The sequence below is a fragment of the Anaerococcus sp. AGMB09787 genome (genome assembly GCF_022808955.1).
Lineage (GTDB): Bacteria > Bacillota > Clostridia > Tissierellales > Peptoniphilaceae > Anaerococcus.
The window spans coordinates 57,356-115,026 of record NZ_JAKZEY010000012.1 but is presented as its reverse complement, the minus strand read 5'-3'; the positions used below and the strand labels follow the sequence as shown (position 1 = coordinate 115,026).

Here is a 57,671-nt window from a genome sequence, read left to right as displayed (position 1 = left end):
AATAAAGGCATTATCTTCTACTATTGACCTATGTTTAAATTTACCATCATAGTTAACAAATATAACCCCACAGCCAATATTTATATTGGAACCTAAATCACAATCTCCAATATAAGCAAGGTGACCAGCTTTAGTGCCTTCTCCAACATTAGCATTTTTGACTTCAACAAAATTACCTATATGGACATTTTTACCTAAGTGAGCCTTTGGTCTAAGGTGAGAATATGGACCTATGTCTGATCCTTCTTCCATATATGATGATTCAATTATAGAATTATCTATCTTTACCTTATCTTCTATTGTAGAATCTTCAATCCTAGTTGAGCCTAGTATTGTACAATTGGAACCAATCTTTGTAGTTCCCTTTATTACAACATTACCAGAGATGATAGTATCTCTGCCGATTATAACTCCTGGTTCTATACTTACTGTATTAGGAGTTTCTATTATGACGCCATCTAACATATAGGCATCGTTTATTCTTTTTCTCATAATCTCTATCGCTTCAGCTAGTTCTTTCTTATTATTGATCCCATAAAAAAGACTAGGATCATCATTGACAAAGGCATGGGCAGTTTTCCCTAAGTCTCTAAGGATCTTGATACAATCAGTAATATATAGTTCATTTTGATCATTATTAGAATCTAGCTTATCAAGAGAAGACTTAAGATCATCTCCCTTAAAGACATAAATTCCAATGTTAATCTCATTTACTCCTAATTGATCATCCCTTAAATCCCTATGTTCGATTATAGCCTCAAAATTATTATCCCCATCTCTAATAATTCTTCCATAATTAGTAGGATCTTCTACAATACTTGATAGTACTGATACACTAGCTCCACTTTCCTTGTGGGCTTTGACAAAATCCTCAAGAGCTTCTTTTTTAATTAATGGAATATCACCATTTAAAACTAGGACGTCGTCATTATCGTCTATATAGTCTTTGGCAAGGGATATAGCATAGCCTGTACCGTATGGATATTCTTCGCCTATCTTTTGCTCTATTATCCTTGTTCCATCAAAGATTTCTTCAAGGCTGTTTTTGTTTTTGCCAGCTATGATTATAGTCTCGCTATTATCTAGCCTACTTTCATCATAGACATACCTTATAATTTCTTTAGATAAAATCTTATGAAGGACCTTGGATGTATCAGATTTCATCCTGGTTCCCTCACCCGCTGCCATTATTATAACTTTTATCATAAATTACTCGTGGGCTATTTCTAGGGCAAGCTTCATCATGTTGGTATATGACTTTTGCCTATCTTCTGCACTGTCTGCAGTATTTTCTACCAATGAATCAGAAATTGTAAAGATTCCAAGTCCCTTTTTGCCATGCCTTCTTGCAGCCATATATAGACCGTATGTTTCCATCTCTACACATAGGACTCCATATTTTTGTAGGTTTTCGAAGACTTGATCTGGCATATCATTGTAGAATTGATCTGATGATTGAACTTGTCCACAGTGGGTCCTGTAGCCTAGATCTAAAGATTTTTGATAAGCCTCAATTAATAAATCAAAGTCTGGTGTTGGTGAAAAGTGTACATTACCAAACAAATTATCATTAATAGAAGATTCACTACAAGCAGATGTTGCTATTACTATATCATGGAGCTTAACATCCTTTTGCATAGACCCTGCTGTTCCAATTCTAATAATGGTATCTACATCATAAAAATCAAACAACTCATTAAAATAAATCATTGATGATGGGATTCCCATTCCAGAGCCCATTACTGAAACTCTTTTTCCATTATAGTATCCTGTAAAGCCAAGCATACCCCTAGTTTCATTAAACTGACTTACATCTGTTAGAAAGTTATCAGCTATAAACTTAGCTCTTAATGGGTCTCCTGGCATCAAAACTGTTTTTGCTATTTGATCAGCGCTAGTTGCTGATATATGTGGTGTAGGTATTGTCAAAATCATACTCCTTTAAATTTATTCTCACTTATATGATAACATTTTTTACGAGAATTTTAAATTAATATATTTTTAAGAGTTTTTTTCTAAGTCCATTAACTTATTAACTCTATTTTGATGTCTGCCTCCTTCAAAATCTGTGCTAACAAATTCATCAACAAGCATCCTTGCTATCTCACTTCCAATTACCCTTGCCCCGATACATAGGACATTAGCATTATTGTGGGCTCTAGACATTCTAGCTGAGAAGGGTTCAGATACAGCTGCTGCCCTTATTCCCTTAATTTTATTGGCTGCTATACTCATGCCTATGCCTGTTCCACAGATTAGGATAGCAAAGTCTGCTTCACATGATATTACTTTTTCACAGGCCTTTTGGGCAAAGTCACTGTAGTCTACAGATTTATCTTCATAAGCTCCTACATGGTCTACTTCATTACCTAGTTTCTCTAACTCATCCTTTACTACTTCTACTAAATCAAGACCACCATGGTCATTTCCTATAACATATTTCATAATTACTCCTTTAAGACTAGTATACTTAATACTGGGCTCTTATCAATAAAAGGGGTAACTTGACTCATTACAATAATTTAATATAATATATTCGAATATCTCAAAAAGATTTTTTACTTATATATTACTTAAGGAGAATGTATGTTTGAATTTAATTTAAATAAACATGTTTATAATTATATACACTTTATAGGTATTGGTGGAATATCTATGAGTGGTTTAGCACAACTACTAATAACTAAGGGCTATAAGGTTTCTGGTTCAGATAGAGAAGATAGTGATATCATCAATCATTTAAGAAACCTAGGAGTTGAAATTTATATTGGTCAAAGAAAAGAAAATATCAAAAATCCTGACCTTGTAATTTATACCGATGCAATTCCAAGTGACAATGAAGAACTTATAGCAGCAAAGAGCCTTGGTGTACCAGTTGTAAGTCGTGGAGTTTTCTTAGGTGCCCTTATGAAAAATTACTCTACTTCCATAGCTATATCTGGATCTCATGGTAAGTCCACTGCTACATCAATGATTTCTAAGATCTTTCTAAACTCCAACAAGGACGCTACTATTTTATTAGGCGGAGAACTTAAGGAGCTTGATGGTAATGTCAAGGTCGGTAGCGAAGACTACCTAGTAACAGAAGCCTGTGAATATAAGGGTAATATCAGGTACTATTATCCTCAAACAGTTATAATTTTAAATATAGACGAAGACCACTTAGACTATTACAAAGACTTAAATGATATAATAGATACCTTTAAAGAATACCTATCAAACCAAGATGAAAATTCAATAACTATAACTAACCTAAATGAAGAAAATAATAAACTAATTCTTGACTCAGTTAAGGGAAGACTCATTACCTATGGTCAAGAAAACGTAGAGGCTGACTATAATGCAGTTAATATAGAGTTTGACCAACTAGGTAGACCATCTTTCGATCTTATCTTTAGGGATGGATCAAGTCATCATTTTGACCTAGGTGTAATAGGAAGATATAATATCAATAACGCCATGGCTGCCATAGTTGCAACTTACGAAAATGGAGTCGATGTAGAAACTATTAGAGAAAATCTCAAAACCTACACAGGTCTTGATAGGAGGATGCAGGTCTTGGGTAATGTAGATGGTGCAACAATCATGACCGATTATGGCCACCATCCATCCGAGATCAAAGTTACCCTAGATGCCCTAAAGGAGCATACCAAGGAAAAATTAATCTGTGTATGGCAACCCCATACCTTCTCAAGGACTAAACTCTTGTTTGATGATTTCTTAAACTGTTTTGATAGTGCTGATGAGGTAATAATTACAGATATCTATCCTGCCAGAGAAAAGTTTGACCCAAGCATCCATTCAAAGGATGTTGTGGATGCCCTTGTAAAAAAAGGTATCAATGCAAAATATATAGGTGAATTTGAAGACGCCAAAGAATACATTTATAAAATCATCCAAAAAGATGACTTGGTAATAACTACAGGATGTGGTAACCCTGACAAGCTAGCCCACATGATTGTAGACGACCAAGAAGAAAGATAATAGGTAAAGTAAAAAGACCCCTCAGAGGGTCCTTTTATTTATGTATCTTAATCATCAACTAAGTCTAGAGATATTTCTATGGCATTATTGATCTTATCCATTATGTCCTTATCAAATGAGCCAATCTTATCCCTAAGTCGTCTTTTATCAATTGTCCTGAGCTGTTCCAACAGCGCAACCGAATTTTTGGGTAGACCATATTCATTTCCTTTAAGTTTGACATGGGTAGGAAGTTTAGCTTTGTTTAACTGACTTGTTATAGGTGCAATAATAATTGTAGGAGAATACTTGTTTCCTATATTATTTTGGACTATAATAACAGGTCTCACACCTCCTTGCTCACTACCAACTACAGGAGATAAATCGGCATAAAATAAATCTCCCCTCTTAATCTTCATAAATTTCTCCTAAATAATCATCAACTTCAACAACTTTATTATTTTTTATATAGAGTCTAGGAATTCTCATATCCAAGGCAGTCATGAGTTCATAAGGAATGGTAGCAATTTTGTTGGCCTCTCTGTAAATATCATCGTAAAATATAACCTCATCACCTATATTTACATCAATATTACTAACATCAACCATAATTTGATCCATGCAAACCCTACCTACTACCCTTGCATGACTCCCCTTAATTAAAACCTCTCCAAGGTTAGAAAAAGCCCTAAAATACCCATCAGCATAGCCAACAGGTATAGTAGCTATTTTCATCTTTTTATCTGCTACAAAGCTCCTACCATAAGAAACAGATGTTCCCTCATCAATTTCCTTTACATGGCTAACTATTGACTTAAATTTGAAACATGGGTCTAGGTCGATATCCTTCCTCTCTCTCATATAGTCAGACGGATAAAGCCCATACATACATATCCCAATCCTAGCCATATCATAATTTGATCTCAATCTTATAAAGCCTGCAGAATTGTCTATATGAACAAGGTCAAAGTCAAAGTCCCCATATAAGTCTGTGATAACATTTGAAAAAATTTTTTCTTGGTCTTTAGTAAAGGTCAAGTCTTCTTCATCTGCAGTAGAAAAGTGGCTAAATATTCCCTTAATATGGAGATTTTTTAAATTTTTAAGTTCTCTTATCTTATCAAGTTCATGTGACCTAAATCCTATACGACTATGGCCAGTGTCAATAGCTAGGTGGCAGTTAATTATCTCATCTAAATTACGATTAATTTCTTTAGCTAGAGATAAATCATAAATCGAAATTTCTATTTCAAGATCCAGGCACTTTTTAACATCTTGTGGGCTGACATAACCAAGAACCAAGATTGGTTTTTTGACTCCAGAATATCTTAAAGACCTTGCTTCTTCAAACCTTGCTACAGCAAAGTAGGAAACATATTTTTCTATATGCTTTGCTATAGGAACAGCTCCTAGGCCATAAGCGTTGGCCTTGACTACAGCACATATATCAACATCTTTATTTATATTATGGATTTTTTCAATGTTCGCAATAATCTTATCTATATCAATTTCAATATAATTAGTTAACATAGCTACCTCAAATATTTAATAGCAGAAGATATATGACTTACGATATCACTTGCTATTAAAGAATCTTCCCCGACTTCTACAGATGCTAGGTCTCCTGCAAGGGAGTGTAGGTAGACCCCTAGTCTTGCTGCATCATAAGGCTCTAACCTAGATGATAAACTGCCTATAACCCCACTTAAGACATCTCCGGAGCCTGCAGTAGCCATACCCGGATTTCCTAATTTATTTATGTAAATTTTGTAACCATCAGTTACAAGGGTCTCTTCAGATTTCAAAACCAAAACCACCTTGTGCCTTCTCGCAAAGTCTTTGGCTATATCTTCCCTATTTTTGTTTATTTCCTTAATAGGAATATTTGATAATCTCTCAAATTCCTTAAGGTGTGGAGTTAATATAATATTTTCCTTTTTTAAAATAACATCTAGATTGCCTGATAAAGCATTTAAACCATCAGCATCTATAAGTATTGTACCACTAAATCTAGATATTAGCTTTTCTATTAGGTAAATTAGGGTCTTATTTTTGCCCATGCCTGGCCCGATGACAAGGCTATCCTTATCATAAAGATATTCCTCTAGAAGCTTTTCATTCTTTTCATCATACTCTATGTTATAAGTAGCAAGGGGCAAAATAATTTGTTCTACTGCCTTAATTTGCATAATTTCATATATAGACCTAGGGACTATATTGTAGACAAGGCCTGAGCCAGTCCTTAGGGCAGCAGATGATGCAAGATAGATAGAGCCTGTCATTCCATCAGACCCACCTAGAATCGCAAGCCTACCATAGGTCCCCTTATGACTAGCTTTTTCTCTCTTAGGCAAAAGTTCCTTAAAGTCATTTAAGGTCTTGTTATCTAAAGCAATCTCATTATTAGCTTCTTTTTTTAGACATATAGCTACTGCATAGTCGTTATCATGGCTAATAGATAGGCAGCACTTTGTATCCTTGCCATTAATTTGAATATAGGGCATTCTATTTGTGTGGAGAATTTCGATTTTTTTATGGACCATATAGGATAGGTTTAAACCATAGGCCTTAATAACAGCTTCTTTGGCTGCAAATATCCCCCCTAGAGTCTGATAGGTATTTTTCTTTGAGAGGGCATAAGTTGCTTCTTTTTCTGTAAAAATTCTATGTATGAAGCCCTCTCCTTTTTCTTTAAATTTCTTTATATCAACTATATCAATACCTATCATAAAACCTGCCTTTACTTATAAAACACTTATTTTAAATATCCCCCTACTAACTTTATCCAAGCAAAAGAGCTAAGGGAGTTATTTTTCCTCCACTAGCCCTCTCCAATTAGATAAATTTTCCCTTATCATTTTTTAAGTAAGAAGATTTTTAATAATTAATCCACCTAGTCCCTAAGTTTTTCTTGTAATAGCTTATTAATTTCTTGAGGGTTTCCCTTGCCCTTGGTTTTCTTCATGGATTGACCCACTAGGTAGCCTAGGGCCCTATCTTTTCCTGCCTTAAAGTCTGCTATTGATTCAGGATTTTCTTTCAATACTTCATCTACAACTTCTTCTAGGAAGGATGAGTCTGATATTTGTAGGAGGTTTCTATCCTTTGCCAAGACTTCTGGATCTTCATCGCTTTCAAATATTTCCTTTAGAAGTTTTTTGGCTACCTTATTATTTACCTTGTTTTCGTTAGAAAGCTTGATTAATTTGGCAAAATTTTCTACTGATAGGTTCATATCTCCTACAGATACTTCCCCTTCATTTAGCCACCTAGAAAGCTCTGTCAATATCCAATTAGCTACAGACTTGCTATCCTTTACAAGCTCGTTTGTTTCTTCGAATAGGCTAGCAAGCTCTCTATCATTTGCTAGTAAATTAGCATCATATTCGCTTAGCTTATATTCGTCTATATATCTTTTTTTCTTGTCTTTTGGAAGTTCAGGTAAATTATCTCTTATATTATCAATATATTCGTCGCTTAGATTAATTTCTGGTATATCGGCTTCCACAGAGAATCTATAGTCATTGCCAGTTTCCTTATTTCTCATGTGAATGGTTTGACCTTGGTCATCATCCCACCTTCTAGTTTGTTTTACGCCGATTTCACCCTTTTCTAGCTCAATTCTTTGTCTTTCTTCTTCAAATTTAAGAGCATTTTCTATGGCCTTAATTGAGTTAATATTTTTAATTTCTGCTATAGCACTTCTCTTTCCAGTATCAAGATCTTCCATGTTGATATTAACGTCTACACGCATAGAACCTTGGGCCATTATACAATCTGATATATCTAAAAACCTTAGTGTTGACGCAAGGGTTTCTACATATTCCCTAGCCTCTTCAGGAGATGACATATCTGGTTCACTAACTATTTCTATTAGTGGTACACCTGACCTGTTATAGTCCATAAGGGTCGCATCATTTTCATCATGGTTTGATTTGGCTGTATCTTCTTCCATGTGGATTTCAGCTATTCTTATTTTTTTGCCACTATTTAAGCTTAGGGAACCATTCGTCGCATATGGTTTATCATATTGGGTTATTTGGTAGCCCTTAACTAGGTCTGGATAAAAATATTTCTTTCTATCCATCTTTTGGTCTTTTCTTATATCACAGTTGAAGGCAAGGCCTGCTTTTACGGCAAGTTCAACTGCCTTCTTGTTCATTTGTGGTAGGGCTCCAGGATGACCTAGGCATACTGGGCATACATTTGTATTTGGCACTGCTCCAAATTCATTCTTACAGGAGCAAAACATTTTAGTTTCTGTGGCAAGTTCCACATGGATTTCTAAACCTATAATTGTTTTAGTTTTCATTTATACTCCTTAAAAATCTTTCACCTGCATTAAGTAACTTCTTATCATCAAATCTATTAGCTATAAATTGAACAGATCCAGATATTCCCTCCCTCACAGGTAGAGATATACCACACATACCAGCAAGGTTAACTATTACATTAAAGCCATCTGATATGAAATCGGATAGAGGATCATCATAGTCATCATCAAGTCTTGGTGGCAAGGATATATTTGTTGGGGTAACTAGTAAATCTAGGTCACTTAATAAGTCTTCTAGCTCTTTTTTAATTAAAGCTCTTATTTTAAGTCCTTGCTTATAGATTCTTTGATCGTCATTAGCTGATAAATAAACAGTACCCAGAGCGATTCTTCTTTGAACCTCTTCTCCAAATCCTTCTGACCTTGACCTAGTAAACATCTCCTCTACGCTTTCGTAGGAGTCTGCTTGGTGACCAAACCTTAGTCCATCAAACCTACTCATATTAGAAGAAACTTCGCTGCTCATAACTACATTATAAATATTGTTGGCATATTTTAAATATTTAAAATCAACATCAACAAGGTCAGCGCCCAAGTATTTTAGGACACTAAGTGCTTTCTTGTAGTCTTCCTTAACAGTTTCATCTATAGTATCGTATATGGCTGAGTCAATATCGATTATTCCAATCTTTTTACCTGCAAAGTCATAGTCTTCACTAGAAAAATCATAAAGCTCTAGAATAGAGGTCATATCTTTCTCATCTGGTGAAGATACTACACTGGAAAGCTCTCTCACATCTTTGATGTCTTTTGCAAACAAAGATACTTGATCTAGGGAATTTGCCATAGATACAACTCCATACCTTGACATCAATCCATAGGTTGGCTTATATCCTACTATATTACAGAAGGCTGCAGGTCCTCTTACAGATCCACCTGTATCAGTGCCGAGTGATACCAAGAAATCCCCACTTGCTACAGCCGCAGCTGATCCTGATGATGATCCACCAGTTACCCTTTCCTTATCAAGTGGGTTTTTGGTAGGACCAAAGTAGGAAGTTTTTCCCCTAGATCCCATAGCAAATTCATCCATATTTGTTTTTGCTACAATTATAGCATCTTCCTTAAGTAAATTTTCGATAACAGTCGCATTATAAACTGGTTTAAAGTCCTCTAGCATCTTTGATCCACAAGTCATCTTCATTTGATCATAAGAAATATTATCTTTGACTGCTATAGGAAGACCAAAGAGCTTGCCTACTTCTTCGTTATTTTTAAGCTTTTCATCAAGTTCTCTTGCCCTCTTTATAGCTCCTTCTTCGTCAATACTTATATAGGCATTTAAATCATCGTTTTTTATTTTATCGAGGGTAGTTCTGATGACTTCTTCAACAGAATATTTGCCCTCTTTGTAATCATTTATTAAAGTTTCGATATTCATTATAGCTCCTACAACTTCCAATCTATTTTAAAGAATCCTAATTCTGTGTCCTTAGCATTTGATAAAGCAGCAGAACGACTGATTGATTCGCCTTGCTTATCTTCTCTAAATGCAGCATCGTGATTTGAAATTAGCTCAAATTCTTTAACTCCGTCTGTATCTACCTCAAAAATATCTTCAACAAAGTCTAGGACCTTATTGAATTTATCTGCGAGTTTGTCAGCGTCCTTGCCCTCCAAACTTAAATTGGCAAGTTTATATATTTTTTCTACTTCTTTTCTCTCCATTATTCCCCCTAAAGTTCAGCTAAAAATTTAGCTAATTCTTGGTCTTCGTATATTTTTACTCCAAGATCTTCTGCCTTATCACGCTTAGATCCAGGCTTATCTCCACACAAGAGATAGTCGGTGTTATTGGAAACGGATGTAGTTACCTTACCTCCATTTTTCTCCACAAGAGCCTTGATATCATCCCTTGTAAAACCTTCCACACTACCTGTTATGACAAAGGTTAGACCTTCAAGTTTACTTGACTTATTATTACCTTCGACTTCCTTAATTTTAATGCCCTTAGCAAGTAAGTTATCAATAGATGCTGTTATATTTTCATCATTGAAGAATTCTACAATATTTTCTGCTGTAATACCACCAATATCAGCTATATCTAGCAAGTCATCAACGCTTGCCTTCCTTAAGTTATCAAAGTTCTTAAATTTATTGGCCAGGTCCTTGGAAGTTTTTTCTCCTACATTTGGTATGCCAATCGCATATATAAAATTAGATAGGTCGACTTCCTTACTGGCTTCTATGGCATTTAATAGATTTTGTGTCTTCTTAGCTCCAAACCTATCAAGCTCAATCAAGTCTTCATAATTTAAATCGTAGATATCATTTATTTCATTGATATCTAGGGTATCCATGAGTTGAGCAATAGTCTTTTCTGATAGACCCTCTATATCCATAGCATTTCTAGAAACAAAATGCTCCATCCTCGCAAGAAGTTGAGGTTTACAAGATATAGAGTTTGGACATACTACGTGAACATTTTCTTGAATAAGCTCACTTCCACAATATGGACACTTGGATGGCTTTTCAATTTCTAATGTACCAGGTTGATTTTCATCAACTACCCCCAAGATTTCAGGGATTACGTCATTTGACCTTCTAATAAATACCTTGGATCCTATCTTGACTTTTTTTCTTATAATATCATCATAATTGTTTAAAGTTGCCCTGGTTACAGTAACTCCCGAAAAGTCTACAGGCTCAAGAATAGCAGATGGTGTTACCTTGCCAGTCCTACCTACATTCCATTTAACTTCCTTTAAGGTAGTTGTATATTCCTCTGCATCGTACTTAAAGGCAATGGACCAACGTGGAAACTTGTTGGTTGAACCAAGGACTTCCTGGGTTTTCTTATCATTAATCTTTATGACAACTCCATCTGTCAAGATGTCTAGGTCTTTTCTTTCTTTCTCTATAACCTTTAATTCCTCAATTATTTCATCGTAGGAATTAACTAATTTATGGTAGGGATGAACTTTAAAGCCCTGCTCTTCCATGAAGTCTATCATTTCTATCTCTGTCTTAATGTTTAAGCTATTAGTAGGAAGGGCATAAAAATAAGCAGTCAGTCTCCTCCTGTAGGTCTCTTTTGGATCAAGGTTTCTAATAGCCCCAGCTGCTGCATTTCTAGCATTTTTTAGCTGGGTTTCATTTTCTCTATTATATCTCTTAAGTTCTGATAGTGGCATAAGGGCCTCTCCTTGGATCTCTAAGAGGGACTTATCATCAATCCTCGAAGGAATTGACCTTATCGTCTTAACTTGAGCCTTTACCTCTTCTCCAACAATACCATTTCCCCTAGTTGCAGCATTTTTTAAGCTACCATCTTCATAGGTTAGGTTTATGGTAAGCCCATCAAACTTATACTCCATCACAAAGCTTAGTTCAGGAAGTTTGTTATCATGGGTCAAATTATAATTATCGACAATCTTTTGAGACCTATTTATCCAGTCTTCTACCTCTTCATAAGACTGGGCCTTGCCCTGGGACAGAAGTCTTGTTAGGTGGTAGTGCTTTTCAAACTTCTCTAAGATTTCTCCACCAACATACTGGGTCGGTGAATCATCTCTGACATATCCACTCTCTTCTTCGAGGTTTTTAAGTCTATCATAAAGCTCGTCATATTCACCATCAGAAACCAAGGGTTCATCAAGAGTATAATAATGATAGTTAAGGTTATTTATTTTTTGAATAAGTTCATCAATTTGTTCTTTTTTATCCATATCAAACCTTCTTTATAGGTGCATAATTTTGGTTGAGTTTCTTAAGACCCTTCTTGTCAAAGGCTACTACAAGTTCATTTCCCTCATCGCTTTCTTTGACCTGGACTACAGTTCCTCTCCCCCACTTATTATGGTCTAACTTATCTCCAACCTTGAAGGATTCACCACCCGTATCTCTCTTCTCTAATTTCTTATTGAGAACACCCTGGCGAATCTTCTCTCTCATAAAGTCTTCTGTCATTTGCTTTTCATATTCTCTAGATACAAAGGAATTATAGGTCTTATTTTCTATGGTCAAATTAGGTCTGATCTCATCAACAAACCTAGAAGGTTTATAATAAACTACCTTGCCATAGGACCTCCTAGCAGTAGAAGATGTCAAAAATAGGCGTTCTTGGGCTCTGGTTATAGCCACATAGAAGAGCCTACGTTCTTCTTCAATATTTCCTTCATCCATACTTCTCTTACTTGGGAAGAGTCCTTCGTCAAGACCTACTACAAAAACCACAGGGAATTCAAGTCCTTTGGCACTATGCATAGTCATTAGAGATATTGATTCCTTACTTTCATCAGTCTTATCTATTTCAGATAGGAGGGATAAATTCTCTAGGTAATCATAAATACTAGCTTCTTCATTGTCTTCTTGGTACTCGGACGCAGCTGATATAAATTCGTTTATATTATCAATCCTTGCCCTATCTTCAACTGAGTAAGAATTTTCTAGCATGTGTAGGTAGCCACTCTTATCCAAAACTTCATTAATTAAATCTACTATCTTATACTTGAGTAAATTTTCATAAATTTCTCTAAGTGGCTCATAGAATTTGCAAGTTAACTTCCTTAGCCTAGGAGGAATAAGGTCTTCATATTCTGGAGCAGATATTAGTTCAAAAATAGAAATATTGTTTTTACTTGCTATTTCTTCCAAATTATCAATCGACTTATTGCCTATCCCCCTCTTAGGAACGTTAATAATACGCTTCAAAGCCAAGTCATCCTTTGGATTGACCAAAACTTTGAGGTAGGAAATTACATCTTTTATTTCTTTTCTATCATAGAATTTGAGGCCACCTATCACCTTGTAGGGGATAAGATTTTTCATAAAGGCCTCTTCAAAGGGCCTAGATTGGGCATTGGTCCTATATAAAATTGCAAAGTCCTTGTAGGAATAGCCTTCATTTAAAAGCTCATTTACCTTATCTACAACAAACTTTGACTCCTCGCTTTCGACATTGGTAGGCTTGTAGATAACATCTTCGCCATCTCCATTAGCTGTCCAGAGCAACTTATCCTTCCTTTGCTCATTGTTTTTGATAAGTAAGTTTGCAGTATCGAGAATCTTTGATGTTGACCTATAATTTTGCTCCAGTTTGATGACTTCAGCATCCTCAAAGTCCTTTTCAAAATTCAAGATATTTGATATATCAGCTCCCCTAAAGGAATAAATTGACTGGTCCCCATCTCCTACTACGGTTACATTATTGTAGCCTTTGGCAAAATATTTGATTAGTTCGTATTGGCTAATGTTTGTATCTTGGTATTCGTCTACAAAGACATAGCGGAATTTATTTTGATAGTACTCCAATGTGTCCTTATCAACTTCAAACAAGTACAAGACCTTACCTATAAGGTCATCAAAATCCAAGGCATTGTAGTAGAATTTCTTTTGCTCATATTTTTTATAGATCTCATAGTATAGGTCACCCTTGGTATAGTAGGTATTTAGGCTTAAAAATTCTTCCGGATCTAAGGATTTATTTTTAGCCTTTGATATGACATTTAGAGCTTCCTTTGGGCTTATTTCATCCTTTAGATTTAGCTCTTCAATAACTTCTTTTATTAAAGATTTCTGATCACTAGTGTCATATATAGTAAAATTCCTATCGTAGCCTACTTTATCTATGTTCATTCTCAAAATTCTGGCACAAATAGAGTGAAAAGTTCCTATCCATAGGTTGGTAACATCCATCCTAAGTAAGTTAGCCACTCTCTCTTTCATCTCATTTGCAGCCTTGTTGGTAAAGGTTATAGCTAGAATATCTCCGGGATATACATTTTTTTCTTCTATTAGGTAAGCTATAGACGTTGTAAGTACTCGAGTTTTACCAGAACCTGCCCCTGCCAAAACTAAGAGAGGGCCTTCATTATGTAAAACAGCTTTTTTTTGCATGTCATTTAGTCCATCTAAATTCATTTTCCACATCCCTTCTAATTTTATATTATACCCTTTATAAGTTATTAGCTAAAAGTATCTTTACAAAGGAAAAACCCTTTGCCATAATGAGCAAAGGGCCAGCATTTGTTACCTACTTATCTTTTCCTTCTCTTTCTTCTTTGAGGTCTTTTTCGATTAACTTATCTAAGACAATGTCATAACCGTTTGATCCGTAATTTAGTGACCTGTTAACTCTAGAAATAGTTGCTGTTGATGCTCCTGTTTCTTCTTCTATGACTGAATAAGTTTTTCTAATCTTTAGAAGCTTAGCTACGTGAAGTCTTTGAGCTATAGATTGGATCTCTCTTGCTGTACAAATATCTGTAAAAAAGTCATAACACTCATCTGTGTTACTTAGCATTAAAACAGCCTCAAAAAATTCTTCAATTTCGTCATTTCTTAGTTTATTTTCCTTCATTTTCTTTCCTCCAAATTATTTTTTTTGCTAGTTCCTTAGCCAGATTTTCATTCTTGGCGAGCAAGGGTCCATGAAGGTAGGTACCTATGGTATTCTTGTACCTAAATCCTTCACTCTTATCTTCGCCATTGTTGCCATTTCCCTCCAAAACATAGGCAAAGGGTTCTTCTCCCTCTCCCAAATAAGTAACACCACCATGATTTTCAAAGCCGGTATAGATTTGATCATCTATTATTGAAGATTTTACTTTTATATTACCCGTAAATCTTTGGTTATTATCTTGATTTACTGTGTAATGGTCAAAAAGTTCAATCCCTTCAATCTTATTATTATTTGCATCATAATAATACTTACCTAATAACTGGTAGCCTCCACAAATAGAAAGCATTACCCCGTTATTATCTATATATTGCTTGAGTTGGTCTTTTTTATTGAGGAGGTCCTTTTGAACAATTCTTTGCTCATAGTCTTGACCACCTCCCAAGAATACAAAATCATACTTGTCAGGATCAAATTCATCCCCCAAGGATATAATGTCAATATTGGCATCATGGCCCATTTTTCTTAATTCATACCTAAGAGCCATTATATTACCAAGGTCCCCATAGGTATTAAGTAAGTTTCCATAAAGGTGTGCGATATTTATTATCATGATAGTCCTAGCACCTCCCTAAGTCTTAACATAGCAGTATAGGTCGATAGGATATAAATCTTCTTGGCCTTAGAATTTTTGATAATACCCTTTATTTCATTTTCATAATCAAATTCACTTATTTGGCCTTCAAAGATTTCCGCTATATCTAAACGTCTCTTTATATCACTAGTTCTTAGACCAGAAACATATATATCTTTTATTTGTAGTTGACCTAGCTTCTCATAGGATCCGTCATATATCCAACTAATATCTGTTCCATCAGCATACTTATCATTTAGTAAGTGGATCAAACTTATAGGTTCTTCTTCAAGGAGCATAAGGTCTATTATTTGGTTAAGGCCAGTAGGGTTTTTAACTAAATTTATAACTACTTCCTTGTCCTCAATATTTAAAACTTCTTGTCGACCAAAGACATTTTTTTGTTTTTTTAGTCCTTGGTAAATTTCATCATAAGATAGGCCCAACTCTTTTGCAACAGACAAGGCTGCTAGGGCGTTGTAGATATTATATAGGCCCCCTACATTTATTTCGTAGGATTCATTACCAAGTCTAAATTTAGAATAATTAGCCTCAAGCTTATCTATTTTATTAATAGTATAGGTAAGATCTTTTGATGTGAAGTCACAAGATGGACAAGTAAAATCTCCAAGTGATGAATAATTTACAGTCGTATACTTTAGGACACTGTTACACTTAGGGCATAGTATCCCATCAGAGTTAATTTCTGCATCAAGACTATAGTCATCTTCAATTTTGTCCTCTTGCCTTATACCAAAGTAAGTTGTGTCATATTTTTTCATTTCTTCATAGGCAAAAATTGGTAGGTCTCCATTGGCAAGGATTTTGGCATGGCTTATGGTTTCCATTCCCTTCATTAGCTTGTCAAAAATATTATATATTTCACCAAACCTATCCATCTGATCTCTAAAAATATTGGTAAAGACCACATAGTCTGCCTTCAAAAACTTACCTACCCTGACCAAGTTAGCTTCATCAACCTCAAGAACTGCCACAGTATTTTTCTTTGGTGGATTGTCTAATAATGAAGTTATAATTCCTTGGATCATATTTGATCCTGATTCATTGGTAAAAACCTCATCAAAATGCTCTCTCAAGATACTGGTCAAAAAATGGGTAGTCATTGTCTTGCCATTGGTTCCAGTTACAAAGATAAACTTAGTGTTTTGAGATAATTCATCAAGGATATTCTTATCTAGTTTGTAGGCCACAAGCCCTGGCAAGGATGTAGCCTTATGGTTAGTAATCTTTAAAGAAAATCTAATAAGTTTTGCTATTTGTTTTGTTACTTTACTTTTTAAACTCATAAATCTATTATATACCTAAAGTTTAAATCTGCCATATTAATATAAAATTTCAAACTTATCCAAACTTTCATCTATACCAAGCTCATTTATAACTTTAGATTCTACCCTTATAAAGGATTCATTTTCTATTAAATTAATAAACTGAACTACAAGGTCTTTGCTTCCCTGGAGGATGACTTCGACATTACCATCATATAGATTTTTAACAGAACCAAGTAAACCAAGGCTCTTTGCTATCATCAAGGCCTTATATCTAAAGCCTACTCCTTGGACCCTACCCTTAAATATTATTTTATATCTTTTCATAATACTCCTTCATTATAATATAACCTTAATTAAGAGAATATGTAAAGGTGATTATTAAATCTTGACACGAAATTCTAGATATATATAATATAAGTACACCCCCTATGGGTGTATAGGAGGTATAATGAAAGAACGTTTTGATGTAGGAGGCATGTCTTGTGCAGCCTGTCAAGCCAATGTTCAAAGGGCAGTCGAAAAGCTTGGAGTTGATGAGGTAAATGTTAACTTGATTAACGAATCCATGTCTGTTGATTATGATCCTGGTAAGATAAGTGAGGATGAAATAATCAAGGCTGTTAATGATATTGGTTACACTGCCAAGGCCCAATCTAATAGAGGTCCTTCATCTAGCCAAGATAAGAAAGCCGATCTTAAGGAGGCTGAGCAAGAAAGGACCATAAACCGTCTCAAGATTTCCTTTGCCTTTCTCATACCTTTGATGTATATAGCCATGGGACCCATGGTAGGACTCCCTATTCCAGGATTCCTTGATGGAGAAATTGGAGCAGTGAATTATGCATTCGTCCAATTTTTGTTGACAATTCCAATAATCTTTGTTAATCGCAAATTTTTTGTGAATGGATTTAAGGGATTTTTTAAGGGTGCCTTTAATATGGATACCCTGGTAGCTCTTGGAGCTAGTGCTGCTACAGCCTTTGGAATCTTTGCTATTATGAGGATGTCCTATGCTCAAGGTGTAAATGATTATGAAGTTTTGCATCACTATAGACACAATATATATTTTGAAACTTCTGCCATGATTTTAACCTTGATAACCCTGGGCAAATATTTTGAAGCAAGGAGTAAGGGCGAAACCAAGTCTTCACTTAAATCTCTGATGGACTTGGCTCCCAAAAAAGCCAATGTTCTAGTAAACGGCATAGAAAGTGAAGTAGATGTAGCCGATATAAAGAGGGACGACCTAATAATAGTTAGACCGGGAGAGGCAATCCCAGTAGATGGAATAGTAGTAGAAGGATCTTCTTTAGTTGACCAGGCATCTATAACAGGTGAGCCTATACCAGTTGCCAAAAACGAAGGCGATGAAGTTATTTCAGCAACTATAAATACCCAAGGCACTATCAAGTTTAGGGCATCAAGGGTTGGCGAAGATACAACTATAGCCCAAATTATTAACTTAGTAAATGAGGCTAACGAAACTAAGGCGCCAATATCAAGGCTTGCTGACAAGATAGCAAGTATCTTTGTCCCTATGGTTATCCTTATAGCCCTAGCTACCCTAATAGGATGGACCTTGATTAAGGGAGATATAGAATTTGCTATTAACCTTATGATTGCAGTTTTGGTAATATCCTGTCCATGTGCGCTAGGTCTTGCGACCCCTATGGCAATCATGGTCTCAACTGGAAAGAGTGCAGAGCTAGGACTGCTATTTAAAAATGCAGAGTCCCTAGAAAATCTCCACAAGGTAGATACAATCCTAATGGATAAGACAGGTACTATAACCGAGGGAAGGCCAGAAGTAACAGATATAATCACAGGTATGGATCAGGAAGAATTCATACGAATAGCCTCATCAATCGAACAAAATTCCGAGCATCCCCTATCCCTATCCATAAATAACTTCGCTGAGAAGAATAATATTAGAACATCTAATGTCGAAGACTTTATGTCTATTACTGGTAAGGGTATCAGGGCAAGGCTTGATGGAGCTATCTACTTTGCTGGAAATATCTTGTTGATGAAGGAAAATAATATAGATCTTAAAGATTATGATCTTAAGGCCAACGAGCTTTCTTCTCTTGGTAAGACTTCCATGTACTTTGCCAATGACAAGGAAGTTATTGGCTTAATAGCAGTTGCCGATAGGGCAAAGTCAGACTCTAAATTTGCCATAGATGAGCTAAAGGATATGGGCTACGAAATAGTGATGGTAACAGGAGATAATGAAGTAACTTCTGAGGCTATAAAAGACAAACTTGGAATCGACCAAAAATTTGCCGAAGTCCTTCCACAGGATAAGGATAAGGTAGTAAAGAAGCTCCAAGACCAAGGTAAAAAAGTCGCTATGGTAGGCGATGGCATAAATGATGCCCCTGCCCTAGCTAGAGCTGATATTGGACTTGCCATAGGTAATGGTACTGATATAGCAATAGAATCTGCAGATGTAGTTTTGATCAAGAACTCCCTACTCGATTTGGTAGCATCTATCAAGCTATCAAGGGAGACGATAAAGATTATAAAGCAAAACCTCTTCTGGGCTTTCTTCTATAATATAATCTTGATCCCCCTTGCTGCAGGACTAATGTATCCTATAAATGGACTAACCCTAAACCCAATGTTTGCAGCCTTGGCTATGAGTTTATCATCAGTATTTGTATGCCTAAACTCACTAAGACTCAAAAACTTTAAGACAGGCTACGAAGAAATGACCTTTAAGGCAAATAAGGAAAAAATATTGAAAGAGAAAATCAAGGAGGATAAAATGAGTGAATTAAATAAAATGTTAGTAAATGTTGATGGAATGAGTTGCAACCACTGTGCTATGGCAGTAGAAAAAGCCCTAAAATCTGTAGCTGGAATTGACGAAGTTAAGGTAGACCTTGACGGTAAGAAAGCTGATGTTGCTTACTTTGGTAGCGTTAATGAAGATGAAATCAAAAATGCTATAACAGATGCTGGTTATGAATACAATGGCATCGAATACAAATAATGCAGGCAGACAAAGATAAAACCCTAAGAAAATTAAAAACTGTGAGGGGTCAAATAGATGGGCTAATAAAAATGATAGATAACGATAGGTACTGCATTGATGTATCTAACCAGGTCATGGCTTCCATATCTATTCTTAAAAATATAAATAAGGAAGTCCTCCAAGCCCATCTACAACACTGCCTTTACCAGTCATTAAATAACAATGACCCGGATGATGTTAAAGAAAAAATCAAAGAAATAGAAAGGGTCATAGACAAACTAAATAAAATATAAAATTAGATGTTGCAGGTTATGTACTAGTCTGCAGCATCTTTTTTTATTAAACTTTTATTATGTATGTAGGATTTGCTAAAATTAGGCATAATAAAAGACGAGGATATCTCCCCGTCCCTTTACTTTGGCATCCTTGATTTCTTATTAAAAATTTCTAATATAGGACATAAATCCTTGGTTCTTCTCAAGTATACTAAATAATATAACTCCTATAATACTTACCATAACGAACTCGCTCGCCATAAATTCTAAAATCATAAAGATTAGAACTGCATCATTAGCAAGAATAAAATAAGTTCCTAGAGCTGGCACTATAACCATAAGTACAGGCCACAAGGAAGCCATAAATAAAGTCTTGCTTCTCTTCATTAAGGTAAAGGCTATATATGATGATAGGGTACCAAAGGTAATATCAAAAAGTACCATAGGTGAGAATAAATTCGCAATAAAGCAACCTAGAACAAGTCCTGGTATAAATCTCTTATTATAAAATACTAATAAAACCATAATTTCTGAAAAACGAAATTGAATAGGACCAAAAGAGGCCACTGGAACTATGAGTGTTAGAACAGCATACAAGGCTGCTACTATAGCCGATTTGACAATAAAATTTGTGTTTAAATATTCTTTCATTAAATTCTCCTTGATTTTTTTTAAGTAATGGGTGCCAAGAAACATTACTCAAATATTATAATATAAAAAATAACTTTTTCAAGAGATCTTCCCTATTATGCCTGGCTTTAAAAGCTTTACCTCTATGAAAAACAAAAAATTAAGGTATGATTATCCTATGAAAAACAAAAAATATATATTTTTACTAAGCCTTATCCTTCTTACATCATGTAGCGATGATGAAAATATAGATGGATATCCTAGCGAGACTTCATCTATTATAGAAGATATAAAAAGCCTTAGTGAAAATACCTTCAACAAAACTAAAGAAATGCTTGGCAATATAATAAGCTCAAAGCCTGTACTAAAGTCAGATAACAAGGAAGAGATCAGGAAAAATTTGGAAAGTCTGGCTAGTAGCGATGAAAAGGCCAAGTGGGTCTATGATAACTTCTACGAGATAGATGATATTAGCGCCTACCTATCCGGTAATGATCCCGATACAGTAGAATTTATCTACAATACCAACAATGGAGTAACCGACTTCGCCTATAGCGAAGGAGAAAGTGAAGAAATCAATAGGTCTACCCCATACTACCTCCAACGGGACAACAGGTGGGCTTATGATGACCTTGGCTCTTCAAATATTGGCTATGCAGGTTGTGGCCCAAGCTCCATGGCCATGGTCCTAGGCAGGATAATGGATGATACTTCTATCACTCCAAAAACAGTTGCAGTAGATGCACAGCCTTATATGGTGGAAGAAGGTGTAAGCTGGTCATTTTTCCCAGACCAAGCTGCTAATCACAACTTGGCATGCGAGGATATAGCCTTGGATAAGGATGCCATGGTAGCTGCCCTAGACAATGGCCCTCTTATAGTATCAGTTGGCCCAGGCTACTTTACCTTGTATGGACATATTTTTGTAATTGATTCTTATGATAAGGGGAAATTTATAATAAATGATCCAAATAGTATCAAAAACACCCTTAGAAAGTGGTCCTATGACGAGCTAGAAGACCAGATTTTACACATTTGGTCGATCTATTAAAAACTTTCAAAAAAATATTTGACATGAGCTAAGATAGATGGTATTATATAAGGGTAGTCAAGAGCACGCACCATTAGCTCAGTTGGTAGAGCACCTGACTCTTAATCAGGGTGTCCAGAGTTCGAGTCTCTGATGGTGCACCACTTTAAAATAATATTTCATGAAAACCTATAAATTAATCTTTATAGGTTTTTTATTTGCCTTAAATTACAATCAGTTACCCACTAGACCCCTTTACGATTACCCACTAAGGATATTAATAGGATTTATTATGGTGCTGTTGCAAAACTATGAATAATCGTCGTCCCATCGTTAGAAGGTTCTCTTAGACAATTTGTTATATAGCCTGACAGCTCATGGAGCTAGCCTGCTGCCTAATATAGGTCAAATTATCGTGGAGGTTCTTATAAGGATTTTGGGACGATTTATTCATTCTACAACAGCCCCTTTAATATAGGTTTGCTATTCTTTGATTTTAAAATATTACAAAAATTTACCCTCTCTCCCATAAGTAAATATAATTTTATAAAAATTGTTAAAATAATATCAGAAAGTTAATTTTTTAACTTTACTTTTTTACTAGACACAGTATAATGCTCGTAAATAAAAATAAATTCGGAGGTTATCATGAATTTAAAAACTCGTAAGCTAACTCTAATAGCTATCTTGGGTGCTATAATTGTTGTTATGGGCCTTACTCCCCTAGGATTTATTCCCTTGGGTATATTAAGCATAACAACCATGCACATCCCTGTAATTATAGGAGCAGTACTCGAAGGTCCAGTAGTAGGTGGACTTGTAGGACTTATCTTTGGATTATTTTCTGTATTTAATGCAGTTACTAGACCTACACCTGTATCCTTCGTATTTTTAAATCCTATGGTTTCAGTTGTTCCCAGGATTCTTATAGGTGTAATTACAGGCTATGTTTATAAATTCTTGAAGGATAAGAATAACGATAAGTTAAAATTATTTATGAACATCTTTTGGGCCTTAGTTTCTGCCTTTATGGCTTATATGATTTATAAATCATTTAGTGGTGGAGCTTCCCTATCTAACAAGATTTTCTCAATCATCTTCTTTGCCATAGCCCTAGTAATGCTATACCTATCAGTTAACTACAAGAGGAAGGACTTTGCCCTAGCAGTTGCAGCCTTCTGTGGTACCTTTACCAACTCCATCCTAGTCCTTGGCCTTATATACCTTCTATATGCACAAAGATATGTAACAGCCTTGGGAGTAGCAAACGAAACTGCTGCAAAGGTAATATTCTCTTCCCTTATAACTAATGGTATACCAGAAGCTATTGTCGCTATTATTATAGCATCTTCAGTAGGCTACTCAGTACTTAAAAGAAGAAAATAAATATCAAAACCCTTAGCTAGTATAACAAACTATTCTATGTCTATAGTACTTGCTAGGGGTTATTTTTATTATAGATTGATTAAATTTGATACTATATAAAATTTATTTATCTAACGAACTTAAGGCACTGTCAAATTTTTTGTGTAAACTCTAACTTATAAAATTTGTAATTTTAGTTCTAATTCACCAGCTACTAGTATGTTTATCTTTATGAATATTATTAGTATTGTTTTTAACTTAATATTCTTCCACCTCCTTTACTCCGGCATAGATATAAGGTATTTCTTATTGAGCCTAATTATTCAACTTGTAATAAGTATTATAATTGTAAGCTATATCAGAATAAGTTATCAATAGAAAATATGGATGAATTAATAAGGGGGTAGGAAATGAAAATTGAATTAAAAACATTAATAAGTTTGTTAAGGTGAAAAATAAGAAGCTTCAAATCTTAGATGATATAAATCTAACTATAGAAGATAATACCAACTTATTTATAACAGGACCTTCAGGAGCAGGCAAGTCCACCCTCCTCAAGATCCTTGGCCTAATAGATCCTGATTTTGATGGATCTTATCTTATAAATGGCAAAGACATCAAAAGTTATTCTAAAAAGGACTTAAGAGAGATTAAGAAAAATAAATTTGCCTTTGTCTTTCAAGAATATGTCCTCCTAGAAGAAGAAAGTCTATTGAATAATCTAAAATTTTTATCTGATGACGTGGATAAAATATTAGAAATAAGCAAGGTATTAGAATTAGAAGACTACTTGGATATAGAAGTATACAAACTATCGGGTGGGCAAAGGCAAAGAGCTGCCATTGCTAGAGCTTTAAGTAGCCCTTGTGAGATATTATTTGCAGATGAATCCTTTAACTCCTTGGACAAAGAATTAACTAATAAGATATTAACTTATATCAAAAATTCTTCTATTAAAAACTTTATCCTAGTTAGCCATATGGAAGAATTAAAAGATTCGCTAAAATTTAAAACCATAAAACTTGATAAGGGCAAAATTCTATATTCTGATAAATAAAATAATTTATTATATTTCTCTATCTTGAAATATATCATTTGCTGTATTTAACAACTTCAAAGTTAAATCATAATGCTCTGTCATCAAATCATAAATGGCGTCTTCACTAAGGATGGTTTGGTCAACAGAAGGATCAAGGTCTTCCCTATTAGACTCATCCATCTCCTTTATAAAGTCTTCACTATAGTAATACTTAATAAGCCTCCTATAGTCATCTTTTTTGTCAATAAATTCATCCAAGACCTTATCAAGCCTAGATATAAGGTCGAGCTGGTCCCTATAAATTTTTGATAAATTGTTTAGTCTATCTATATCCATTCCTACTAATCCTCCTCTCTATTTTTTATCTTTATTTTAAGATCAATACTTCACAAAGAATTTATTTCTCATCTCTAGTTAATAGAGCTATAGTCTCCACGTGTCTTGATCTTGGGAATTGGTCGAAGATTTCGAAGTCTTTTATTTCAAAGCCTGCTTTTATGAAGTCTTTTAGGTTTTCCATTTGGGTTTTTGGGTTGCAGGAGATGTAGACAAATTTGTTTGCTTGGATTTTTAGGATTTTTTCTAGGGCCTTTGGGTTTATACCTGCCCTTGGTGGATCAAGGACTACTAGGTCGAATTGATCTCCTACTTTTTCTATCTCTTCTAGGACATCCCCACACAAGAAGTTGATGTTGTCAATCCCATTTAATTTTGCATTTTCCCACGCCTTGTCTACTGCTTCATTTACTATTTCTATGCCAGTCGCTGATTTGGCCTTACTTGCCATAACTTGGGTTATGGTTCCTGTTCCTGAATATAGGTCAAGGACATCCATTGATTCATCTACTCCAGCAAGGTCAAAGGCCTTTTGATAGAGTTTTTGGGCTGTGTAGACATTTGGTTGGAAAAAGGAGAAGGGTGATATATTAAATTTGAGGTCTAGCATAAGCTCTGTTATATATTCTTTGCCATATAAGAGCTTGATATCTTCAACTACCACAGCATCAGCTACTGAATCATTTATAACATGGAAGACTGATACAATTTGACCCTTTGTTTTTATATCCAAGAGGAAGTTTACAAAGAGTTTTTTCCTTATCTCATCAAAGCTTTCATCACTATTTGTTACTAGGACTACCATGATTTCACCAGTATAGTGGGCCTTTCTTATTATTAAGTGCCTTAGGAGACCCTCGTGGGTGTTTTTGTGATAAAATGAAGTCTTTCTCTCTCTAAAGTATTTTTGTACTTCAGACCTAATTGTATTAAAGTCTTCATCTATTATGTTACAATCAATAGGATTTACTATTTCATAGAACCTATTTTGCCTATGAAGACCTAGGATTAGCTCTCCTCCCTTAACCCTATCTCCAAAGGTGTATTCCATCTTGTTCCTGTAGCCACTATTTTTAGGGGCTTGGTTGATTCTTATATCCCCTTCAATATCTATGTCATTTTCCCTTATTAGGTCCTTTACCATCATAGATTTGACCATTAGCTCTGTCTCATAGGCTAGTTTTTGGTAGGCACATCCTCCACATATATCGGTATTGGGGCAGTGGCTAGTATTATTTTCTAGGTAGGAATGCTCAAGCAATTCTAGGTACTTGGCCTTGACCCTTATTTTATTTTTCTTTTGAGCTTTTACTCTAACTCTTTGCCCTAATACTCCTCCCTTAAACTCATAAAGCCTACCATTTTCGTCATAGCCCTGGGAAATATTCGGGTATTTCATATTTTCTATTTTTATTTCTTTAATCTCTTTTTTTCTCATTATTACTCCAAAACTTATTTATGTAGAATAGATCTTCGTCTTTTTTGTCTAAATATTTTATATTTTTCCAATAGCTAGGATACAAGTGTCTATACTTATCCCACCTATACCTATCATCAACTAAATAAACTATACCCCTATCTTCTTCACTTCTTATAACCCTCCCAGCTGCTTGGAAAACTTTGTTTAATCCTGGATAGGTGTAGGAATAGTCAAAGCCAGAAAGGCCTCTAGAGCCAAAGTGCTTCATTATCAAGTCTCTATCAAAGCTTACTCCTGGCATACCTACAGAGATTATCATAGACCCTATTAGCCTATCTCCAATTAGGTCAACTCCTTCAGAAAATATACCCCCTAGGACTAGGAAGCCGACTTTTGAAGAAGTCATGGAAAATTTCCTTAAGAACTTGTACCTATCTCTTTGACTCATAGAAGAATCTTGGATTAGAATTTTATCATCATAATAATCTTTGTATATCTCAGCTACTTCATTTAGGTATGCAAAGGAAGGGAAAAATATAAAATAATTGCCAGGCTTTGAAGTTACAAATTTGTTGATAGTATCGCAAATTTCTCCTATATTTGCCTGCCTGTCTCTATACCTAGTGCTGATTGACTTCTGTAAGATTAGTAAGTTTTCCCTATCAAAGGGGGAATCAAGTCTTAGTTTTAGGCTATCCTCTGCCCCTAGCATATCCATAAAAAATTTCATAGGAGCGAGTGTTGCTGAGAAAAATACTGTACTTCTACTATACTTGTACTTTTCCTTCAAAATCTTAGATGGATCGACACACTTTATTTCAAAGGTCTTGACCTGACTGCCCCTATCGTAGCTAATTACATTATAAAATCCTTCCATAAAACTATCTGATATCCTGAGATACTTGTTTATATCAAAGTATAGGTTTAAAATCTCCTCATACTTATCATGGTCTTTTTCTTCAACCAAGAACTTCTCCATAGACTTCTGGAGGCCAAGGAGCTTCTCATCTATTTCGTCTATGTGATTTTCTGTACAATATCTATCCTTTGACCCATATTTTATGTATGTTTGGTCAAAAAAGTCTATGACCTTATTAATATTTCTTCTAATTAGCCTATCCTTCTTTTCATCAAAGTATTCCTTGATATTGACAAAGCTCCCATCAGTAAAGGAAAAAGAATACATATCCCTAGACCTATCCAAGAGGTTGTGGGCTTCATCTATTAGAAAGACATAGTTTCCTACTATCTCATCAAAAAACCTCTTCAAATAAACACTCGGATCAAAGACATAGTTATAATCACAAATTATAAAATCAGAATAGGTGGCTATATCTAGCTCAAATTCAAAGGGACAGACCCTATATTTCTCTGAATAAGACCTTATGGTGTCAAAATCCATAATTACTTCTTTGGCTAAGATGTCCTTTAAGGCATCATTTACCCTATCGAAGTGTCCCTTGGCAAAGGGGCAATCATTAGGATTACATTTTACCTCATCATTAAGACATATCCTATCTTTTGACACAATTTGGAGGGCCTTTATATATAGACCTTTATCAACCATAAGGCTTAGAGCCTTGAGGGCTTCATTTCCGGTAGTTGTCTTAGATGTTAGATAAAATATTTTATCTGATAAGTCTTCTCCAAGTGACTTTATAGCAGGATAGGTAGATGATACGGTCTTTCCAATCCCAGTTGGAGCATCAATAAAGACCTTCTTTTCATCTAAGATAGACCTATAGATAGCAAGAGCCATCTTCCTCTGCCCCTTCCTATAGGTATCATAGGGAAAGTCTAGTCCCTTACAAGCCTTATTTCTTTTATCAAGATTGCTAGAGAGAATTTTTGAAAAGTTCAAGTATTCACTAAGTAGGCCCAGGTAAAATTCTTCAAGGTCAGTAAAGCAAAAGTCTTCTTTAAAAATTTTCGTACTATAATCTTCTGTGGATACATAGGTTAGGGTGATTGAAATATTTTCTAATTTTTTATCAGAAGAAAAGAAATAGGCATAGCACTTGGCTTGGGCCCAGTGGAGCTTATTTTCCCCATCAATATCTTCCAGGGGTCTTGTAGTTGACTTTATCTCATCGACGGTATAGGCCTTGCCTTCCTTAATGATGCCATCGGCTCTTCCCTCTACCTCAAAGTCCACTCCACCAAAACTTTTCGAATTTTTTAGGGAGTATTCCTTGATATAATTTTTCCCATAGGAGGCTTGGATTTTTTGATGAGCCCTGATTCCCTTTAGCATTCTTTGATTATCTCTAAAGCTAGTATCTATGTCACCAGACCTCATAACATATTCTATTAAATTCCTCACAGAAGTTTTAATTACCATATAAATCACCTAATTAAATTATAACATAAGAGTCTGGTACAGACCATTTTTAGGGGATGTACTTTGCTTATATAAATATTTTGAAGGATTTTTGATTTATATTTTAACTAAAGAATCATTTCTAGTTGATTTTCTAGCTTCTTGGGTATATGTCTAGTAAAAGAAAGGAGCTTCTATGGAAAATATAGTTGATTTGGCTTTAAGTCACAGAACCATTAGAGAATTTAAGGATGTTAAGGTAGAAGATGATATCATAAATAAGTTGATGGAGGTTGCCATCCATACTGCAAGTAGTAACGGCTTGCAATTATCTTCAATTATTAGAATAACTGACCAAAAGATAAAAGAGGAGCTTTCAAAAATAGGTAATCAGCCTTATGTGGCTAGGGCACCTGAGATATGGATCTTTATCGTAGACCTTTATAGAAATTATAATGTAGCCAAGGAAATGGGCCTAGAAAATGATTTGATGCTAAACTTTGATTCATTCATACAAGGTTTCTCAGACTCTATGATAGCTGCTCAAAACGTGGTAGTAACAGCAGAAGCTTTGGGACTAGGTACTAATTACTACGGCAATATCCACAATGATGATGCTAGGATAATTGAACTACTTAACTTACCAAAGTACACCTTCCCTGCAGTGGGCCTAGGTTTTGGCTATCCTAACCAAGATCCCCAATTAAAACCAAGACTCCCTAAGGATCTTAAAGTTTTTGAAAATTCTTATGAAAAGTTCGATAGTTATCTAGATTCTTTAAAAGATTATGATGATGAGATGGAAAATTATTATGATCTTAGAAATAATGGTAAAAAAAGTGAAAGCTTTACTTCCCAAATACCTAAAAAACAAGCAAGTTCCATCTTTGATAGACCAAAGATGTTTGAGACAGCCAAAAAGCAAGGCTTCTTATTTGATAATAAGTTAGTCAAAGAATAGAAAAATTAAGCCCTTGTAAGTTAATTCCTACAAGAGCTTTTTTATTAGAAGGACCTACTAGCGCCTCCTCCACCGGAGCTACCTCCTCCACCAGAGAAGCTTCCACCTGAGAATCCTCCTCCAGATGACCAGCCCGACCATGAGGAGAATGAATCATCATCGTAGTCATCGTCATCATCAAGGTTATTAAAAGGGGTCCAATAAGTTCCAGGATAATATCCGCCCCTACGGTAGATCCTCCTGCCACGATTTCGCCTAGAAAATAGACTAAGCATAAAAAAGAAGGTAAAGATTATAAATACTGCTCCTATTATCGTAGCAAAGGTATTATCTTCCATATTGTCTTGGTAGTAGCTATAATCTCCATTGAGTTCTACTCCATATTCTGTGGCAATTTCAGAAATTACAGCATTGAATCCTTCCTTAAGGCCCATTGAATAGTCCCCATTTTCGAAAGAATCCATCATAAAATTATCGATTATCCTACCGACCTTACTATCGTTTAGCCTTCCTTCTAGGCCGTAGCCAGTTACTATAGCTACCTGCCTCTTATCGGTATTCTTATCTTCAAGGAATAAAATCAAGGCTCCGTTGTCTTCATCTTTATCCCCTATATTAAGGTCATTAAAGATTGTAGTTCCATAATCTAGGGCTTCTAATCCATCAGGATTATCTAGACTCATTACTAGGACTTGAGCGCCTGTCTTGGTCTCGATTTCTTTATTTACTTTGATGATATGAGCCTTGGTTTCATCATCTAAAATATTAAGCTCATCATAGTAGTATTCTCTAACTTCTTCCTTTAAGCCTTGAGCTAATGATAAGCCCGGCAAGAAAATTATTAGCAATAGGCTAATAAGGCTTAATTTGATTGCCCTATTTTTTGTCATACTTTCACCTAGTTATTAAAATCTACAACTGGCGCTTCTTTTGCACTTTCGTCAGCCTTAAAGTATTCAGCTTCATCAAAGCCTGTTATGTTTCCTATAAGGTTTGTTGGAAATCTTACAAGTTTTGAATTATAGGCTTGGACAGCTTCGTTATAGTTTTTCCTCTCTACAGAAATCCTGTTTTCTGATCCTGATATCTCATCCATCAAGGCAACAAATTGGGTGTCTGCCTTAAGGTCTGGATACCTCTCTACCACTACATTTATATCTCCTATAGCCCTACTAACAGCTTCATTAGCTGCTGCAAGTTCTTCTGGAGAATCAGCTTCACTAACTCCCGCCCTTGCATTGGTTACAGCCTCTAGAGTTTCACTTTCGTGATTTGTATAGCCCTTTACGGTATTTACAAGGTTTGGAATAAGATCAGCCCTTCTTTGAACAACATTTTCTACTTGTGCATAGGACTTGTTGACTTCTTCCCTACTTGTAGCAAGGTTGTTATAAGTTGGAACTGTTATTGCGATAATCGCCACTACTACTACAATGATAACTATAAGTACAGCAGAAAATCCACTTTTTCTTTTTTCAGTCATAATGCCTCCTTATTTTATATGATTATTTATACCCATCTAACCATATTATTTCATTAGAAGCTAAACTTTTTCTTACATCAATTATTCTTTGGTTAGATGATCCTCTAAATTTAAGTTTTAAATCCTTCTTCTCTTCAATAAATTCTCCATCAACTAGGACATCTATTTGCTCTAAGAGCTTCCTAGCTAGGGGAATATTGGCAAGAACTTCGAAGGTAAAGCCAGTATAGACCCATATAGACTTTTGGCTATATTTTCTTATCTTATTAATTACTTCACTTAGTCCTAGAATATTTTCAAAAGGCTCTCCACCAAGGACAGTAAGGCCCTCTACTTCTTCTAGGGATAGGTAGTCTATAATTTTTGAACTAGCAAGCTCATCCCAGACCTTTCCATAATTAAAATCCATGTAGTCCTTATTAAAGCAATTCTTACAATTACGATCGCAGCCAGTTAGGAAAAAGCTCGTCCTAATCCCTGGCCCATTTGCGACATCGTATTTTCTTATTTGTCCATACTTCATATATGAAGGACCCTGGCCTTTATTTCTTTGGTCCTGCCCTCATTCCAGAAATTCTCTCCTAGATAGCCACAAGTTCTTCTTACTACTGTGAGGGTGTTCCTATCTCTATTGCCACAATTTGGGCAATACCAGTTATTATCATCATCTAAGAGGATCTCTCCATCATAGCCACACTCTCCACAATAATCGCTTTTGGTATTAAACTCTGCATATTGGATATGGTCATAGATATACCTTATCATTGTCAATAGAGCTTCGATATTGTTAGTCATATTAGGTATTTCTGCATAGGATATGCATCCACCAGTAGATAGATTTTGGAAGTCAGCTTCAAAGTTAAACTTATCAAAGACCGATATCTCTTCCCTAACATCCACATGGAAGGAATTTGTATAAAATCCCTTGTCGGTTACATTTTCAATTGTGCCAAATCTTTTCTTATCAATTGATGCAAACCTGTGAGTTAAATTCTCTGCAGGTGTCCCATATACTGCATAGGCTATCCCATATTCCTTGGACCATTGTTCTTTTTTCTTATTAAGGACCTCCATTATTTTCATGGCAAAGTCGTGACCAACCTTACTAGTATGGGACTTGCCAGTAACTAGAATACTTGCTTCATAGATACCTATATAGCCAATAGTTACAGTCGCATAGCCATTTTCAAGGAGTGGCTTTATAGATTCCCCACTATTAAGCCTTGCTATGGCTCCATGTCTAAAGTGGATAGGAGATGAGTCTGCTGTTACCTTGGATAAATGCTTGTATCTAAGAAGGCCAACTCTTTTAACTAATTCCAACCTCTTATCTAGGATTTCGAAGAACTTATCATAGTCTCCCCTAGCAAGGATTCCTATTTGAGGGAGGTTTATGGTGCATACTCCCATATTGAACCTACCATCGAACTTGTAGTCTCCCTTTTTATCCTTGTAAGGAGGCAAGAAGGCCCTACAACCCATAGGAGAAAATACATTTCCCTCGTAGTTTTCCCTCATAATCTTGGCACTTATATAATCTGGATACATTCTCTTGGCAGTGCATTTGGCTGCAAGTTTTGTTAGGTAGTAGTATTTCGAATCCTTATTTATGTTGTTTTCATCTAGGACATAAATTAACTTAGGGAAGGCTGGTGTAACATAGACTCCCTGTTCGTTTTTGATACCCTCTATCCTTTGATTTAGTATTTCTTCTATAATCTTCACAGTTTGATCAAGGTTCTCATCCTTTTCATCTGTGTGCATGAAGAGGGTAACAAAGGGTGACTGACCATTGCTGGTCATTAAGGTATTTATTTGATATTGGATAGTTTGTATACCTGACTCTAGGTCCTTTTTGGTAAGGGCCTCTGCCATATTTTTTGCTAACTCCTCGTCTCCTAGCGTATTTCTAGCTAAGTCTAGATTTTTTTCGTAGGATTTTTTTAGGTAGAGACTTAGGCAAGAAATATTTATAGACTGACCACCGTATTGGTTACTAGCTATCTGTGCTATGATTTGAGTCATAACATTGCAGGCTACTTGGAAAGACTTAGGGCTTTCGATAAGTTTTCCATTAACAACAGTTCCCTTATCTAGCATATCTTTCATATTTACCAGGCAACAGTTAAATATTGGCTGGATAAGGTAGTCTAGGTCATGGATATGTATGGCTCCAGATTCGTGGGCCTCTACTAGGTCTTGGGGGATGAGCTTTCTCTTGGCTATGTCTTTTGCAACTTCCCCTGCTATAAGGTCTCTTTGAGTTGATGCTATTAGGGCATTCTTGTTGGAATTTTCGTCCATGACTTCGATATTGGTTTGGTTTAAAAGCCCCAGGATGTCATCATCTGATGTATTTACCTTCTTCTTATAAGAAAGGATTGACTTATAGGACCCATAAACTTCTGCTGTCGCTAAATTATTTCTTTTCTTTAGCCCATCAATTACCATTTCAGCAATTTCTTTTGTCGATACTCGGTCTTTATCTTTAATTATATCTCCAATATGATCAGTTATTTCTTCTGCCTGATTTATGACAAAAAATCCTGATGGATCATTCATGGAGTTTTTTATTGAATTTATTGTATTGTTTTTATTAAAAGGGATTCTTCTCCCATCCTTCTTTATAACTTCTACCACAATCTACTCCTCCAAATTTTTTCTACCTATACTATACCATATGTAGTTGCACTTTGTAAATAACGCACTAGATATAGTGGTTTAAAAAAACTAAGAGGATTGGTTAAAATAAAGCTCCCCAAGGATTTTCCCCAGGGAGTCTATCTTAATTTATATCAAAAGTTAATTCCTTATTATCATTTAGGATTAGGGTAGCTGTATCTTTTTCAGATAGTTTGCCTTCTAGGATCAATTTACCAAGTCTTGTTTCAACTTCTCTTTGCAAGAATCTCTTAACAGGTCTTGCTCCGTATTCTACGTCATAGGCCTTGGCTAGGATATATTCCTTGGCTGGACTTGATATTTTAAGAGTGATATTCTTATCCTCTAGTCTCTTACCTATATCTTCTATTTGTAGGTCTATAATCCTGTATACTTCTTCACTTGTAAGCGGAGTAAACATTACAATATCATCAATCCTATTTAGGAATTCTGGCTTAAAGGAAGATCTTAGAAGAGCATATACCCTTTCTCTAGCTTCCTCATTTATACTTCCATCGTTATTTAGTCCATCTATTAGGTATTGAGACCCTATATTTGATGTCATAATGATAATAGTATTCTTGAAGTCAACAGTCCTTCCTTGGCTATCTGTTAGTCTACCATCATCCAAAACTTGGAGCAAGATATTAAAGACATCTGGATGGGCCTTCTCAATTTCATCGAAGAGGATTACTGAGTATGGCTTGCGTCTGACTGCCTCTGTTAGTTGGCCACCTTCTTCATAGCCAACATAGCCAGGAGCAGCCCCTATTAGCCTTGATACGCTATACTTTTCCATGTACTCGCTCATATCTATACGGATCATATTCCTCTCATCATCAAACATAGCCTCGGTTAGGGCCTTGGCAAGTTCGGTCTTACCTACTCCAGTAGGTCCTAGGAAGATAAAGGATCCTATTGGTCTATTTTGATTTTTGAGGCCACTTCTTGCCCTTATTATGGCATCTGTTACAGATGCTATGGCTTCCTCTTGGCCTATTACCCTTTCATGAAGTTTGTCTGGTAGGTTGAGAATCTTGGTCCTTTCACTTTCTACGAGTTTACTTACAGGAATCTTGGTCCAGTTGCTTACAACGTCTGCCACATCCTCTTCTGTAACAACTTCCTTTATTGACCTATCTTCCTTGCCATTTGAGGCCTCATTGGCAAGTTCTAGTCTTTGCTCGAGTTGGGGAAGTTTGCCGTATTTTAGCTCAGAAAGTTTTTCAAAGTCATAATTTCTTTCTGCCTCGTCTATTTGGTTTTTGACCCTGTCAATTTCCTCTTTTATATTTTTAACATCATCTATGGCAGATTTTTGCTCTTGCCACTTCATAAATTCTTGGTCATATTTTTCGGAAAGGTCGGCCAATTCTCTTTCCAAGTCTTCCCTTCTCTTCACAGAATACTCGTCCTCTTCTTTTTTGAGGGCTGTTATTTCGATTTGAAGTTGGAGGAGCTTTCTCTTTTGCTCATCTATATAGTTAGGCATGGTGTCTATCTCAGTCCTAACTGTGGCGCAGGCTTCATCCATCAAATCTATGGCCTTATCTGGCAAGAACCTATCGGTTATATACCTATCAGAAAGCTCTGCTGCAGCTATTACTGCATTATCAGAGATTCTAATACCATGATAGATTTCGTATTTGTCCTTGATTCCTCTTAGGATACTTATGGTACTTTCAACAGATGGTTGATCCACCATTACCTTTTGGAACCTCCTCTCCAAGGCCCCATCTTTTTCTATATATTGCCTATATTCATTAAGGGTTGTAGCTCCTATTACCTTGATTTCGCCACGAGCAAGCATCGGTTTCATAATATTTGAGGCATCCATGGCCCCTTCACTTTTACCAGCTCCTACTATATTGTGGATTTCATCAATAAACATTATAATTTGGCCCTCAGACTTTTGAATTTCTTCCAATACTGCTTTTAATCTCTCTTCAAACTGACCTCTATACTTGGCCCCTGCTATTAAGGCTCCCATATCTAGGGAAAATATAGTCTTACCTTGGATAGGCTCTGGCACATCGTTATTTACAATCCTTTGGGCAAGGCCTTCCACTATGGCAGTCTTACCAACACCGGGTTGGCCTATGAGGACTGGGTTATTTTTCTTACGACGGGATAAGATCCTAAGGGCATTTCTAATCTCGCTATCCCTGCCTATAACTGGGTCGATCTTTCCTTCCTTAGCCTCTTGGGTTAGGTTTCTACCAAATTTTTCTAGGGGATTGGTAGTTTCTTCAGGATTATCGTTGGTAACTTTTTGACCTTTCCTGACATTTGAGATAGAATTTTTAAAGGACTTGTAGGTAAGATTATAGTCCTTATTTAGTGAGTTGAGGTCAGTCTTTTCCTTTAGTAAGGATAAGAATATATGCTCTGTTGATACATAGCTATCCCCCATAGCCTTAGCCTCATCTTCAGCCTTAAAGAGGATTCTTTGGTATAGCTGAGATGGGTAAATATTACCATTTCCATCTTGACTAGGCATAGCTTCTACCCTGTTTAAAATCTTATTCCTGTAGCCTTCATAGTCCACATCCATGGACTTTATTATTTGACTAACTATAGAATCTGAAGAGTTCACTAGGGCATAGGCTAGGTGAATCTCATTTACTTCAGGATTTGAATTTTTTATAGCTAGGGCTTGGCTATCATTGATTGCTTCTTGAGATTTTTGTGTAAATTTTTTAATATCCATATTAAGCCTCCATTGCTTGTAAGTCTTTGTAAAGTTTCTCAGCTTCTTCACTTAAGGAGCTTGGATTTTCTATAATAATTTCTAGGATCAAATCTCCCCTGTTGCCCTTCCTATCTTCATATCCCCTATTTTTTAGTCTAATTTTACTACCTGTATTTACCTTCTCTGGGATATTTACCATAAAGGACTTACCGAGATTTGAGATTTTTTTCTTGGCTCCAAAATATGCTTCCCATGGCGTCATCTTGACTTCCTTGATTAGGTCAATTCCATCAAGTCTAAGGCCCTCTTCGTCTTTTATTTTTACCTTGACTACTAGGTCTGCATCTATGCCATATCTACTAGCATCGATCTTTATCTTGTTATTATTTTTGATTCCCTTAGGAATATTAACATCTATATCTATTAAATTGCCACCGGCCTTTATACTGACTTTCCTGGTAGTTCCCTTTAAGGCTTCTTCTAGGGATATAGTTATGGACTTGTTGAGTACTTGCTTGTTTTTCTTGGAAAATCCATTACCAAAAGAAGAAAACTTGCCTGTCCCACCACTCTTCCTGGAAGAATTAGAAAAGCTTCCAAAAAGAGTGTCAAAAAAGTCGGAAAAACCGCTAGAATTTTTATTTGTGTATGTGTAAGTATTGCCTCCAAAATTTCCAAAATCAAAGCCGAAATCTCGAGGATCGAAGTTTTGACCTCCTTGGAAATTTGCATTTTGACCAAACCTATCGTACTTATCTCTCTTATCCTTATCTGATAGAACTTCATAGGCCTCATTTATTTCTGTAAATTTCTTTTCTGCTTCCTTATCATTTGGATGAAGGTCTGGATGATATTTCTTGGCTAATTTCCTATATGCACTTTTAATTTCATCGGGACTTGCGCTTTTTTCAACTCCCAATACTTCATAATAATCTCTAAATTTCATAATTACCTCCATCGTCTTTGACCATCTCTGACCTTACGATTATTATACTAAGTCCTTAAGATTTTTCAAGTCAACTTGTGGATAAGTAAAATTTCTATATCTTAACCTATCTTTCCATCAAAAAAGCCTCTCTAGGAGGCCATTCTTTAGTGGTGGTATTTAACTATAGATATTATATCGTAGTCCTCTAGGACTGCTTTTCCCTCAAGGCTTGTTAGCTCTATTAAAAACTCAAAGGCTGAGACCTCTCCACCTAAGCCTTCAATAAGCTCTGCTGCAGCCTTGGCACTTCCACCTGTTGCTACTAAGTCATCTATTATAATGACCTTATCTCCTTCCTTGATAGAATCTTCGTGCATTTCTAGCTCACTTGATCCATACTCTAGGTCGTAGGAAACTTTTTTGGTATTACCTGGTAGTTTGCCCGGCTTTCTTATAGGAATAAATCCCTTATTTAATCTATCTGCAAGGGCTGCCCCGAAGATAAATCCTCTTGATTCTATCCCTACTATATAGTCAAAGTCATATTTTTCTAAAGGTCTTGCCAATTCATCTATAGCTTCTCTAAAAGCTTCCCTATCTTTAAGTAGGGTTGTTATATCCTTAAATGATATCCCTTCTTCTGGGTAGTCCTCAATAACTCTAATTTTTGATTTTAAATCCATTTTATCCTCCAATAAGATCACTAGTGATATTATACGATAATTTATATAAATTGCCCTTAAGAATGTTAGCTATTAATTTTTAGTAAGCAAAATTATAGAGGTAGTCCCTCCTAATCTCTTCAATAGATTCATCGTATATATCGTAATAACTTATTCCGTCTATATCTACTACTTCTCCATAAAGTTTGACTTTATTTATATCTTCCTTGTTGACTTTCTTTAAGCTCATACCCAGGCTTACAAGCTTGGAAAAGGGAATATTTGTTTCTATATGGGCTCTGGCTGCTAGGTAGGCTAGGGGAAGCTTAGGCAGATTTTTCATCTTGGTAGCTTCCTTTATTAATTGGCCCATAAAGTCTTGCTGAGTATCAATCCTACCAAGGTCTGCATTATTGTATCCCTTCCTAAATCTCACATAGTTTAGGGCCTCATCTCCATTAAAATGGTGGATGCCAGGCTCTATGTCCATAGCATAGGCAACATCCTCACTTACTTCTATATCTACACCCCCTAGGGCATCTATGGCCTTTCTTACTCCCTCAAAGGAAATTACTAGGTACTTGGATAGGTCTATCCCCAAAAACTCTCTTATGGTCTCCATAGTGAGATCAATTCCCCCATAGGAATGGGCTGCATTTATCTTATCCATTGACCCATTTATATAAACAAGGCTATCTCTAGGAATAGAAATAAGATCTATAGAATTATCTCCTTCATCGACTTTAACTAGCATTAATGTATCCGTCCTAGTTCCTTCCTTCTCTCCAGTAGAATCGACCCCTCCTAGCAAAAATAAATATTCATCACCACTTGTGAGGTTCCCCTCTTCTGCCGAATTCCTAAAAAAGTCAATAACTAGTAGAATTCCAGAAAATAAAACTGCAAACATCAAAAATATTAATATTATCTTTAAAAATCTCTTGAAATTTTGACTCATACTTATCTCCTACCCCTATTATATACTAAGAAAACTTTAGGGTAAAGTATAGGTGAGGTAGCTATGTTAAAAGAAAAATTAGACCAATACTTAAAGGAAAATTACTATCCCTTCCATATGCCTGGCAACAAAAGATCAGAATTACTTGATCAAAGACTGGGCTATGGAAGAGATCTAACAGAGATAGAAGGCTTTGATAACTTAAATGATCCCAAGGATTTATTTATAGCAATGCAAAATAAACTTGCAGAAATTTATAGAGTGAAAGAAGCCCTTATTACGACAAATGGATCAACTAGTGGCATCCTTTCATCAATTCGTGCCATGACCAAGGATAATAAAAATATATTAGTGCAAAGATCCGCCCACAAGTCTGTATACAATGCCATAGAATTATATGACCTTGATGCTGACTATCTTGAAGTAAGGCTAGATGAAGTAAATGCAGTTAAGGATATAAATTATCAAAAGCTCGAAAAAATACTTGCTGAGAAAGACTACGGATCCCTAGTCGTAACTTCACCATCATATGAGGGGTATATTCTAGACTTAGATAGGATTTATGACCTATGCCAAAAGTATAAGACAAAGCTCTTAGTAGACCTCGCCCATGGTAGCCACTTGCTCCTAAATAAGCTCTACACAAATAGCTTTGATGTGGCAGTAACATCCTTTCATAAAAACCTATCTTCCCTCACACCTAGCGCAGGTCTCCTCATAAATGATAGGGGGCTGTTTGATGAAATAAAGAGAAATCTAGCAATTTTTCAAACATCTTCTCCCTCCTACCTAATCCTCCAAAGTATAGATGAGATGATAGAAAACTTTGGAAAATTCTATGACTTATATGAGAAATTAGACAATAAGCTAAATAAAATTTATGGTCTCGAACTTAAAAATTTAAAAATAATAGACTATGATAAAAAAGATAGGTCCAAGATCTTAATTTCTACAAAAGACACGACTATATCTGGTAAAATCCTAAGAAGATTACTTCGTGATAGAAAAATAGAAGTCGAGATGGCTTATCCAGAATACGCCCTCCTTATTGCGACAATCTTTGATATAAATGAAGGATTTGATAGACTAAGCCAGGCCTTGGTAGAAATTGATAAGGAGATAAATAAAAAAGAATTCCCTAGGCAAGTCTCAATAAATATCCCCAAGAAAAAAATGAAAATTTATGAGGCTGTATCATCAAATAAGGAAAAGACACCACTTGATGAAGCCCTAGGAAAGATTTCTAGCCAATACGTCTATGCCTATCCACCAGGAATTCCCCTACTTGTGCCTGGAGAAGTTATTGACAGAGAAGTTCTTTCCACTATCTCCTACTTTAGAACAAATGATTTTGATTTAAATATTGATGGAGAATTTATTTATACAATAATTGACAAAGTTAATAAAAACTGATATTATTAAGAAAAGAAAAGGAGAGTACATATGAAAAGAATTGTAACTTTAAACACAAGAAATCTCCACAAGAGCAAGAAAAACGGTGGATGTGGCGAATGTCAAACATCTTGCCAATCAGCTTGCAAAACAAGTTGTGGTGTAGCTAATCAAGAATGTGTTAGCAAAAAAAATAAATAATTGATTTTGACTTATCTAGGGACCATCCTTAGATAAGTTTTTTATTGTGTTATTTTTTGTTAAATTATTTTCACTACTTTCAATTTAAACAAAGGAGATATTATGATTCACCAATACAAATCCCATGGATTTAATATTGTTTTAGATATATATAGTGGCTCAGTTCACGCTGTTGACGATGTAACTTATGATACTATTGGCTTATATGAAGAAAATGATAAAGACCATATAAGAGAAATTATTACAGAAAGATATAAGATTTCTGATGAAGAATTTGAAGCAGTCTACCAAGAAATTAAGGACCTAGAAGACGAGGGTTTCTTATTTTCAGAAGATATCTACAAGGACCTTGCTATAGATATAGTAAATAGACCTACCCAAATCAAGGCCCTCTGCTTAAATGTTGCCCACACCTGCAACCTTTCCTGTGAATACTGCTTTGCCAAGGGTGGCAAGTACCATGGCCCAGATGCCATTATGAAAAAGGATGTGGCAAGGTCTGCCATAGACTTCCTTATAGAAAATTCTGGTAGCCACTACAATCTAGATATTGACTTTTTTGGTGGAGAACCCCTACTAAACTTTGACCTAGTAAAAGATACCGTAGACTATGCCAGGTCCAGGGAAGAAGAATATAACAAGCACTTTAACTTTACCCTTACAACAAATGGTATGCTCTTAGATGATGAGGTGATTGACTACCTCAATGAAAATATGAAAAATGTAGTCCTATCCCTAGATGGTAGAAAGGAAAAACATGATGCCTTCAGAAAAACTATAGCTGGTAAGGGATCTTATGATACAGTAGTGCCAAAGTTCCAAAATTTCGTCAAAAAACGTGGCGATAAGGAATATTATATGAGGGGAACCTTCACAGCCAACAACCTAGACTTTACTGAAGATATCAAAACCTACCTAGACTTAGGTTTCAATAGAACTTCCCTAGAGCCAGTTGTAGGTAATCCTGACGAACATTATGCCCTAAGGGATGAACACCTCGATACAATCTATGACCAATACGAAAAATTGGCAGATATGATGATGGAAAAAATTGACTCAGACGAAGAATTTACCTTCTACCACTATATGCTAGACCTAGAAAATGGTCCTTGTGTCCACAAGAGGATATCAGGCTGTGGATCCGGTACAGAATATATGGCAGTAACACCTACAGGAGACCTTTACCCTTGCCATCAATTTGTGGGTAATGAAGATTTTCTTCTAGGTAACTTAGATGATGGAATAGTTAGAACTGACCTAGTAGGTCAATTTAAGCAATGTAATTGCTACTCTAAAGAAGAATGTAGGTCTTGCTGGGCCAATATGTATTGCTCAGGAGGTTGTGCGGCCAATTCCTACAATGCTACAGGTGATATAAATAATACTTATGAATTTTCTTGTAAGCTCTTTAGAAAGAGAATAGAAATGGCCATAGCCATCAAGATTTATCAATATATGAAAGAAGCTGAAAAAGAAGATAATATAGCATAAAATATTACAAATTAAAAGAGGTCCGCTTAGTTGGGACCTTAATTTTTTTGCTTTTTAATTTTATTTTCCTTGACAATTTTTGTCTTAGAAAAGTCCTCCCTCTCCTTCTCTTCAAGGCTTTGGGAGATGGTTTTTATTATTTCCTTGTACTTTGGAATTTGTACCTTCTCCAAAGAATTAACTTTTTTGCTAGTCTTTGATATTTCGTTGTTTAGAGAAGTGATTGTAGTATCAAGTTCTGCTAATTTGAAAATTTTTGACCTCAAGGTGTTAAAGCTTAGGATAGCCAGGTCAAAGGCTACATTTGTTTCGTAGAAGGAATATGATAAGTTTAGACCTACTTCCTCAAATTCAATCTTACTAATCTCTGTTTGCATAAATTTGCTGCTAGTAAGCTCCAATGAATTATCAATAGGCACAGACCTTGAAATAGAATCAAGATCTGTCTCCCCTAGGGTAATTAGCACCCTTTTAAAGTTTTCCTTTATATCAGCCAGAGTCTTATTTACTTCTTCATTAAGACTGTTACGGTCTTTTACCTTATCATCGTAGGCCTTCATTAGGGCCTTTCGTTTTTTATCGAGGATTTCATAGCCACCACTTAAAAGCTTCAGCTCTTCTTTGGCCTTCAATAAATTTGCTTTGGTTGCTGATAATTTGTTAGTTTCCATCTAATCACCTATAAATTTATCTAAGTTTTCCTTAGAAACCCTATGAAGCTCTGTCTTTGGTAGAATTTTTAGGATATCCCAGCCTAGGTCTAGGGATTCGTCAAGTTCTCTATTTTCATTTTGGTCTTGGGACAAGAATTTACTCTCAAAGACAATACCAAATTCTAGGTATTTTTTATCTGTATCTGACAAATCATCTTCTCCCACTATTTGGGCTATATTTCTTACATCTTGAACCTTGGAATAGGATTCGTAGAGTTGGTTCATCAGATCTTCGTGGTCTGCCCTAGTGTAGCCTTCACCTATACCATCCTTCATAAGTCTGGATAGGGATGGAAGAACATTTATAGGAGGGTAAATCCCCTTGTTAGATAATTGCCTATCAATTACTATTTGTCCCTCTGTAATATAGCCTGTAAGGTCTGCTACTGGATGGGTTATATCATCATTTGGCATGGTTAGGATTGGAATAAGGGTAACTGATCCCTCTACGCCTTCAATCATTCCTGCTCTCTCATACATGGATGCAAGGTCAGAATATAGGTAGCCAGGGTAGCCCTTTCTTGAGGGAACCTCACCCCTAATTGATGAAACTTCACGCAAGGCTTCACTGTAGGAAGTCATATCTGTTATAAGGACAAGGACATGGTAGCCCTTCTCAAAGGCTAGGTATTCTGCAGCTGTCAAGGCACATTTGGGTGCAATAAGTCTTTCCATAATAGGTGAGTCTGCAAAGTTTTCATACATGACTACCTTATCCCTTACCCCTGCCTTGTTGAAGGAATCCTCAAAGAACATAGCTTCATCCTTCTTTATTCCCATGGCAGCAAATACAAAGCAAAAGTCATCGTCTGTTTTGAGCTTGGCTTGTCTAACTATTTGTGTCGCTATCTGGTTGTGGCTAAGGCCTGATCCAGAAAATATTGGCAGTTTTTGACCACGGATTAGGGTTGTAAGTACATCTATTGAAGATATACCTGTTTGAATAAAGTCCCTTGGGTATTCACGAGCCACAGGGTTTAATGGAAGGCCTTCTATAGAATAGGTCTTGTCTGAATAAATTTGACCCCCATTATCTATAGGTTCTCCTATTCCATTGAATGTCCTACCTAGTATCGATTCATTTAGAGGAATTTCTAGGGGTTTTTCTTCAAAAGATACCACTATATCATTTAGTGAAAATTCTTCTGTATTACCAAAAACTTCTATGGTTACAGTATCATCATCGATCTTTACAACTTGACCTACAAAGTCCCTTCCTAGGGCATGAAGACTTACTACAGCCTTGTAGGCAACATCTGTTACCTTCTCTATTTCTATCATAGATGATTCGATTTTTTTAATTTTTGTATATTCTTTTCTCATCTATTTGCCTCATTAAATCTTTCAAAATGGTTATTAACTTTAGAATCTAAGTCTATAAAGTTATTTAACTCATCATTTTTGATATTATATTTCATTTGGGTTAGGTCATTTATCAATTTAGGATTATAAATCCTATCATAACTTAGTCCCCTATCTAAGGCTGACTCTGATTTTTTGTAATAATTATATATGCTCTCTAGCATCTTTACTTGTTTTTCTAGAGGGACATACTTATCTATGTCGTTGTAGGCATTTTGTTGCAGAAAGCCAACCCTTACCAGGGTAGCTATATCTAGGATGTTTTTTTGCTTATCTGATAGGGCATCTTCTCCTACTAGCATCATGATTGACCTAACTTCATCTTCCTTTAGCAAAATATCCATAAGTTCATTACGAAGACCTACTATATTCTTGCCAATTTTTTCTTGATAAAAGTCGCCAATTTGCTCTATATATTTAGAGTAAGAAGTAAGCCAGTTTATGGCAGGATAGTGCCTAGAATAGGCAAGTTTCCTATCTAGACCCAAGAAGACGTTGACACACCTTCTGGTGTTTTCTGTAACTGGCTCGGAGAAGTCTCCTCCTGATGGACTTACTGCCCCTATTAGTGTAACTGATCCTTCGCTACCGTTTAGATTTGTAACATAGCCTGCCCTTTCATAGAATTGGGACAATCTTGATCCAAGATAAGCTGGATAGCCTTCTTCTGCAGGTATCTCTTCAAGTCTACCAGATATTTCTCTAAGGGCCTCTGCCCATCTTGATGAAGAATCTGCCATCAAGGCTACATCATAGCCCATATCTCTAAAATATTCTGCTATGGTAATTCCGGTATAAATAGAAGCTTCCCTTGCAGCAACTGGCATATTTGATGTATTTGCTATAAGGATAGTCCTCTCCATAAGTCCCTTGCCTGTATTAGGGTCGATTAGGTCAGGGAATTCTTCAAGGACTTGGGTCATTTCGTTACCACGTTCACCACAACCTATATAGATAATGATATCTACGTCACTATATTGGGCTAGTTGGTGTTGGAGCATAGTTTTTCCTGTACCAAAACCTCCAGGAATAGCCACAGTACCACCCTTAGCTATAGGGAAAAATATATCTAGAACCCTTTGACCAGTTTGCAAGAGTTTCTTAATTGGCATATTAGCCCTTACTGGACGGGCCTTCCTTACTGGCCAGTATTGGTAGAGTTTAAGCTCTTTTATATTGCCCTTATCATCTTTTACCTTAACTATGGTATCTTCTAACTTGTATTTACCATCACTAGCTACTTCGACTACGGTACCCTTAATATCTGATAGGAGCCTATGCTCAATTGTTTGGCTCTCATCGATTGTAGCATAAATATCCCCTAGGGAGATTATATTTCCAACTTTCACCTTAATCTTAACATCCCAGAGCTTTTCTGTATCTATATTTTCAAATCCAATTCCTGCTGGGATAAAGGCTCCGTTTTTATCCATTATAGATTTTAGTGGTCTTTGAATACCATCAAACATATTTCCAATCATACCAGGGCCAAGTCTTACAGAAAGTGGCCTACCTGTTGGAATTATTTCCTCATTTACCTTAAGACCTGAAGTATCTTCATAGACTTGGATAGTAGCAAGGTCACCCTCTAGGGAAATTACTTCCCCAATAAGTTTTGCCCCTCCTACACTTACCATCTCCCTTATGCTTAGAGTATCGGTATTATTGGCTATTACTACAGGTCCATTAATTGTTTTAATTTTTGGATTCATTAAAACTCTCACTTTCAAGAAGTTCGTTTAATTTCTTACCAACTTCATATTTTTTCATGTTCAATTTATTTAAATAAGTAAAATTATATCTAAATTCTCTATCTTTATTTGAAATTATATAACCTCCTATATATTCATTAGGAATAGCTTCTTTGTTAATAAAATCAATATCATCCAAGTCTTTTTCCACAACTCCTATAATAAGGTCCTCTGCATTTAAACTTAGACTTTTAATAGAGTTTTTTATCTTAGAGTTAAGATTTTCCTTATAAACATCACTTGCTGTATAGGCTCTTAACTTATCCACGATTCTTTTGTACAAGTCTTCTACCAAAAATTGCCTATGGACGTAGATATTATTTTTGGCATCAGCCTCTTTTTTTGAAAGACTCTCGTTCTTCTTTGACTTAGCAAAAGCCTCCCTATCCCTGATGCTTTCCTTTAGCTTCTCATCTAGTTCAAGCTTTTTATCACTTACAATCTTTGAATTAATTTCTGTAGACTTGTATAATTCTTCCTCGCTTTGTTCTTTTTCTTCACCCCAAACCATTTTTCTAAAGGATGATAATTTCGCTTCAATATCGAGCATTTCCCCTCCAATCAGCCATCTATTACAACAATAAGAGGTTTAGTAGACTGACTTCTATAGTAGTCCACATCTTCTCCTATTGCCTCATAAACTTTTTTCGTGAGGATTAAGAGAGCAATTCCCTCATCCCCTATAGAGTCCTCGAAGGCTTTAAGTATAGAATCTCTATCGCCTACTGGCTCTGTCTCTATGGCTCCTAGCCTAAACATCAAGTTCAAACTAGGATCTGTGCTTATTAACTTTGCCCTCATTTTATGCGTAAAGAATAAGTATAGAGATGATTACACCAAAGATAGCTATACCTTCAGCAAGACCTACGAAAATTATTGTTCTACCAAGTATAGATTGGTCTTCGCTAATAGCTCCTAGGGCTGCTGAACCTACTGTACCTACGGCATAACCTGTACCTATTGTAGCAAGACCAGTTGAAAGGGCTGCTCCTATATATTTAAGTCCATCACTTGATGCTGCTGCAGCTGCCTCTACTTCTGCTGCCCTTGAGCTTGCTGTAGGGAAGAGTAAAACTATTACCATTACCATAATTGGCACGAAAGTAAATAAATTTAACTTCAAGGCTTTTTTGATTTTTGCCTTGGATGGATCATCGTTGTTCTTTAATAAGTATAAACCTGAATAAATTGTCATAATGACAACAGCTAGTGCTAATAATGCTATTTTTACAATCATACAAACTCCTTAATTTTCCTTGATTGGTCTAAATTTACGACCATTTCCTTCATAATATTTGCTAAACATTTCATAAAATTCTAGTCTTAGGCCTTGGATAAATACTATCATTCCTTCAAGTCCTATAATCAAAATATTTCCCAATATCAAAATAATTGTACCGACTAGACCACCACCGGCAAGATTTGCCATAACCTCAAAGGCCATATAAAGTCCCACGTGGTTTATTGCAAAGGCCCCTACCCTAGTAAACGAAACTAGGTTTGAAAATACAGAAAGCAAGGCTTCTACAATAGAAAAGGACGATTCTACATAGTAGTCTCCTTTAGGACTATCATAAAGGGGTTGAGTTTTGGTGAGCCTTCTTGCTATCGGTTGTTTAAAGATAATCATAACAATTGATAAAATCAATAATCCAAATCCTAACCCCATTGGCAGAGGATTTACCCCTACTATATTTAAGATAATAAGGATAAAGGAAATCATCATCATAAGGCCTGCAAGACCTTCCTTACCAAAGATTCCCTCTTCAATATTTTCCTGCTTGACTACCTTGTTATAAATTCCCAATATATAGGATATAATCATAAGAACTAAACCAAAGGCAACTGATGCAACTAGGACAGTCATAATATTGTCAAATGGCTTAATAAGTAGGGTAGGTATAAGGGTTTCTATACCGAAAAACGATCCGTACATAAGACCAAAGATCGAAGCAGATATACCAATTCTTCTAAGTAATTGACCAAATACCTTGTTGATTTTGTCAACGAAAAAGCTTAGTCCTACAAAAACTAGCCCTTGGCCCAAGTCTCCAAACATCATTCCATACAAGAGCATATAGGTTATTGCAAAAAATGGAGTAGGGTCTATTTCATTATAATTTGGTGACCCGTACATATTTACCAAAAACTCAAAAGGCCTAAATATTTTATTGTTCTTAAGTTTGGTAGGTGGCTTTTTATTAACAACCTTATCGTCTACATTTACCTTGGTGTGGTCATATTTTTCTTCGAGCTTTTCAAAATCATCTACCCTGGATTCTGGAACCCAGCCGGATAGATAAAAATACTTATCTCCCTTGGCCATCTTTTCCTTGAGGGCTGAGCTTTTATCATAATAATCAATGGTGTAGGGAATTTCTTCCATCAAATCTAGATTTTCTCTCTTAAATCGCTCAATTTCTTCTTCTAGTTCTTCTATTTCCTTATTAGTTTCTTCCAATTTTTTATTTACTGTTTCAAGATCATAGGTCTCAGGAGTTTCCTTGTCTATAAAACCCATGGTATTTATAGCTCTATTAATATCTTCTTTAACCTTATTAGGATAAACTAACAAATAATTTTCTTTGCTATCGCTATTTATAACCTTATCTGCCAATTATATATCCCCTCCTTTAACTATTGAATCGAAAATTTCATCTACTATGATATCCCTAAATTCCTTGTACTTATTGTCAAGGTCATTTTTCTTTTCATTGTAGATTTTATAAATTTCCTCTCCCTTTTGTTCAGCTTCATTTAAAATAGAGATATAAATCTCTTCACTCTTTTTCTTGGCTTCTATTTGATATTCTTTATTATAGTCATTTAGAAGCCTTAGGGTGTTTTCCTTCTCATCTTCTATAATCTTATCTGTAGCATCCCTAAGATCTGTAGTTTCCTCATCTAGGGCTATGATTTGATTTAAATAGCCAAGAGATAAGTCATCCAAAGATTTATCTAGGTGTAAAATTAAAGATGGTAGATTTTCATAATTATTTTTTAATATGAATCTTCCATCCTTACTTACGTCACCAAATCGGTAATCGAAGTAGTTTAGATTATTAAGTTTTTTTATATCAATTCCAAAGCTAGCTAGACTCTCCAAGTTTTCCTTGTAGGCCATTAGCTTCTCACGCTCTTTAATAAGCTCTTCTTTTTTCTCAATTAGGGGTTCTAGGATTGAGTAAATCTTTTGGACATTTTCCTTAGAGATATACTTATCCCTTACATTCTCATCAGCTACATTAAAAAGATCACTAATGACCCTTAGGTTCTCACTTGCTTTTTTGTTGTCCTTATCAAAAGATGAAATTGTTGAAACATCTTCTGTAAGTTCTACATTCTCCCTAGTTGCCCTTATTTGAAAAGATCTTGATGCTAATTGATTAAAGGCATCAACAACCTCTATATCACCTATCTTAATTACATCTTCCAAAAAATCATCCAGATTTTCTAAGTGAGATGCTATATTAACTAGGTACATTTTTTCTACAGCCATACTTACCTTCCTATTATTAAATCATACCTGTCCGACATTGACAAGGTCTCATCTATTTCTAGAATACCTACCAAGCTCTCATAATGGATACGGATTAAACTCATAACAGAAATTACATAAAGAATGTCAGATCTTTGCTTTCTTATTTCAGACATATAAAGTTTTGCCATTCTTTCCTTAATTTTGATATGAGAAAATTCTGCCCTATCAAATATCCCCTTGTACTTACTTTGATTAAGTCTATCCAAGAAGTCATCAAGGGGTATATTGGCTAATTCCTTTAGTCTCTTGGCATTGTATCCCCTGCCTCCTTCAATTAAATAATTAAATATTTCATTATTATTTAAATTAAAGAATTTTTTGAGCCTAAAGACCATCTCAAAATTAGCTAGGTTAATCTGCTCACCCAAGAGCTCTCTTATCCAAGACTTTTCCTTCCCCTTAAATTCCTTAGAAAGTTTCAATAAATCCCTATAATAAAATTTCATTAAGGCATTAGATGATAAAAAGATTAGGGCATCTTCGTCCATATTTTCGTTAACAAAGGGAAGCAGGGTCCTATAATAACGGCTAGCACTAAGACTTTCTATAAAATCCTTAAGGTCCATATCAATTTTGATATGGAGGTTTTTAGAAAAAGGATCATGGAGCAAATTCAGGATATTTTTTTCCAGTCTATGATGAACTATAGATTGGATAACTTTTTGAATTAGGTAGATCTCATATATTGAAAAATAATTTTTGAAAAATTGACTTTCAATACCTCCTAGAAAAAAATCTATACTTCTAAGCTCTGTATAGAAATTATTAAAAAATCCTGCTTCCATCTCCTTCTTCGTATTTACATTTTTCAAAAAAGGATACTTATGATTTAATAATTCTTTTTTATTTTCTAATGACGTATCGGAAATCAACTTATCGTATAGATCTCTTGTGGGGAGCTTTCCCATTTTTGCTTTTGCTTTTACGCTTACATCTTTCATAACAAGTCCTTTCTTGATACTTTTCAATTTTAACACTTAGTAGGTCTAAATAAAAGAATAAAAAACATTCTATATAAACCATTGATATATAGACATTTCTAGAAAACTTTTTCATAAAAAACTACCATCAAAGGGTATCTTTATTCTACTAATTCTCCCGTAATAGTAAATGATGTATTATCAGTTATCTTTACCTTTACAAAGCTACCTATTAGGGACTTATCCGCCTTTACATGGACTAGCTTGAAGGTATCAGTCCTACCTGTTAGGACTTCATCATTATTTTTACTTTCTGATTCTAATAAGACCTCTACAGTTTTTCCTATATATTTCTTATTTTTTTCATTGAAAGTTGGATAAAGGGTATCAAGGAGCCTATCAAACCTATCTTGAACTATAGCATCATCAATTGGCTCAAGTTTAGCTGCCCTGGTCTTTGGTCTAGGACTATACTTAAAGGTAAAGGCTTGGTCAAAGCCTACTTCCCTACAAACCTTAAGGGTTTCTTCAAAGTCTTCTTCTGTTTCAGTAGGATAGCCCACAATTATATCAGTAGAAAGTGCAAGATCTGGTATTTCACTCTTTAATTTCTTGGCCCTTTCTAGGTATTTTTCTTGGTTGTACTTCCTATTCATATCTTTTAGGACCTTAGATGAACCTGACTGCATAGGTAAATGGAAGAACTTGCAGATATTGTCATTATTTTTGATAACTTCTATTAGCTCATCTGATAGGTCTTTAGGGTGGCTTGTTGTAAATCTAAGTCTTTTTAGTCCTTCAATCTTACTTATCCTATCAAGTAGTTCAGGGAAGGTCATATCAAAGTCAGCCTTGTTCCCATAACTATTTACATTTTGTCCCAGGAGGGTTATCTCTTTAAATCCTTGGTCTACCAAATGCTCACATTCTGCAAGTATTGCAGATGGTCTTCTTGATTCTTCCCTACCCCTTGATTGTGGAACTATGCAATAGGAGCAGAAGTTATCACAGCCCCTCATTATATTGACATAGGCTTGGAAGTCATTTTTGTTATTATATTCAACAAAATCATCTTTTACATCATCTGTTGAAATATCTACAACACGCTCCCCTGTTTCAAGGTACCTATAGATTAAATCTGGAAGGGAGTTGATGTTCTTTGTACCAAATACCAGGTCAACCTCATCATGCTTACCTACAATTACTTCTCTGGCAGTAGAGGTTTGCATCATACAACCAGATACGCTGATTATTTTGTCAGGGTTCTCGGCCTTTAGTTTTTTGAGAGATGATACTTGTCCATATAGTTTTAATTCTGCATTTTCTCTTACCAAGCAAGTGTTAAATAAGATAAAATCTGCTTCCTTCCTGTCATCAGTTTTTTTGTAGCCCAAATCTTCTAAGATATAAGAGATTCTTTCACTGTCATGTTCATTCATTTGGCAGCCAAAGGTCGTTATATTATATTTTTTGCCTTTAAAATAATCTTTATACTTTTCTTTTAGTGTTTCCATAATTCTCCTATCATAAAAAAAGAGATGAATATTAAATCCATCCCTTTACTTATTATATTTTAACTTATTCTTCTTCAGAAGAAGATTCGTCGTTGTCTAGAAGTCCCTTATCAGATAGAGCTTGTTCTAAGAGATTGCCAAGGTTGTTATTTAAATCATCATCACCTAGGTTGTTAGATTCTTCTCTTTCAACTCTTCTTCTTGGCCTTTCTTGATTTCTTTGAGTTCTTCTAGGTCTTCTCTCAGGTCTTTCTGGAGCTTCCTTTAGAGCCTTAATGCTCAATCCAACTCTTTCTTCTTCTCGGTCGATGCTTATGATCTTAACTTCGATTTCATCACCAATATTTAGTTCGTCAGATGGTTTTTCTACATGGTCCCAAGAAATTTCTGATACGTGAACAAGACCTTCTACTCCATCAGCAACTTCTACAAAAGCACCAAAGTCTAGTAGGTTAACAACTTTTCCTGTTACAACACTACCAACTTCGTGTTGATTTACAAAAGCTTCAAATGGTTTTTCTAGAAGTTGTTTACGTCCAAGAGATATTCTATTCTTTTCCTTGTTAAGTCTTAGAATCTTAACTTCGATTTCATCTCCAACATTTAAAACATCAGAAGGTTGTTCAACTCTAGACCATGCTATATCTGATACGTGAAGTAAACCATCAAGACCATTAACTTCAACAAAAGCTCCAAAGTCAGTTAGTCTAGCAACCTTACCAGTAAGCACTTGACCTTCTTCTAGGTCTTCCCACTTAGCATCAGTTTCTTCTTCAACTACTTCTCTTCTAGAAAGAACTAGTCTATTTTTTCTTTCATCGATAGATATAATCTTAAGATCCCAAACTTCTCCGACAAATTTCTTGAAGTTCCTTACGAAATATGTTGCGATTTGGCTTGCAGGAATAAAACCATTAATTCCATTTACATTAACAGTTAGTCCACCCTTGTTAGCTCCTACAACTTCACCACGAACTAATTCCTCATTGTCAGCTTTTTCAGCTAGTTCTTGCCAAGCTTTCATTCCTTTGACTCTTCTTGTTGATAGAGATACATTACCTTCACCATCATCTAGTTTGATAACATATACATCAATTTCATCGCCTACATTAAAGTTGTTTTTTGGATTTTTTCTTTCTTCTTCTGTCATTTCATCTAGTTTGATGATACCATCAGCACGGAATTGGATGTCAACGAATACCTCATCTTCCTTAACATCAATTACAGTACCCTTTACTATTTCCTTAGGGTATACCTTCTTCAAACTATCCTCTAGACTTGACATAAATTCTTCTTTTGTGAATTCATCCATACTACTTACTACCTCCTCGATAATCTCATCAGGTGTAGAGGCACCTGCGATTATTCCTACTTTTTTAAATTTAGAGAGCTTTTGCAAAGGTAGTTCATTAACAGTTTCAATCCTAAAAACATTGTTACAATTCATTTTAGCTACTTGATAAAGCTTATTCGTATTAGAACTATTAAAACCACCAACTACAATCATGCAATCAACTTCCTCACTTAAGGATTTGGCTGCCTGTTGCCTATTTTCAGTTGCCTTGCATATTGTGTTTTCTATTACTACACTATCATTATTTTCTTTTAACTTGTTAGCAATATCATAAAAATAATCAAACCTATTTGTAGTTTGGCTTACCACATAAAGTTTGACATATCCTTTTACATTTTTTGCTTCAGTCTCATCTGATATAACTATACCGTTTTTTAAGTAAGAGTCCATAGCAATAATTTCAGGATGCGTTTTATCTCCAACAATTATTACCTGGTAGCCCTCATTTTCTTTCTGAATAATCTTATCATAAATATTCATCAAATGGGGACAGGTTGCATCTACTACGGTGTTGTTGTTTTCTTGGAGTTTTCCTTTAAATTCTGCACTTTCTCCATGGGCCCTTATTAAAATCGTGGAGTTTTTTAATAGAAGAGCCTCATCTTTATCAATTACTTTGAGTCCTTTTTCTTGAAAATTTTCTACTAGTTGGGGATTATGAACCAAAGGACCAACGCAATAGGCCTCATTATTATTTTTTATTGATTCATTGGCGAGGTTGACACTTCTTCTCACTCCCCCACAAAAACCCGAGTACCTTGCTATTATTATTTCCATTTATTTTCCCCTTCCTCTACATAATGGTCTTTATAGATGGCTTCAAATACATCATCTTCGATTTTTTTCATGGCTGTTTTATTATCAAGGTGCAAGTAATCTTCTACCCTAAGCATCTCATGGACATGGATGTAGGATTTTTTGAAGGGTTTATAGGTAGATATAAGCTCTACTGGCAAGATATTTGCCTTACCTTTTAAGGATAAGAAGGCTACCCCCTCCTTCATATTTTCCCTCTTGGTCTCCTTTACCCTAGTTCCTTCTGGAAATACTCCCAATGTCTTCCCTTCTTTGACAAGTTTCAAAGAGAATCTAAGGGATTTCATATTTTTTCCATGCCTATCTACTGGAAATACTTCTACAGAACTTAAAAGTTTTGCCAATAAGGGATTTTCAAAGAGTTCTTTTTTAGCCATAAAGTGTATTCTAACTGGTAAGACTAGGGCCAAGAGAAAGGGATCAAAGTTTGACTTGTGGTTGGCACAGATTATAAAGTTTTCATCTTCCTTCAAATTTTCTATTCCATCTACCCTTACCCTAAAAAATGGCAATAAAATAACCTTTAAAATTGCAACAAAAAAATTATAAAGCATATCATAGCTCCATCTTCTTCATAATCAAATCTATTGTTTCTTCAATATTTAAGTCTGAATTATCTATAAGGATTGCATCGTCTGCTTTTTTAAGAGGGGCTATTTCCCTATTAGAGTCGTACTCGTCCCTCTTTATTATGGCTTGTTCAATTTCATCTAGGCTTTGGGCTAGCTCATTTTGATCAAAACGTCTCTTAGCCCTAACCCTAGGGGATGCTGTTACGTAGAATTTATATCTTGCATCTGGAAAGACTACAGTTCCTATGTCCCTACCATCTAGGATAAAGGAGGTATCTTTTGCTATATTTCTTTGGAGGTCTACTAATTTTTCCCTGACATCCTTATTGGCACTTACCCAAGAAACATTGGCAGTAACTTCTTCATCTCTTAGCATATCGGTAAGGTCTCTACCATTTAAGAAGATTCTCCCCTTATTGATATCCATTCTAATATTATCAAGTTCTTCCCTTATCTTATCATTTTCATTTTCTTTTATATTTAGCTCCAAGAACCTTCTTGTTACTGCCCTATACATAGATCCAGTATTCAGGTATTCAATATTTAATCTTTTGCTAAGTAGGTCAGCCAGGGTGGATTTACCAGACCCACTCGGCCCATCTAAAGCAATAATATATGTCATAATTTCTCCTTTATAGCAAGACTTGCACTATAGGCTGTTGTAAAGGCTATTTGCAAATTAAAGCCTCCTGTTAGTCCATCAATGTCTATGACTTCGCCGACAAAATATAGGTCCTCTACAAGTTTGGACTCCATGGTTTTGGGATTAATCTCGGTGGTTTTAACCCCACCTGATGTTACAACAGCGCTATTAAAGTTTATATTTTTTCTAGTTTCTAATGTGAAATTTTTTATTAGGGAGGCAAGTTTTTTCCTTTCCTCCTTGGTAATTTGATTTGAAGGCTTATTTTTACTTATTGGCACTTCATCTAACAAAGTTTCAATCAGACTTTCAGTTAAAAAGCCCTTTAGGGAATTACCTATCGCCTTCTTGGGATTTTTATCTAAGTAATTAATAAGAATCCTATCAAGGTCATCAATATTCCTCTTAAAGTCAATAGAAATCTTAGTAATTCTAGACCTCGCTCCCCTAGCCTGAAGCCTCAAAGCGGCAGGGCCTGTGATAAAGTTTGGTGTGAGTAAGATATCCCCCACTTCACTAAAGACTTTATCATCTGTATAGGCCCTTATCTCTATATCTGATAAACTTAATGCCTTAATTGGTAAAGTCTTCTTTAGATAAAGAGGACAAAGGGATGGTAGAGGTTCTATTAGAGTGTGACCAAAACTTTTGGCGAACTTGTAGCCATCTCCACTAGATCCAGTCTTTGGGTAGGATAGGCCACCACAAGCTATTACTAAGATATCAAATTCCATCTGACCCTTAGAAGTTTCTAGATTAAACCTACCATCCTTATTTACTGAAAAGACCTTGGTATTGGCTAGAAATTTTACTTGCTTTTTTCTTATAAGTTCCTCAAATAAATTAACAATATCACTAGCCTTCATAGACTTAGGAAAGACCTTGTCATCTTCTTCTATCAGGGTTTCGATCTTATTCCTATTTAAAAAATCTATCATGGCGAAGTTATCAAAGGTCGAAAAGGAAGAGTAGAGGAAGTCCTTGTTTCTAATTATATGGTCCAAAAAATCATCATAGACTTTCCCACTAGTTATATTACACCTTCCATTGCCTGTAAGGAGGAGCTTTCTACCTATCTTGTCATTTTTATCGAATAAATATACTTCATTATTTGAATTTTTAATATTGATAGCTGCAAATATTCCTGCCGGACCTGCACCTATGATACCAACTTTTGCCATAAATTTCACCACAAAAATAGACCTTTTCTATCCCTTGATTTTCTTAACAAAACTAAGCTCTTCTTCATCAAAATACCTATTCTCATAGGGCTTCATATCAAAAATATTTATTTCTCCAATCCTGATACGCTTTAGGCTTAAGACCTTTGAATTAAAATATCCAAACATCCTCCTAATCTGCCTATTAAATCCCTGGTGAATTATTACTCGGTAGGTATTTTCTCTAGGATCTAAAAGCTTAATTCTAGCATCTGAGGTTATTTCACCCCTACCTATATCTATGCCTCTTTGGAAAAGATCTTCTTCTTTTTTACTTAATTTTTTATCAACTTTTACTATATATTCCTTATCAAGTTTTTGCCTCGGGTGGATTATATTATTGGTGAAGTCACCATCATTAGTTACTATAAGTAGGCCCTCGCTATCCTTATCAAGCCTCCCTGCCGCAAAAAATTTCTTGTCAACCTTGACCAAGTCATTTAGGTCTTTGTCATTGTGGGGGTCATAATTACTCGTAATAAAGCCAACTGGCTTATAGACCTTGATATAAAATTTCTCTTCTATGCCTATTACTTGGCCATTAACCTCCACCAGGTCATCATCCCTTATATCAAGTCCAGGCTCACTTACCCTTTGTCCATTTACCTTAACAAGGCCATTTTTAATTAGGTCATCAGCCTTCCTCCTGGAAGTTATTCCACTTTTGGCTATAAATTTATTAATCCTCATCTTCTTCCTCACTAGTAAAGTCGATTTCTGGGAGGTCGTCCAGGGAAGATATATTAAAATATTCTAGAAAATTTGTATTTGTCCCATAGATAATAGGCTTACCGATCTTATCAAGTCTGCCCCTTTCTTCTATGAGGTCCTTATCAAGAAGGGTATCAATGGATGACTGGGAGTTAACTCCTCTGATTTTATCAACTTCGGCCCTGGTTATAGGTTGCTTGTAGGCAATAATTGATAGGGTCTCCAAGGCTGAAGAAGAAAGTTTTTTCTCGCTCTTTTTTACAACCTTTTCGAAATACTTGTTATGCTCATCCCTGGTTGTAAATTTGTAGGCCTTATTATAGTCTCTAATGACTAAGCCAGAAGGTCTCTCATCTCTCTCATTTTTTATTTCAATCAGAGCTTCTTCTATATCTTTTTTCTCATAGTCATAGATAATTTTTGATAGATCGTCTATATCTATAGGATCTGCCCATATGTATAAAACTTCTTCAATTAGTCCCTTCAAATAATTCTTGTCCATGCCTACCTCTTAATCACAAAAAAAGAATTCTCAACTTTTTCCTCAAGTTCTATCTCCCTAAGCCTTACTAGTTCCAACAAGGCTAGAAATGTCGCTATGCACTCAGACTTTGACCTTATTCTTGTGGTAATATTATCAAGTCTTAGAGTCTTGGCAAAGTTTAAAGTCTTTCTTATTTTCTCGACATATTCATTTACATCTTCAATCCTAGTAGGCTCAAAAAAAGGCTTAGGACTTTTCTTGCCAAGGTTTTTGAGGACCTTCTCGAATTTAGTTTTAAGAATATTTATATCATTCTCTATTTTTACTTCATCATACACTTCAAATTGACTCAGATCTTCTTGGTACTTAGAATAAATCTTCCTCGCTTCTGCTTCCATTAGTTTCAAGTCGTCTTCTACCGACTTTATCTTCTTGTAGGTTATAAGGTAAGAGATAAATTCCTCCTCTAGATTTTCATTTTCTTCTTTTGGAGTGAGTTTATTGGCCTTGATAGTTAACAAAATTGAAGCTATATAGATAAATTCTGAAAGGTTATCTATATCTGAAAGCTTATTAATTTCTTCCAGATATGAATTTGTAATATCCTCCAGGGCTATATCGTAAATATCAATTTTCTTCTTCTCTATTAGACTTAATAGCAAGTCAAAGGGCCCACTAAAGGATTCA

54 protein-coding genes and 1 tRNA gene (2 of these 55 running past the window's edge) are annotated in these 57,671 nt (G+C 35.4%); 11 read left to right on the top strand and 44 right to left on the bottom strand.

Annotation, left to right across the window (positions count from 1 at the left end):
- The 3 genes from glmU to rpiB all read right to left on the bottom strand — a co-directional run.
- Positions 1–1,206 carry the 5' portion of a bifunctional UDP-N-acetylglucosamine diphosphorylase/glucosamine-1-phosphate N-acetyltransferase GlmU gene (glmU, locus tag MUN42_RS04070; protein WP_243343115.1) on the bottom strand. Its footprint begins 195 nt before the window's first position, so 1,206 of the gene's 1,401 nt are visible here — the first part of the coding sequence; it begins with the start codon at positions 1,204–1,206; its stop codon lies beyond the left edge, outside the window.
- Positions 1,207–1,209: 3 nt separating this feature from the next.
- Positions 1,210–1,929 (bottom strand): purine-nucleoside phosphorylase, encoded by a 720-nt coding sequence (deoD, locus tag MUN42_RS04065; RefSeq protein ID WP_243343167.1) that lies wholly within the window; start codon positions 1,927–1,929, stop codon positions 1,210–1,212.
- A 72-nt stretch (positions 1,930–2,001) separates the two neighbouring features.
- Positions 2,002–2,445 carry a ribose 5-phosphate isomerase B gene (gene rpiB, locus MUN42_RS04060; RefSeq protein ID WP_243343114.1) on the bottom strand — a complete coding sequence of 148 codons (444 nt, stop codon included), beginning with the start codon at positions 2,443–2,445 and terminating at the stop codon, positions 2,002–2,004.
- Between the two features lie 141 nt (positions 2,446–2,586).
- Between rpiB and murC the strand changes: the two genes are divergently transcribed.
- A complete protein-coding gene (gene murC, locus MUN42_RS04055; RefSeq protein WP_243343113.1) occupies positions 2,587–3,984 on the top strand; it encodes a UDP-N-acetylmuramate--L-alanine ligase in 1,398 nt (465 codons plus the stop codon).
- Between the two features lie 47 nt (positions 3,985–4,031).
- Here the strand turns inward: murC and MUN42_RS04050 are convergent, their stop codons facing one another.
- The 12 genes from MUN42_RS04050 to MUN42_RS03995 all read right to left on the bottom strand — a co-directional run bounded on the left by MUN42_RS04050 (position 4,032) and on the right by MUN42_RS03995 (position 16,883).
- Positions 4,032–4,382 carry a type II toxin-antitoxin system PemK/MazF family toxin gene (locus MUN42_RS04050; RefSeq protein WP_243343112.1) on the bottom strand — a complete coding sequence of 117 codons (351 nt, stop codon included), beginning with the start codon at positions 4,380–4,382 and terminating at the stop codon, positions 4,032–4,034.
- Positions 4,372–5,493, bottom strand: a complete 1,122-nt coding sequence (alr, locus tag MUN42_RS04045; protein WP_243343111.1) for an alanine racemase — start codon at positions 5,491–5,493, stop codon at positions 4,372–4,374. Before alr ends, MUN42_RS04050 begins: the two co-directional genes overlap by 11 nt.
- Positions 5,494–5,495: 2 nt before the next feature.
- Complete coding sequence (locus MUN42_RS04040; RefSeq protein WP_243343110.1) at positions 5,496–6,692, bottom strand: NAD(P)H-hydrate dehydratase; 1,197 nt, start codon at positions 6,690–6,692, stop codon at positions 5,496–5,498.
- 164 nt (positions 6,693–6,856) lie between these two features.
- Positions 6,857–8,275 (bottom strand): Asp-tRNA(Asn)/Glu-tRNA(Gln) amidotransferase subunit GatB, encoded by a 1,419-nt coding sequence (gene gatB / locus MUN42_RS04035; RefSeq protein WP_243343108.1) that lies wholly within the window; start codon positions 8,273–8,275, stop codon positions 6,857–6,859.
- Complete coding sequence (gene gatA / locus MUN42_RS04030) at positions 8,265–9,677, bottom strand: Asp-tRNA(Asn)/Glu-tRNA(Gln) amidotransferase subunit GatA (protein ID WP_243343107.1); 1,413 nt, start codon at positions 9,675–9,677, stop codon at positions 8,265–8,267. Before gatA ends, gatB begins: the two co-directional genes overlap by 11 nt.
- Positions 9,678–9,685: 8 nt before the next feature.
- Entirely contained in the window at positions 9,686–9,964 is a 279-nt protein-coding gene (gene gatC, locus MUN42_RS04025; protein WP_243343106.1) for an Asp-tRNA(Asn)/Glu-tRNA(Gln) amidotransferase subunit GatC, read from the bottom strand.
- 8 nt (positions 9,965–9,972) lie between these two features.
- Positions 9,973–11,964 carry an NAD-dependent DNA ligase LigA gene (gene ligA / locus MUN42_RS04020; RefSeq protein WP_243343105.1) on the bottom strand — a complete coding sequence of 664 codons (1,992 nt, stop codon included), beginning with the start codon at positions 11,962–11,964 and terminating at the stop codon, positions 9,973–9,975.
- A gap of 1 nt (position 11,965) precedes the next feature.
- Positions 11,966–14,158: a UvrD-helicase domain-containing protein gene (locus tag MUN42_RS04015; protein ID WP_243343103.1), complete on the bottom strand. Its 2,193-nt coding sequence runs from the start codon at positions 14,156–14,158 to the stop codon at positions 11,966–11,968.
- Positions 14,159–14,270: 112 nt separating this feature from the next.
- Positions 14,271–14,597 carry a YerC/YecD family TrpR-related protein gene (locus MUN42_RS04010; RefSeq protein ID WP_243343102.1) on the bottom strand — a complete coding sequence of 109 codons (327 nt, stop codon included), beginning with the start codon at positions 14,595–14,597 and terminating at the stop codon, positions 14,271–14,273.
- Positions 14,584–15,249, bottom strand: coding sequence for an adenosylcobyric acid synthase (locus tag MUN42_RS04005; RefSeq protein ID WP_243343101.1), 666 nt, complete (start codon positions 15,247–15,249; stop codon positions 14,584–14,586). The genes MUN42_RS04010 and MUN42_RS04005 overlap by 14 nt, the downstream gene beginning before the upstream one ends.
- Positions 15,246–16,577, bottom strand: coding sequence for a MurT ligase domain-containing protein (locus tag MUN42_RS04000; protein WP_243343100.1), 1,332 nt, complete (start codon positions 16,575–16,577; stop codon positions 15,246–15,248). The genes MUN42_RS04005 and MUN42_RS04000 overlap by 4 nt, the downstream gene beginning before the upstream one ends.
- A 36-nt stretch (positions 16,578–16,613) precedes the next feature.
- A complete protein-coding gene (locus tag MUN42_RS03995; protein WP_243343099.1) occupies positions 16,614–16,883 on the bottom strand; it encodes an acylphosphatase in 270 nt (89 codons plus the stop codon).
- A gap of 124 nt (positions 16,884–17,007) precedes the next feature.
- On the opposite strand from MUN42_RS03995, the gene MUN42_RS03990 reads away from it, so the two are divergent.
- Both MUN42_RS03990 and MUN42_RS03985 read left to right on the top strand, forming a co-directional pair.
- On the top strand, positions 17,008–19,557 hold the full coding sequence (locus MUN42_RS03990; RefSeq protein ID WP_243343098.1) for a heavy metal translocating P-type ATPase: 2,550 nt from the start codon (positions 17,008–17,010) through the stop codon (positions 19,555–19,557).
- A complete protein-coding gene (locus MUN42_RS03985; protein ID WP_243343096.1) occupies positions 19,557–19,832 on the top strand; it encodes a metal-sensing transcriptional repressor in 276 nt (91 codons plus the stop codon). The genes MUN42_RS03990 and MUN42_RS03985 overlap by 1 nt, the downstream gene beginning before the upstream one ends.
- A 144-nt stretch (positions 19,833–19,976) precedes the next feature.
- Here MUN42_RS03985 and MUN42_RS03980 read toward each other — a convergent pair whose 3' ends face one another.
- Positions 19,977–20,465: a QueT transporter family protein gene (locus MUN42_RS03980; protein ID WP_243343095.1), complete on the bottom strand. Its 489-nt coding sequence runs from the start codon at positions 20,463–20,465 to the stop codon at positions 19,977–19,979.
- Positions 20,466–20,589: 124 nt separating this feature from the next.
- On the opposite strand from MUN42_RS03980, the gene MUN42_RS03975 reads away from it, so the two are divergent.
- The 4 genes from MUN42_RS03975 (at position 20,590) to MUN42_RS03960 (ending at position 23,896) form a co-directional block, all read left to right on the top strand.
- Positions 20,590–21,495: a C39 family peptidase gene (locus tag MUN42_RS03975; protein WP_243343094.1), complete on the top strand. Its 906-nt coding sequence runs from the start codon at positions 20,590–20,592 to the stop codon at positions 21,493–21,495.
- Between the two features lie 67 nt (positions 21,496–21,562).
- Positions 21,563–21,638 (top strand) — tRNA-Lys (locus MUN42_RS03970).
- A gap of 484 nt (positions 21,639–22,122) precedes the next feature.
- On the top strand, positions 22,123–22,860 hold the full coding sequence (locus MUN42_RS03965) for an ECF transporter S component (RefSeq protein ID WP_243343093.1): 738 nt from the start codon (positions 22,123–22,125) through the stop codon (positions 22,858–22,860).
- Between the two features lie 427 nt (positions 22,861–23,287).
- A complete protein-coding gene (locus MUN42_RS03960) occupies positions 23,288–23,896 on the top strand; it encodes an ABC transporter ATP-binding protein (protein ID WP_243343092.1) in 609 nt (202 codons plus the stop codon).
- Positions 23,897–23,905: 9 nt separating this feature from the next.
- Here the strand turns inward: MUN42_RS03960 and MUN42_RS03955 are convergent, their stop codons facing one another.
- The 3 genes from MUN42_RS03955 to MUN42_RS03945 form a co-directional block, all read right to left on the bottom strand.
- The gene (locus tag MUN42_RS03955) at positions 23,906–24,214 is read right to left on the bottom strand and encodes a DUF4298 domain-containing protein (RefSeq protein WP_243343090.1); all 309 of its coding nucleotides are present in this window, start codon (positions 24,212–24,214) and stop codon (positions 23,906–23,908) included.
- 61 nt (positions 24,215–24,275) lie between these two features.
- Positions 24,276–25,652, bottom strand: a complete 1,377-nt coding sequence (gene rlmD, locus MUN42_RS03950) for a 23S rRNA (uracil(1939)-C(5))-methyltransferase RlmD (RefSeq protein WP_243343089.1) — start codon at positions 25,650–25,652, stop codon at positions 24,276–24,278.
- Complete coding sequence (locus tag MUN42_RS03945; protein WP_243343088.1) at positions 25,633–27,975, bottom strand: ATP-dependent DNA helicase; 2,343 nt, start codon at positions 27,973–27,975, stop codon at positions 25,633–25,635. The genes rlmD and MUN42_RS03945 overlap by 20 nt, the downstream gene beginning before the upstream one ends.
- A gap of 175 nt (positions 27,976–28,150) precedes the next feature.
- On the opposite strand from MUN42_RS03945, the gene MUN42_RS03940 reads away from it, so the two are divergent.
- Positions 28,151–28,915, top strand: a complete 765-nt coding sequence (locus MUN42_RS03940; RefSeq protein WP_243343087.1) for an NADPH-dependent oxidoreductase — start codon at positions 28,151–28,153, stop codon at positions 28,913–28,915.
- Positions 28,916–28,959: 44 nt separating this feature from the next.
- Here MUN42_RS03940 and MUN42_RS03935 read toward each other — a convergent pair whose 3' ends face one another.
- The 8 genes from MUN42_RS03935 to MUN42_RS03900 all read right to left on the bottom strand — a co-directional run bounded on the left by MUN42_RS03935 (position 28,960) and on the right by MUN42_RS03900 (position 38,299).
- A complete protein-coding gene (locus MUN42_RS03935) occupies positions 28,960–29,805 on the bottom strand; it encodes a TPM domain-containing protein (protein WP_243343086.1) in 846 nt (281 codons plus the stop codon).
- 8 nt (positions 29,806–29,813) lie between these two features.
- Positions 29,814–30,398: a LemA family protein gene (locus MUN42_RS03930; protein WP_243343085.1), complete on the bottom strand. Its 585-nt coding sequence runs from the start codon at positions 30,396–30,398 to the stop codon at positions 29,814–29,816.
- Between the two features lie 22 nt (positions 30,399–30,420).
- A complete protein-coding gene (gene nrdG / locus MUN42_RS03925; RefSeq protein ID WP_243343083.1) occupies positions 30,421–30,921 on the bottom strand; it encodes an anaerobic ribonucleoside-triphosphate reductase activating protein in 501 nt (166 codons plus the stop codon).
- Entirely contained in the window at positions 30,918–33,038 is a 2,121-nt protein-coding gene (gene nrdD, locus MUN42_RS03920) for an anaerobic ribonucleoside-triphosphate reductase (protein ID WP_243343082.1), read from the bottom strand. Before nrdD ends, nrdG begins: the two co-directional genes overlap by 4 nt.
- A gap of 145 nt (positions 33,039–33,183) precedes the next feature.
- A complete protein-coding gene (clpB, locus tag MUN42_RS03915; protein WP_243343081.1) occupies positions 33,184–35,769 on the bottom strand; it encodes an ATP-dependent chaperone ClpB in 2,586 nt (861 codons plus the stop codon).
- Position 35,770: 1 nt separating this feature from the next.
- The gene (locus MUN42_RS03910; RefSeq protein WP_243343080.1) at positions 35,771–36,697 is read right to left on the bottom strand and encodes a DnaJ domain-containing protein; all 927 of its coding nucleotides are present in this window, start codon (positions 36,695–36,697) and stop codon (positions 35,771–35,773) included.
- Between the two features lie 146 nt (positions 36,698–36,843).
- Entirely contained in the window at positions 36,844–37,362 is a 519-nt protein-coding gene (locus MUN42_RS03905) for an adenine phosphoribosyltransferase (protein ID WP_243343079.1), read from the bottom strand.
- 79 nt (positions 37,363–37,441) lie between these two features.
- Entirely contained in the window at positions 37,442–38,299 is an 858-nt protein-coding gene (locus tag MUN42_RS03900) for an LCP family protein (protein WP_243343078.1), read from the bottom strand.
- A 63-nt stretch (positions 38,300–38,362) separates the two neighbouring features.
- Between MUN42_RS03900 and MUN42_RS03895 the strand changes: the two genes are divergently transcribed.
- The 3 genes from MUN42_RS03895 to scfB all read left to right on the top strand — a co-directional run bounded on the left by MUN42_RS03895 (position 38,363) and on the right by scfB (position 41,383).
- On the top strand, positions 38,363–39,712 hold the full coding sequence (locus tag MUN42_RS03895) for an aminotransferase class I/II-fold pyridoxal phosphate-dependent enzyme (protein WP_243343077.1): 1,350 nt from the start codon (positions 38,363–38,365) through the stop codon (positions 39,710–39,712).
- Positions 39,713–39,742: 30 nt separating this feature from the next.
- Positions 39,743–39,892, top strand: coding sequence for a six-cysteine ranthipeptide SCIFF (scfA, locus tag MUN42_RS03890; protein WP_243343075.1), 150 nt, complete (start codon positions 39,743–39,745; stop codon positions 39,890–39,892).
- Between the two features lie 102 nt (positions 39,893–39,994).
- Positions 39,995–41,383, top strand: coding sequence for a thioether cross-link-forming SCIFF peptide maturase (gene scfB / locus MUN42_RS03885; RefSeq protein ID WP_243343074.1), 1,389 nt, complete (start codon positions 39,995–39,997; stop codon positions 41,381–41,383).
- A 38-nt stretch (positions 41,384–41,421) separates the two neighbouring features.
- Here the strand turns inward: scfB and MUN42_RS03880 are convergent, their stop codons facing one another.
- The 17 genes from MUN42_RS03880 to MUN42_RS03800 all read right to left on the bottom strand — a co-directional run.
- Positions 41,422–42,054, bottom strand: coding sequence for a V-type ATP synthase subunit D (locus MUN42_RS03880; RefSeq protein WP_243343073.1), 633 nt, complete (start codon positions 42,052–42,054; stop codon positions 41,422–41,424).
- Positions 42,055–43,419: a V-type ATP synthase subunit B gene (locus MUN42_RS03875; RefSeq protein WP_243343072.1), complete on the bottom strand. Its 1,365-nt coding sequence runs from the start codon at positions 43,417–43,419 to the stop codon at positions 42,055–42,057. It lies immediately after the preceding gene.
- Positions 43,416–45,170 carry a V-type ATP synthase subunit A gene (locus MUN42_RS03870; RefSeq protein ID WP_243343071.1) on the bottom strand — a complete coding sequence of 585 codons (1,755 nt, stop codon included), beginning with the start codon at positions 45,168–45,170 and terminating at the stop codon, positions 43,416–43,418. Before MUN42_RS03870 ends, MUN42_RS03875 begins: the two co-directional genes overlap by 4 nt.
- Positions 45,154–45,759 (bottom strand): ATPase, encoded by a 606-nt coding sequence (locus MUN42_RS03865; protein ID WP_243343070.1) that lies wholly within the window; start codon positions 45,757–45,759, stop codon positions 45,154–45,156. Before MUN42_RS03865 ends, MUN42_RS03870 begins: the two co-directional genes overlap by 17 nt.
- A gap of 11 nt (positions 45,760–45,770) precedes the next feature.
- The gene (locus tag MUN42_RS03860; RefSeq protein WP_279323795.1) at positions 45,771–46,010 is read right to left on the bottom strand and encodes a V-type ATP synthase subunit F; all 240 of its coding nucleotides are present in this window, start codon (positions 46,008–46,010) and stop codon (positions 45,771–45,773) included.
- Between the two features lies 1 nt (position 46,011).
- Positions 46,012–46,446 (bottom strand): ATP synthase subunit C, encoded by a 435-nt coding sequence (locus MUN42_RS03855; protein WP_243343067.1) that lies wholly within the window; start codon positions 46,444–46,446, stop codon positions 46,012–46,014.
- A gap of 9 nt (positions 46,447–46,455) precedes the next feature.
- Positions 46,456–47,826 carry a V-type ATPase 116kDa subunit family protein gene (locus tag MUN42_RS03850; RefSeq protein WP_243343066.1) on the bottom strand — a complete coding sequence of 457 codons (1,371 nt, stop codon included), beginning with the start codon at positions 47,824–47,826 and terminating at the stop codon, positions 46,456–46,458.
- Complete coding sequence (locus MUN42_RS03845; RefSeq protein WP_243343065.1) at positions 47,827–48,708, bottom strand: hypothetical protein; 882 nt, start codon at positions 48,706–48,708, stop codon at positions 47,827–47,829.
- A 2-nt stretch (positions 48,709–48,710) separates the two neighbouring features.
- Positions 48,711–49,691, bottom strand: a complete 981-nt coding sequence (locus MUN42_RS03840; RefSeq protein WP_243343064.1) for a V-type ATPase subunit — start codon at positions 49,689–49,691, stop codon at positions 48,711–48,713.
- A gap of 140 nt (positions 49,692–49,831) precedes the next feature.
- On the bottom strand, positions 49,832–51,184 hold the full coding sequence (miaB, locus tag MUN42_RS03835; RefSeq protein ID WP_243343063.1) for a tRNA (N6-isopentenyl adenosine(37)-C2)-methylthiotransferase MiaB: 1,353 nt from the start codon (positions 51,182–51,184) through the stop codon (positions 49,832–49,834).
- Between the two features lie 64 nt (positions 51,185–51,248).
- On the bottom strand, positions 51,249–53,315 hold the full coding sequence (locus MUN42_RS03830) for a bifunctional 4-hydroxy-3-methylbut-2-enyl diphosphate reductase/30S ribosomal protein S1 (protein ID WP_243343061.1): 2,067 nt from the start codon (positions 53,313–53,315) through the stop codon (positions 51,249–51,251).
- Positions 53,306–53,908, bottom strand: coding sequence for a lysophospholipid acyltransferase family protein (locus MUN42_RS03825; RefSeq protein ID WP_243343060.1), 603 nt, complete (start codon positions 53,906–53,908; stop codon positions 53,306–53,308). Before MUN42_RS03825 ends, MUN42_RS03830 begins: the two co-directional genes overlap by 10 nt.
- A gap of 1 nt (position 53,909) precedes the next feature.
- Positions 53,910–54,548 carry a (d)CMP kinase gene (gene cmk, locus MUN42_RS03820; protein ID WP_243343059.1) on the bottom strand — a complete coding sequence of 213 codons (639 nt, stop codon included), beginning with the start codon at positions 54,546–54,548 and terminating at the stop codon, positions 53,910–53,912.
- Positions 54,545–55,750 (bottom strand): aminoacetone oxidase family FAD-binding enzyme, encoded by a 1,206-nt coding sequence (locus MUN42_RS03815; RefSeq protein ID WP_243343058.1) that lies wholly within the window; start codon positions 55,748–55,750, stop codon positions 54,545–54,547. The genes cmk and MUN42_RS03815 overlap by 4 nt, the downstream gene beginning before the upstream one ends.
- Positions 55,751–55,777: 27 nt before the next feature.
- Positions 55,778–56,479 (bottom strand): pseudouridine synthase, encoded by a 702-nt coding sequence (locus MUN42_RS03810; RefSeq protein ID WP_243343057.1) that lies wholly within the window; start codon positions 56,477–56,479, stop codon positions 55,778–55,780.
- The gene (gene scpB, locus MUN42_RS03805) at positions 56,469–57,002 is read right to left on the bottom strand and encodes an SMC-Scp complex subunit ScpB (protein ID WP_243343056.1); all 534 of its coding nucleotides are present in this window, start codon (positions 57,000–57,002) and stop codon (positions 56,469–56,471) included. The genes MUN42_RS03810 and scpB overlap by 11 nt, the downstream gene beginning before the upstream one ends.
- Positions 57,003–57,004: 2 nt before the next feature.
- A protein-coding gene (locus MUN42_RS03800; protein ID WP_243343055.1) for a segregation/condensation protein A crosses the window boundary here: on the bottom strand, positions 57,005–57,671 show its 3' portion. Its footprint extends 26 nt past the window's final position; only the last 667 of its 693 coding nucleotides appear in the window; its start codon lies off the right edge, out of view; it ends in the stop codon at positions 57,005–57,007.

What these genes read in the sequence shown, in the direction of transcription:
- rpiB (WP_243343114.1), bottom strand. Translation starts at nt 2,445, where the DNA reads ATGAAATATGTTATAGGAAATGACCATGGTGGTCTTGATTTAGTAGAA.
- murC (WP_243343113.1), top strand. Translation starts at nt 2,587, where the DNA reads ATGTTTGAATTTAATTTAAATAAACATGTTTATAATTATATACACTTT.
- MUN42_RS04050 (WP_243343112.1), bottom strand. Translation starts at nt 4,382, where the DNA reads ATGAAGATTAAGAGGGGAGATTTATTTTATGCCGATTTATCTCCTGTA.
- alr (WP_243343111.1), bottom strand. Translation starts at nt 5,493, where the DNA reads ATGTTAACTAATTATATTGAAATTGATATAGATAAGATTATTGCGAAC.
- MUN42_RS04040 (WP_243343110.1), bottom strand. Translation starts at nt 6,692, where the DNA reads ATGATAGGTATTGATATAGTTGATATAAAGAAATTTAAAGAAAAAGGA.
- gatB (WP_243343108.1), bottom strand. Translation starts at nt 8,275, where the DNA reads ATGAAAACTAAAACAATTATAGGTTTAGAAATCCATGTGGAACTTGCC.
- gatA (WP_243343107.1), bottom strand. Translation starts at nt 9,677, where the DNA reads ATGAATATCGAAACTTTAATAAATGATTACAAAGAGGGCAAATATTCT.
- gatC (WP_243343106.1), bottom strand. Translation starts at nt 9,964, where the DNA reads ATGGAGAGAAAAGAAGTAGAAAAAATATATAAACTTGCCAATTTAAGT.
- ligA (WP_243343105.1), bottom strand. Translation starts at nt 11,964, where the DNA reads ATGGATAAAAAAGAACAAATTGATGAACTTATTCAAAAAATAAATAAC.
- MUN42_RS04015 (WP_243343103.1), bottom strand. Translation starts at nt 14,158, where the DNA reads ATGAATTTAGATGGACTAAATGACATGCAAAAAAAAGCTGTTTTACAT.
- MUN42_RS04010 (WP_243343102.1), bottom strand. Translation starts at nt 14,597, where the DNA reads ATGAAGGAAAATAAACTAAGAAATGACGAAATTGAAGAATTTTTTGAG.
- MUN42_RS04005 (WP_243343101.1), bottom strand. Translation starts at nt 15,249, where the DNA reads ATGATAATAAATATCGCACACCTTTATGGAAACTTACTTAATACCTAT.
- MUN42_RS04000 (WP_243343100.1), bottom strand. Translation starts at nt 16,577, where the DNA reads ATGAGTTTAAAAAGTAAAGTAACAAAACAAATAGCAAAACTTATTAGA.
- MUN42_RS03995 (WP_243343099.1), bottom strand. Translation starts at nt 16,883, where the DNA reads ATGAAAAGATATAAAATAATATTTAAGGGTAGGGTCCAAGGAGTAGGC.
- MUN42_RS03990 (WP_243343098.1), top strand. Translation starts at nt 17,008, where the DNA reads ATGAAAGAACGTTTTGATGTAGGAGGCATGTCTTGTGCAGCCTGTCAA.
- MUN42_RS03985 (WP_243343096.1), top strand. Translation starts at nt 19,557, where the DNA reads ATGCAGGCAGACAAAGATAAAACCCTAAGAAAATTAAAAACTGTGAGG.
- MUN42_RS03980 (WP_243343095.1), bottom strand. Translation starts at nt 20,465, where the DNA reads ATGAAAGAATATTTAAACACAAATTTTATTGTCAAATCGGCTATAGTA.
- MUN42_RS03975 (WP_243343094.1), top strand. Translation starts at nt 20,590, where the DNA reads ATGAAAAACAAAAAATTAAGGTATGATTATCCTATGAAAAACAAAAAA.
- MUN42_RS03965 (WP_243343093.1), top strand. Translation starts at nt 22,123, where the DNA reads ATGAATTTAAAAACTCGTAAGCTAACTCTAATAGCTATCTTGGGTGCT.
- MUN42_RS03955 (WP_243343090.1), bottom strand. Translation starts at nt 24,214, where the DNA reads ATGGATATAGATAGACTAAACAATTTATCAAAAATTTATAGGGACCAG.
- rlmD (WP_243343089.1), bottom strand. Translation starts at nt 25,652, where the DNA reads ATGAGAAAAAAAGAGATTAAAGAAATAAAAATAGAAAATATGAAATAC.
- MUN42_RS03945 (WP_243343088.1), bottom strand. Translation starts at nt 27,975, where the DNA reads ATGGTAATTAAAACTTCTGTGAGGAATTTAATAGAATATGTTATGAGG.
- MUN42_RS03940 (WP_243343087.1), top strand. Translation starts at nt 28,151, where the DNA reads ATGGAAAATATAGTTGATTTGGCTTTAAGTCACAGAACCATTAGAGAA.
- MUN42_RS03935 (WP_243343086.1), bottom strand. Translation starts at nt 29,805, where the DNA reads ATGACAAAAAATAGGGCAATCAAATTAAGCCTTATTAGCCTATTGCTA.
- MUN42_RS03930 (WP_243343085.1), bottom strand. Translation starts at nt 30,398, where the DNA reads ATGACTGAAAAAAGAAAAAGTGGATTTTCTGCTGTACTTATAGTTATC.
- nrdG (WP_243343083.1), bottom strand. Translation starts at nt 30,921, where the DNA reads ATGAAGTATGGACAAATAAGAAAATACGATGTCGCAAATGGGCCAGGG.
- clpB (WP_243343081.1), bottom strand. Translation starts at nt 35,769, where the DNA reads ATGGATATTAAAAAATTTACACAAAAATCTCAAGAAGCAATCAATGAT.
- MUN42_RS03910 (WP_243343080.1), bottom strand. Translation starts at nt 36,697, where the DNA reads ATGAAATTTAGAGATTATTATGAAGTATTGGGAGTTGAAAAAAGCGCA.
- MUN42_RS03905 (WP_243343079.1), bottom strand. Translation starts at nt 37,362, where the DNA reads ATGGATTTAAAATCAAAAATTAGAGTTATTGAGGACTACCCAGAAGAA.
- MUN42_RS03900 (WP_243343078.1), bottom strand. Translation starts at nt 38,299, where the DNA reads ATGAGTCAAAATTTCAAGAGATTTTTAAAGATAATATTAATATTTTTG.
- MUN42_RS03895 (WP_243343077.1), top strand. Translation starts at nt 38,363, where the DNA reads ATGTTAAAAGAAAAATTAGACCAATACTTAAAGGAAAATTACTATCCC.
- scfA (WP_243343075.1), top strand. Translation starts at nt 39,743, where the DNA reads ATGAAAAGAATTGTAACTTTAAACACAAGAAATCTCCACAAGAGCAAG.
- scfB (WP_243343074.1), top strand. Translation starts at nt 39,995, where the DNA reads ATGATTCACCAATACAAATCCCATGGATTTAATATTGTTTTAGATATA.
- MUN42_RS03880 (WP_243343073.1), bottom strand. Translation starts at nt 42,054, where the DNA reads ATGGAAACTAACAAATTATCAGCAACCAAAGCAAATTTATTGAAGGCC.
- MUN42_RS03875 (WP_243343072.1), bottom strand. Translation starts at nt 43,419, where the DNA reads ATGAGAAAAGAATATACAAAAATTAAAAAAATCGAATCATCTATGATA.
- MUN42_RS03870 (WP_243343071.1), bottom strand. Translation starts at nt 45,170, where the DNA reads ATGAATCCAAAAATTAAAACAATTAATGGACCTGTAGTAATAGCCAAT.
- MUN42_RS03865 (WP_243343070.1), bottom strand. Translation starts at nt 45,759, where the DNA reads ATGCTCGATATTGAAGCGAAATTATCATCCTTTAGAAAAATGGTTTGG.
- MUN42_RS03860 (WP_279323795.1), bottom strand. Translation starts at nt 46,010, where the DNA reads ATGAGGGCAAAGTTAATAAGCACAGATCCTAGTTTGAACTTGATGTTT.
- MUN42_RS03855 (WP_243343067.1), bottom strand. Translation starts at nt 46,446, where the DNA reads ATGATTGTAAAAATAGCATTATTAGCACTAGCTGTTGTCATTATGACA.
- MUN42_RS03845 (WP_243343065.1), bottom strand. Translation starts at nt 48,708, where the DNA reads ATGGCTGTAGAAAAAATGTACCTAGTTAATATAGCATCTCACTTAGAA.
- MUN42_RS03840 (WP_243343064.1), bottom strand. Translation starts at nt 49,691, where the DNA reads ATGAAAGATGTAAGCGTAAAAGCAAAAGCAAAAATGGGAAAGCTCCCC.
- miaB (WP_243343063.1), bottom strand. Translation starts at nt 51,184, where the DNA reads ATGGAAACACTAAAAGAAAAGTATAAAGATTATTTTAAAGGCAAAAAA.
- MUN42_RS03830 (WP_243343061.1), bottom strand. Translation starts at nt 53,315, where the DNA reads ATGGAAATAATAATAGCAAGGTACTCGGGTTTTTGTGGGGGAGTGAGA.
- MUN42_RS03825 (WP_243343060.1), bottom strand. Translation starts at nt 53,908, where the DNA reads ATGCTTTATAATTTTTTTGTTGCAATTTTAAAGGTTATTTTATTGCCA.
- cmk (WP_243343059.1), bottom strand. Translation starts at nt 54,548, where the DNA reads ATGACATATATTATTGCTTTAGATGGGCCGAGTGGGTCTGGTAAATCC.
- MUN42_RS03815 (WP_243343058.1), bottom strand. Translation starts at nt 55,750, where the DNA reads ATGGCAAAAGTTGGTATCATAGGTGCAGGTCCGGCAGGAATATTTGCA.
- MUN42_RS03810 (WP_243343057.1), bottom strand. Translation starts at nt 56,479, where the DNA reads ATGAGGATTAATAAATTTATAGCCAAAAGTGGAATAACTTCCAGGAGG.
- scpB (WP_243343056.1), bottom strand. Translation starts at nt 57,002, where the DNA reads ATGGACAAGAATTATTTGAAGGGACTAATTGAAGAAGTTTTATACATA.